We start from the raw sequence: 55,851 nt of genomic DNA, 5'->3' as shown, positions 1-55,851 counted from the left end.
TGGGTCGGGGTGAGCCTCACCGGGCCGACCGGCCAGCGGGTGAGGCGTCGTTCGACGCGGTCGACGCGGGCCCGGGGGATGCGGTGGGGCCGGGTGAGCCAGCGACGCGTGCGGGCCCGCTGCTCCTCCAGCCAGTCGTCGTCGCGGCGGGAGGACTGTCCGTGCAGGCGGCGCAGGAGCAGCCCGGCCTGGCGGTAGCTCTCCGGGTCCTGCTCGGCGGCCGTCCCCTGCACGAGCTCCCCCGGCAGCCACGTCGTCACCAGGAGGTGCGCGTGGAGATCGGCCTCGACCAGCCTCGGCGCGCGGTCCGGCAGGAGGGGGGCGGTGAGCTCGCGGTGGGCGGCCACCTCTCTCGCGAGGTGGTGGTCGTCGGGGGAGCTGGCCTTGACGGTCAGGTCCCTCCCGCGGTGCCGCACCCGGAGCACGGTCCTGCTGACCAGGCCCCACGAGTGGTCGTCGAGGACCGTGTGCCCGGGCAGCCAGGCGTCGAGCAGGCCCTGCTGGGCGGTCGTCAAGGGCATCGGGTCAGCCTAGACCGGGGCGGGGTCGAGGGTGCGGGCGAGAGAGCAGGCCACGCACGCAGAAGCCGCCCCCGGGACGAGGTCCCGGGGGCGGCTTCGGAGGGCGTCGGGTCAGCCGCGGATGTGCTCGATCGGGCGCCACGCGCGACCGATCTCGAGGATCACGTGGGTGCTGCTGCGGAAAGCCTTGGACAGAGCGGTCATGGTGGCCACCTTTCTTCGTGTCGGGGTCTGACAGGTTCTAGTCTGACACCATTCTTGCTTTAGCACAAACGGACGTTGCTTACGGATACCAGTAAGTTTTTCTTGATGGTCTCTGGGGGCGCCGAGCAGGGCCTACCGTCGGGTCCACGTCCTCGCGAGGTGCCCGGCGGACATCGGCACGGATCCGCGGAGGGATGGGAAAAGCCGCCCCCGGGGAGGGTCCCCGGGGGCGGCTTCCACGAGGTGTGGGGTCAGCCGCGGATGTGCTCGATCGGGCGCCACGCGCGACCGATCTCGAGGATCACGTGGGTGCTGCTGCGGAAAACCTGGGACAGAGCGGTCATGGTGGCCACCTTTCTTCGCGTCGGGATCTGACAATGAATACTCTGACAGCATTATTGCTTTAGCACAAACGGACATTTCTTATCGGTACGTGTAAGATGCGCTGCATGTTCTCGCCCGAGCACCTGGTCAGTCTGAAGGCCGTCGTCGAAGAGGGCACGGTGCTGGCCGCGGCCGACCGTCTCGGCCTCACGGCCTCCGCCGTCAGCCAGCAGCTGACCCGCCTCCAGAAGGAGGTGGGACAGCCCGTCCTCGTCCGCCGTGGCCGCAACGTCGTCCCCACCGACGCCGCCGAGGTGCTGGTGCGGCTGGCCGCGCAGGTGGAGCAGCTGGACGAGGCCGCTCGAGCCGAGCTGGAGCACCTGACCAGCGACGTCTCGGGTCCGCTGGTGCTGTCGTCGTTCCCCACCGGCATCGTCGGCCTGCTCGCGCCGACCGTGCCCACCCTGCGTGAGCTCTACCCGCTGCTGCGCCTGACCGTGCGCGAGCTCACCCCGGAGGGATCGCTGCGGGCGCTGCGCCGCGGCGAGGTCGACCTCGCCGTGGTGCACGACTGGACCGACTACCACAAGGCCCTGCCGGAGGGGCTGGTGTCCACCGTGCTGGGCAACGACGTCGTCGACCTCATCGCCCGGCACGACCACGACCTGCGCATCGGTCGTCACGGCATCGTCGACCTGCGGGACTGCGGGGGACGGGACTGGGTGGACGACTCGCCGGGGGTCTTCAGCGACTGGTTGCTCACCGCGCTGCGCGAGCGCCACCTGGACTACCGGATCGCCGCGACCGCCGACACCCACCCCAGCAAGATCGCCCTCGTGGAGGCCGGCTTCGGCATCGGTCTCATGCCGCGGCTGGGCCGCCCCGAGCTGCCCGACGCCGTCGTCGCCCTGCCGGTGAAGGACCCCCCCACCCGGCGCGTGATGCTCGTGCACCGCGACTCCAGCGAGCGACGCCCCGCGGTCGCCTCGGTGGCGGCCGAGGTCCGTCGGGTGTGGGGTGCGAACACCGCCACCGCCTGACGGGTCTGCCGTCCTCCGCCGGCGGCCACGTCACCCGGCCGGGGTCGCCGGTCGGTCCCCTGCCGGTGGGACTCAGGACTCGCGCGGCTCCATGCCGGTCGCGGACTGGAGGCGGTCGATGTGCTCGGAGGCCTTGGCCTGGGTGAGCCCCTCGGCCGGGATCTGCTCGCCGGCGGCACTGGCCAGCCGGTCGAGGTAGGACTTCTGGGCCTCGGTGGCCGGGTCGTCCCCGGTGGTCCAGTTCTCCGGGTCGCGCTCGAGCTGGTCGTCCGGGGACTGCGGGCTGGGGGCACCCAGCATGTCGGCGTCCTCGGCTGCGCCGGCGCCCGCGTCGGGGCCGCCGGTCTGGGTCTGGTCGTCCATGGGGTTCGTCATGGGACCGACTCTAGGGCGGGGGTCCGACAGTGGCGCGCCCAAGCCTCCTGCTGACAGGCATACCCGCCCCGGTGTAGGGATGGAGGTATGACGCCGATGTCGACCGACCACCCCGTCCGCTCGCCGCACCCGGCCTACCGCGCCGCCCGTGACCAGCTCCTCGAGCTCTACGGCGACCCGGGACGGGCACGGGAGGAGTTCCGCTACCCGGTCGTGGGCGAGCGCTTCAACTGGGCGGTGGACTGGTTCGACGCGATCGCCCGCGGCAACGACGCACCCGCGCTGGTCGTCGTCCAGGAGGACGGCTCGGACGAGACGCTGACCTTCGACGAGGTGGCCACCCGCTCCGACCAGGTCGCGGCCCTGCTGGCCCACCAGGGCATCGGCCGCGGCGACAGCGTCATGGTCATGCTGGGCAACCAGGTCGAGCTGTGGGACACCATGCTCGGGGTGATGAAGCTGGGGGCCGTCCTCATGCCGACCACCACCGCGGCCGGTCCCTCCGACCTGCGCGACCGGCTGGAGCGTGGCGGCGCCCGGGCCGTGGTCGTGGACGCCGCCGACACGGACCGGTTCGAGGAGGTACCGGGCGACTACGCGCGCCTGTCCGTGGGAGAGGCCGCGGGCTGGACCGACCTGCGGACGGCATACACCGAGCACGTGAGCCGCGCCGAGCACCCGGGCACCGGCCCCGACGACCGGCTCCTGCTCTACTTCACCTCCGGCACCACCAACCGGCCCAAGCTCGTCGAGCACACCCAGGTGAGCTACCCGGTGGGCCACCTCTCGACGACGTACTGGCTCGGGCTGCGCCCCGGCGACGTCCACCTCAACATCTCCAGCCCCGGCTGGGCCAAGCACGCCTGGAGCTGCTTCTTCGCGCCCTGGATCGCCGAGGCGACGATCCTGGTGCACGCCTACCGGCGGTTCGACCCCGACGCCCTCCTCCAGGTGGTGCGCCGGCACCGGGTCACCAGCCTGTGCGCCCCGCCGACGGTCTGGCGCATGCTCATCAACGCCGACCTCTCCGGCGGCCCCGGCGCCCTGCGCGAGGTGATCGGCGCGGGCGAGCCGCTCAACCCCGAGGTCATCACCCAGGTGCAGCGGCAGTGGGGCCTGACCCTGCGCGACGGCTACGGCCAGACCGAGACCACCGCGCAGATCGGGAACTGCCCGGGGGACCGGGTCAAGCCCGGGTCGATGAGTATGCCGCTGCCCGGCATCCCCTCCGTGCTCGTCGACCCGCAGACGGGGCGGGTGGTCGAGGGCCCGGGGGAGGGCGAGATCTGTCTCGACCTGTCCGCGTCGCCGGTGGCGCTCATGACCGGCTACCAGGGGGACGACGAGCGCAACGCCGAGGCGATGACCGGCGGTTACTACCACACCGGCGACGTCGCCGAGCGGGACGCGACCGGCATGATCACCTACGTCGGGCGCACCGACGACGTCTTCAAGGCGAGCGACTACAAGATCAGCCCGTTCGAGCTGGAGTCGGTGCTCATCGAGCACCCGGCGGTCGCCGAGGCGGCCGTGGTGCCCGCACCCGACGAGGTGCGCCTGTCGGTGCCCAAGGCCTACGTCACCCTGGTCGCCGGGCACGAGCCGACCGCCGAGACCGCGCGCTCGATCCTGGCCCACGCCCGCGAGCACCTGCAGCCCTGGCAGCGGGTCCGCCGGCTGGAGTTCTCCGAGCTGCCGAAGACCATCAGCGGCAAGATCCGCCGGGTCGAGCTGCGGGCGCGCGAGGAGCAGCTGGCCGCGGGTTCGGGGGCCGGCGGCGCCGTCGGCACCGCGGCCGGGGCCGCGTCGGGCGCGGGGGCGGGCGACGCGCCGACCGAGTGGAGGGACACCGACTTCCCCGACCTGCGGGGCTGAGGACCCCACGGACGACGGGTGGTGCCGGGCGGCGGGGGCACCGGGCGCGGATGGTGGGTCTGTCGGCAGGGCGACCTATCGTGAGCCCGTGAGCACGATCGTCCTCCTGCACGCCCATCCCGACGACGAGGCCAGCGGCACGGCCGGCACGACGCGGCTGGCCGTCGACGCCGGCCACCGCGTGGTCATCGTCTTCGCCACCCACGGCGACCACGGCACCCTGCCGCCCGACCTGCGCGAGGGCGAGACCGTGGTCGACCGGCGACGCGCCGAGGCGCAGGCCGCCGGCCAGGTGCTGGGGACGGACCGGATCGCCTGGCTGGGCTACGCCGACTCGGGCATGACCGGGTGGGAGCAGAACGCCCACGAGCAGTCCTTCCACTCCGCCGACACCGAGGAGGCGGCCCGCCGGCTGGCCGCGGTCCTCGACGAGGAGGACGCCGACGTCCTCGTCGGCTACGACTGGCACGGCGGCTACGGCCACCCCGACCACGTCAAGGTGCACGCCGTCGCGCACCGGGCGGCCGAGCTCGCCTCCCGTCGACCGCGGCTGCTGGAGAACACCATGAACCGCGACCACGTGCGCCGGATGGTCGAGGCGGCGCGGCAGGCCGGCACGATCGGGGAGGACGAGGACTTCGACCCCGACGGGCCGGCCGACGACGGCAACCCCATGGGCACCCCGGAGGCGGAGATCCACTGGCACGTCGACGTGCGCGAGGTCATCGCCACCAAGCGGGCCGCGCTCTCCGCGCACGCCAGCCAGGAGGACGTCGGGTGGATGCTCGGTATGCCCTCGGAGCAGTTCGCCGCGATGTTCGGCGACGAGTGGTTCATCGAGCCCGGCCGTGCGCCGGGCCTGACCCACGCCCATCCCCTCGGCTGAGCGTGTCGGACCTGCGGCATACCCTCAAGGCATGAGCGACGCGCCGGAGCCGATGCCCGAGTCCGACCGAGGGATGCCGGAGGGTGCCGACCTGGGGCTGGCCCGCGGGACCGACTTCCTGCACCTCGACGAGCTGCTCACCCCGCAGGAGCGGGAGCTGCGCGACGGGGTGCGGCGCTGGTGCGACGAGGCGGTCGTGCCGGCCGCGCAGGAGTGGTGGGAGGCCGCGCGGTACCCCGCCGAGATGCTGCCGGGCTATGCCGCCACCCGGGTCGCGGGGGCCTCGATCGAGGGTTACGGCTGCGCGGGGGTGTCGGCGCTCGCCGACGGCGTGATGTGCGCCGAGCTGGCCCGGGGCGACGGCTCCATCGCGACCTTCAACGCGGTCCACTCCGGGTTGGCGATGACCTCGGTGCACCTGCTGGGCAGCGAGGAGCAGCGGCAGCGCTGGCTGCCGGGGATGGCGCGGGTCGAGACGGTCGGTGCCGTCGCCCTCACCGAGCCCACGCACGGCTCGGACGTGGTGAGCATGGAGACGCGGGCGCGGCGGGACGGCGACCACTGGGTGCTGGACGGCGCCAAGCGGTGGATCGGCAACGGCTCCGTCGCCGACCTGGTGGTGGTCTGGGCGCGCGACGACGACGGGGACGTGGGCGGCTTCGTCGTCGAGGCGCCGCAGGAGCTGGACGGGTGGGACGCGCAGGTCATCGACGGCAAGATCAGCAACCGCGGCGTGTGGCAGGCCCACATCCGCCTCGACGGGGTGCGGGTGCCGGCCGACCACCGGCTCGCGGAGGCGCGCACCTTCGCCGACACCAACCGGGTGCTGGCCCGGTCCCGTCAGGCGGTGGCGTGGGAGGCGATCGGCCACGCGATCGCGGCCTACGAGGGCGCGCTCACCTACGCCCTGCGCCGGGAGCAGTTCGGTCGCCCGCTGGCCAAGAACCAGCTCGTCCAGGACGACCTCGCCCGGATGGTCACCCTCATCACCTCGATGCAGCTCATGTGCACGCGGATGAGCCAGCTGCAGGACCAGGGGCGCTGCACCATCGAGCACGCCGCCATGGCCAAGCTGCACACGACGACGGCGGCCCGCGAGGTCGTGGCGACCGCCCGCGACATGCTGGGCGGCAACGGCATCCTGCTCGACCACCACGTCGCGCGGCACTTCGCCGACCTCGAGGCGACCTACACCTACGAGGGCAGCCGGACCGTCCAGTCCCTCCTGGTCGGTCGGGCGGTGACGGGCACCAGCGCCTTCCGCTGACCCACGGCGCGCGGCAGACGACCCCGCGTCGCGTCGGGCGGGGCCGCTACGGGCTGACGGCTGTCACCGTTCACCGGCCGGGAGCACGGCTAGGGTGGGCGGTATGGCGAACCCCACCACTCCCGGTCCGTCGCCCGAGGGCCGGTACGACGGCCCCTCCGAGGTCCCGCCCGAGTGGCGGCCGGCGATCCCCCAGCCGGGGGAGCGGCCCGTGCCGCGCGAGGAGGTGGGCGACCGGTACGCCCCGGCGACGTCGTCCGGCTCCCAGGTCCGGGGCCGCCAGCCGAGCCAGACCATGGGCACGCTCCTGGGCGACATCACCCGCACCGGTTCCTGGCAGGTCGCCGAGCGCACGACGCTCGTGATGTTCCTCGGCGACGTCAAGCTGGACCTTCGCGAGGTGCTCCGTCCCGGGGAGACTGTGGACATCTCGACCTACACCGGGATGGGTGACGTCAAGATCGTCGTGCCGGCCGGGACCCGGGTGGAGCTGCAGGGCTTCACCCTCATGGGAGACCTGCGCCACGACGTCGACCCGGCTGCTCAGGGGGTGCCCGAGACCGGGGCGTGCGTCCGGGTCAACGCCACCAGCCTGCTCGGCGACGTGCGGGTCCGCACGATGCTGCCGGACGACGGGTCCAAGCCGCCGCGGGGCTGGCGCTGGACGCAGAAGCGCTGACCGCAGCGACCACCCTTCGCGGCGCTCGGTGGGGTGTCCGGCAACCATTCGCGGCGCTCGGTGGGGTGTGAGGCAACCAGTCGCGGCGCCCGGTGGGGTGTCGGGCAACCACTCGCGGCGCCCGGTGGGGTGTCGGGCAACCACTCGCGGCGCCCGGTGGGGTGTGGTCCCTAGCCCGTGGGCACGTGCCGGCGGAACCACTCCAGGCTCGCGGCCCAGGGGCCGCGGCGCTCGGCGAGGTCCTCCAGCAGCGGGGTGAGCTCGGCGGAGAAGCTGACCGAGGACTCCAGCGGCAGCAGCGAGGGCAGGTTGTCGATCGCGATGACGTCGAGCGGGTGCTCGGTCGTGCCCACGTCCCGCACCGGCTCGGCCCACGAGGTGATGGCGGTGTTGACCGGTAGCAGGTTGTTGTCCGAGGTCACGTCGCAGGTCACGTCGCCGATGGTGCGCAGCCGGCGCGGCACCGGGACGTCGGCGGCGGTGACGAACGGCTCGCGCGGGGTGCTGCTCACCACGCAGTTGACGAGGATGTCGTGCTCCAGCAGGGCCGCCTTGTCCAGGGTGACGGTGTCGCCGCGGTCCCAGCGGGTCACCGCGCACCCGGCGAGCTCGAGCGCCTCGACCGCACCCCGGCCCGAGCGCCCGCGCGAGCCGATGACCAGCGCCCGCTCGGGCTCGCGTCCCTCGGCGCTGCCGCGCAGCTGCGCGTCCAGGTCCTCCCGGGCCATGGGGGCCACGCCACCGTCCAGCAGGCCGCGGTGCCGCAGCACCGAGAGCGCCGCTCCGACGTAGCCGGCCCAGAAGCCGAAGGCGACGACCCGTCGGCCGTCAAGCGTGAGGTACTCCACGTCCAGCAGCTCACCGCCACCGCGACGGAACCGGTCGAGGGTGACGTCGGCGCCCTCCTGCCCCTTGTAGGCGTGCGCGAAGAAGACGTGGGTGTGCGCCAGGTCGGCCGGGTCCTCCGGCAGCTCCTTGATCCCCACGACGACCGCGCCCTCGGGCGCGTCGATCCACGATCCGTAGGGCGCGACCGAGCACCCGGCCTCGACGTACTCCTCGAGGTCGACGACCCGGCTCGGCGACTCCTCGACCGTCACGACATACCCGTCGGCCACCAGCCGGGCGGCGTCGGCGGGGACGATCGGCACGCGCTGCTCGCCCGGGCGGGCCTCGGCGCGGATCCACAGGTGGGGACGACTCATACCTCCAGGGTATGCCGACTCCCGGCTTCTCCCTGCGTCAACGTCCGGCCACCGGGACCGGCCGTGCGTTAGGTTGAGCCGGTCACATCGGCGTGAGAGGGGTTGGACGGATGAGCAGCGAGATCGTGCGGGAGCAGGGCGAGTACGACTACGAGCCGAGCGACCGCGAACCACCTCGTCCGGCCGGCCGGACCTGGGCCTTCCGGCTCGGGGGCGTGGGTCTCGCCGTGCTGGTGTACCTCCTGCTCGGCGGGGCGGACATGTCCGGCGACGCGCGCTTCGTCGCGGCGGTCGCGGTGCTCATGGCGGTCTGGTGGATGACCGAGGCGATCCCGCTGGCGGCGACCTCGCTGCTGCCCATCGTCCTCATCCCGCCGCTCACCGGTCTCGGGGTCGCGGATGCCACGGCCCCCTACGCCAACTCCATCGTCTTCCTCTTCCTCGGCGGCTTCCTCATCGCCATCGCGATGCAGAAGTGGAACCTGCACCGGCGGATCGCCCTGCTCACGCTGCGCCGGGTCGGCACCCACCCGCGGCGCATCATCCTCGGGATGATGATCTCCACCGCCTTCCTGTCGATGTGGGTCTCCAACACCGCGACCACCCTGATGATGCTGCCCATCGGCATCTCGGTGCTCGCGCTCGTCGTGGAGAACAGCCGGCAGGCGGCCTCCGCCTCGGCGCCCGTGGCCGACGGGGACGTGGCCGACGAGGTGGGCCAGGGCCGGGCGGTGAGCGACGTGGTCAACGACCCGGACGTCCGCCTCTTCGGTGTCGCCCTCGTCCTCTCGATCGCCTGGGCCGCCTCCATCGGGGGCCTGGGCACGCTGCTCGGCAGCCCGCCCAACGCCATCGTCGCCGGCTACCTGGCCGACGAGCTCGACCAGGAGGTGGGCTTCCTCGCCTGGATGCTGCTGGGCGTGCCCATCGTCGTGGTCTTCATCGGACTGGCGTGGATGCTCATCACCCGCCTCATGTTCCGTTTCAAGCTGCAGGAGATCCCGGGCGGGCGCGAGCTCATCGACCACGAGATCGACCAGCTGGGCCCGATGAGCCAGGGCGAGAAGGTCGTGCTCACCGTCTTCTGCGGCGCCGCCTTCCTGTGGATCGTCCCCGGTCTGCTGTCGAACATCCCCGTCCTCGCCGAGAACGCGGCCTGGCTGGGCGAGCTCGACGACACCGCCATCGCGATCGGCGCCGGGCTGGTGCTCTTCCTCGTCCCCGGCGACCGCGAGGGCAGGATGACGCTGGAGTGGGACGACGCCGAGGAAGGTCTGCCCTGGGGCGTGCTGCTGCTCTTCGGCGGCGGCCTGAGCCTGGCCGCCGCGGTGGCCGGCACCGGCCTGGACGAGTGGTTCGGCACCCAGGTGACCGGCCTCGGGGCGCTGCCGATCGTGCTGCTGCTCGCCGCCGTCGTGACCATCGTGCTCTTCCTCACCGAGGTGACCAGCAACACCGCCACGGCCGCGACCTTCATCCCGGTGCTCGGCGGTGTCGCCGTCGGCATCGGTGTCGACCCGATGACGCTGCTCATCCCGGCAGCGCTGGCCGCGACCTGCGCCTTCATGCTCCCGGTCGGCACCCCGCCCAACGCGATCGTCTTCGGCACGGGGGCGGTGAAGATCCAGGAGATGGCGCGTGGTGGAATCGTCCTCAACGTCGTCGGCGTGGTCCTCATCACCCTCTTCACGGTGCTGATCGGACCCTTCGCCCTGGGCATGGTGCTCTAGGGGGAGCCGGCGGGCGGCATCCCGCACGACGGCAGAGAGGGGGCGACGCGCCCGCGTGGTCAGGCCAGCAGCCCCTCGTCGCGGTCGCTCCGCCCTGGTGATGGTGCTCGCCTCCGCGATCACCACGCTGGGCGCCATCCCTCCGTTCCTCCTGGGCGCCCAGGCGGTCCGGATCCGCGAGGACCTGGGGCTGGGTCTGGGCGCGTTCGGGGTGGCCGTCAGCGTCTTCTTCGCCACCGCGGCGGTCGCCACGCTGTCGACCTCCGGGGTCGTCGACCGGCTGGGGCGCGGGCGGCTGCTGCTCGCGGCGGGCCTGCTCGTGTCCGGTGGGGGCGTGGCCATGACGACGCTGGCCCGCGGCTGGTGGACCCTGATGCTCGTCATGGTCGTCCTCGGCCTGGGCAACGCCGCCTCGCAGGCGACGGCCAACCTGCTCATGGCGCGCACGCTGCCGCCCGGACGGCGAGGTCTGGGCTTCGGGGTGAAGCAGTCGGCGGTGCCGTTGGCGATCATGCTCGGCGGCCTGGCGGTCCCGACGACGGGCGCGCTGTGGGGGTGGCGCTCCACCTTCGTCATCACCGCCTGCCTGGGGGTGGTGGTCGTGGGCGGGGCCGTGGCCGTGCTCGTCCGGGAGCGTCGCCGGGGCCGACGCGGAGCCGGTGCACCGGTCTCGTTGCCCGAGCTCATGGAGTCGCCGCCCACGCTGCCGCTCCTGCTCGCCGCGCTCGCGATCACCTTCGCCAGCGCGGCCGCCAACTTCGTCGGCGCCTTCACCGCCTCGTGGGGCTTCGAGGTGGGCCTGACCCCGTCCCAGACCGGGGTCCTCATGGCCCTCGGCTCGGGGGGCTCGATCGCGGTCCGGGTGTTCTCCGGCTGGCGGGCGGACCACCGGCACGGGGCCAACCTGCCGGTCGTCGCCGCCCAGATGGGGGTCGGTGCCCTGGCCTGCGCCGGCCTCGTGGTGGCCCAGCCGTGGGCCGTGTGGGTCTTCGGGCTGCTGGCCTTCAGCATCGGCTGGTCCTGGCCCGGCCTGCTCCTGTATGCCGTGGCGCGCCTCGGCCGGGACAACCCCGCGCAGGCCTCGGGAGCGGTCCAGGCCGGTGCCTTCGCGGGCGGCGCCCTGGGGCCGGCGCTGCTCGGCGGTCTCTCGCAGGCGGTGGGCTTCCCGCTGACCTGGGCGGTGGCCGCCGGCTGCTTCGCGGTCGCCGGCCTGCTCGTCCTGCTGGCCCGCAGCCGCTTCACCGCCGACCTGCTCACCCGGCCCCCGCGCGAGCCCTTCCGCTACGCGCGCAGCAAGGTGACGCCGCCGCGCGAGGCGTGAGGAACGGCATACCTGCGGTCGGTGCGGTCCGTGCGCGCGTCCGGTGCGGTCTGTGCGCGCGTCCGGTGCGGGGTGGCTCAGCCGAGGGCGGCGGCCATGCGGCGGACGGCCTCGTGGACGAGCTCCTCGCTGGTGCCGATGTTGAGTCGGGCGAAGCCCTCGCCGGTGGCCCCGAACGCCGGCCCCGGCGACAGCAGCACCCGGCCCCGCTCCAGGAAGGCCTGCGACGGGTCGTCGCCGAGGCCGAGGTCCCGGCAGTCGAGCCAGGCGAGGTAGGAGGCGTGCCCCGGGTGGAAGCGCACCTGCGGCAGGTGCTCCTGGAGCAGGGCGGGCAGCTCCTGGGTGCGCGCCTGCAGCTCGGCCACCGTGCCGGCGAGCCACTCGCGGCCCTTGGTGTAGGCGGCGATCGCGGCATACTGCCCGAGAATGCTCGGCGCCCAGTCGGTCTCCGCCTGCAGCGCCGGCCACCTCCCCTCCACCGCGGTCACCCCGAGCGCCAGCTTCAGGCCGGCCGTGTTCCACGCCTTGGAGGGCGAGTGCAGGGCGATGCCGACCTGGCGCGCGGCCTCGCTCACGGTGAGGAAGGGCACGAAGGGCCGCGGGCTGCCGGGGTGCACGAGCGGGGCGTGGATCTCGTCCGAGATCACCACGGCGTCGTGCTCGGCGGCCATCTCGGCCAGCGCGGCCAGCTCCTCGCGCGAGTAGACGTAGCCGAGCGGGTTGTGCGGGGTGCACAGCAGGACCACCTTCGCCCCGTCGGCGAGCGCGGCGCGCATGCCGTCGAGGTCGAGGCGGCCGCCGGAGGCGACGTCGAGCATCGGCACCTCCAGCGGCTCCAGGCGCAGGTCGCGCAGCCAGGGGTAGAAGGAGAGGTAGACCGGGGGGTTGAGGACGACCCGGTCACCCGGGGAGGTGAGCGCGCGCAGCGTCTCCTTGGCCCCCTGGCCGACGTCGGCGAAGAGCCTGGTGCGGCCCGGCGTGCTCTGCGGGTCCCAGCCCCAGGTGTCGCTGGCGAAGCCGGCGAAGGCGTCGATCACGGCGGACGGCTCACCGGCATACCCGAAGTCGCTGCGCTCCACCGCGGTATGCAGCGCGGCCGCGATCGCGGGGGCCGTCCGGACGTCCATCTCGGCGGTCCAGGCGGGGAGGACGTCGTCGGGCACGCGGCTCCACTTGGCGCTGCGGTGGGTGCGCATGTCCTCGAGCGTGAGGTCGAAGGGCGAGGTCATGACGACAGCCTGCCCTACCTCCCTCCGTCGCCGCAGCAGGGGGTTGACAGGGCTTGCGAGGCGCGCCATGCTGGCACCTAATTCGTTTTAGTCCACGGGAGGCATCGATGCCTGACATCAGCAGACGAGCACTGCTCACCGGAGCCACCGGGGTGGGCGCGGCGGCCCTCTTCGGTCTCAACGTGGACCGGCTCTTCGCCGCAGACATCCCCGGCCGGCGGGACGACACCCTGACCATCGCCATGCTGGGCACCAACCAGGACGCCGCCGCCCGGCAGGGCCTGGTGGACGCCTTCCGCGAGATCCACCCCGACATCCCGGTGCGGATCCAGGCGATCCAGGGCGCGGACTGGGCCGACTTCTTCGCCAAGATCCTCACCATGGTCGCAGCCGGCACGCCGCCGGACGTCTGCGTCGTCGCGACAGAGGGTGCCCAGCTCTTCGCCGACCGCCTGGCGGAGCCGTTGGACGACTACGTGATGCGGGACCAGGACGAGGTCCAGGACTACTTCGACGACGTCCACCCCAGCCTGGTCGAGGCCTTCATGTATCGGGGCCAGCTCTTCCAGCTGCCGATCGACTTCAACGCCGCCAACATCTACTTCAACAACGGTGCGCTCCGGCAGGCGGGGCTGGAGCTGCCGCCCGCCGACTGGACCCACGAGGACTTCCTCGCCACCGCTCGGCAGATGCAGGACGCCGCCTCCGGACGCTTCGTCCCCTACTATTGGACCAACCGGCTCTGGGGCGGCATCGTGCCGTGGCTCTACGTCAACGACACCAGCTTCCTCACCGAGGAGAAGGCACCGGGCGGGGAGTGGTTGTGGGACCAGTTCTACCCCGGCGAGACCGGCCGCTCCGGCGGCTACCTCTGGGAGGCGTCCAACGCGCTGGATCCCGCCGTCGAGGAGTCCTTCGAGTTCGTCCGGCGCCTCGTCGCCGACGACCTCGGCACCAGCCCGGCCCAGGGCGGGGGCAACGAGCTCGTCGGCCAGTTCGCCGGCGGCGTCATCGGGATGACCCCCGCCGGAGGCTTCTGGGTCGAGGGCCTCTCCGAGGCGGGCATGGGCCCGGACGACTACGACGTGCAGTTCTTCCCGCGGTGGAAGAGCCAGCGGCACCAGTTCGGCGCCGCCGGCTATGCGATCCTCAAGACCTCTGAGCGCAAGGACGAGGCCTGGGAGTGGGTGAAGTTCTGCATCTCGCGCCCCGGGATGGAGCTCGCCTTCCCCACGCCCAACACCACCCCGACACGTCGCTCCATGGTCGATGCCGAGCTGTATGCCGGCAAGGGGCCGGAGCACTGGAAGGTCTTCTACGACACCCTCGACGAGCTGCCGGCCGCACCCATCCCGGCGCCGCCCGAGCAGGCCGCCGTCGAGACCGCGCTCATCAAGAACGTGCTCGGCGCCGTCACCGGCTCCGAGGCCAACGTGGGGCGGGCGTTGCGCCGCCTCGATGCCGACCTCAACTCCGCCCTCGGGAGGGCCTGATGACTGTGACCACCGCCCCGGGTCGGGGCGCCGGGACCGCGGCGCCGACGACGCCACCGACGACGCGTCGCCAGGACACCGGCCGACGCGCCCTCATCGCCGTCTTCCTGCTGCCGACGATCATCGGCCTGGGCGTCTTCACCTTCCTGCCCATCGTCGCCAGCTTCGTCCTGGCCTTCTTCTCCTGGGACATCATCACCGCCCCGGAGTTCGTGGGGCTGGGCAACTTCGCCGACATCGTCACCGACCGCACCATCCGGGTGGCCTTCGGCAACACCCTGCTATTCGTCGGCGTCGCCGTGGTGCTGCAGCTCGCGGTCGCCCTCGGGCTGGCGGTGCTCGTGCAGTCGGCGATGCCCGAGCGGCTGCGCGGCTTCTTCCGGTCGGTGCTCTTCTTCCCGCTCGTGCTCTCGGCCGCCTCGGTCTCGATCATCATGAGCTACCTCTTCAACGAGAACTTCGGGCTCGTCAACCACCTCCTCGGCCAGATCGGCGTCCCCGCGGTGCCATGGCTGACCTCGCCGACCGGCGCGATGATCATGGTCGTCCTGGTCTACGTGTGGCAGAACTTCGGCTTCTCCTTCCTGCTCTTCCTCGGCGGCCTGTCCTCCATCCCCAAGGAGGTCTACGAGGCGGCCTCGGTCGACGGCGCCACCGGTTGGCGGCAGTTCTGGACCATCACGTTCCCGCTGGTCAGCCCCACGACCCTGGTGGCCTCGGTCATGGCGATCATCGCCGCGCTGCAGATCTTCGACCAGCCCTACGTCCTCACCCGGGGCGGGCCGGGCGACTCCACCCGCACCGCGGTGATGGTGATCTACGAGACCGCCTTCAAGCAGCTGGAGTTCGGCCGCGCCTCGGCCATCGGCATCGTGCTGACGATCGTCATCATGCTCGTCACCGCGCTGCAGTTCCGCCTGTCCCGTCGATTCGTCTTCTACGGCTGAGAAGGAGCGCGTGCGATGAAGCATCTGTGGAAGTACCTCATCCTGGGCGTGGCCACCGCCCTCACCCTCGGTCCCGTCGTGTGGACCGTCCTCACCTCGCTGCAGCCGCCCAGCCAGAGCCTGGGATCGGGCAGCGTCATCCCGTCCAGCCTGACCTTCGTGGCCTACCAGGACGTCTTCGCCCAGGTGGACATGTGGCTGCTCATCCTCAACAGCGTGCTCGTCACCGCGGCCATCGCGCTCGGCCAGATGCTCACCGCGGCGATGGGCGGCTACGTCTTCGCGCGGATGGAGTTCCCCGGCAAGGGACTCATGTTCGCGACCATCCTCGCGACGATGATGGTGCCGATGCAGGTGACGATCGTGCCAGTCTTCATGCTGGTGCGCGGGATGGGCCTGGCCGACACCCTCATGGCCCTCATCCTGCCGGCGATCCCGACGGCCTTCGGCACCTTCCTCATGCGGCAGTACTTCCTCGGCCTGCCGGTCGAGCTCGGGGAGGCGGCGTCGGTGGACGGCGCGAGCCCGTGGCGGACGTTCTTCTCGATCTACGCTCCGCTCGCGGTGCCCGGCATGGCGATCGTCGGCATCCTCGCCTTCAACTTCCACTGGAACGAGTTCTTCCGGCCGCTCATCATGACGATCAGCGAGGAGAACTTCACGCTGCCCCTGGGGCTCGTGTCGTTGCAGGGCAACATGGGGACCGGGTCGGTCGCGACCGTCCTCGCCGGTGTGGTGATCTCGATGATCCCCGCCTTCGTCGTCTTCATCTTCGGCCAGCGCACGTTGCGCGAGGGCCTGACCGCAGGGAGCCACCGATGACCTACCGCCCCGACTCCGCCGCAGGGTCCGCCGTGACGGCATACCACCTGAGACCGGACAGCGGCTGGCTCAACGACCCCAACGGCATGGTGCACCGCGACGGTCGCTGGCACGTCTTCTTCCAGCACAACCCGGACGCGCCCCGGCACGACCAGATCGCCTGGGGCCACGCGAGCAGCGCGGACCTGGTGAGCTGGCGCGACCACCGGGTCGCCTTCGAGCCCACGCCCGGTGGTCCGGACGCCGCCGGGTGCTGGTCCGGTGTCTTCGTCGACGGCCTGGAGCGGCCGGCCGTCGTCTACTCGGGCGTCACCGGGCCCGACCACGCCAGCACGGTATGCCTGCGCTGGGGTGAGGGTGAGGAGCTGGACGACTGGGGCGCTCCCCTCGTCGTCGCGACCACGCCGGACGCGGACGACGTCGCCATCATGCGCGACCCCTTCGTGCTCACGCACGCAGGTCGCCGGTTCGCGCTGGTCGGCGCCGGGCTGCGCGACGGCACGCCCGCGATCCTGCTCTACTCCTGCGACGACATCGAGGACTGGGACTACCTGGGGATCTGGCTCACCGGCGCGGAGCTGCCGCTGGAGGGAGCGCTGCCCGCCGACGTCTGGGAGTGCCCGCAGCTGGCGGTCTGGGGCGACCGGGCGACGCTCGTGCTGTCCCTGCACGACCGGGGCGTGCTCGGCGAGGTCGTGGGATGCACCGGGGCGCTCGTGGACGACGGCGGCCTCCCCCGGCTGCGGGTCGAGCAGGTGCAGGTCCTCGACGAGGGCACCGACTTCTACGCGCCGCAGCTCGCGGCGGACGACGCCGATGGCTGGTGGCTCATGGGCTGGATCCGTGAGCTCGACCGGGACCCGTCGGTCCGGGACCACGCGGGGTGTATGACGTTGCCCCGGCGCCTGGTGCCCGACGGCGACGGCGCCCGGTTGGTGCTCGACCCGAGGGTGGCCGGCGCGCTGGAGGTGGAGGAGGCGACCGCGGGGACGTCCCTCCGCCGGGCCCGTCTCGTCGCGGGTCCCGGTGGCGGGTCGCTGCGCCACCCCGAGCTGGGGTCCCGCCCGCTCGCGCCCGGGGCGGTGGCCTACGTCGACGGCGAGGTGCTGGAGGTATACCCCCCGGCCGGGCCTCCGGCGACCCTGCGGCACACCGCGGCCTGGGAGGTGGAGGGCGACGTCGACGTCAGCGCGGTGCTGACGTCGAGTCGCGCTGCACGAGCGGGCACGGGAGCACCTCGCGCCGAGGCGTGAGCCGCCCGCCGACCGCCTCCAGCGCCATGTCGACGGCGACCTCGCCCATCGCGGCGTGCGGCAGGGCCACCGTCGTGAGCGCTGGCACGACGTCGGCCGCCAGACCGTCCTGGTCGTCGAAGCCCACCACCGACAGGTCCTGCGGCACCTGCAGACCCAGGTGCGCGGCCGCGAGGAGCACACCGAGCGCCGCCCGGTCGGTCGTGGCGAAGATCGCCGTGGGCCCCCCCCCGGCGGACCCGGAGGTGGGCGGAGCACCGTCCAGGAGCGCGAGCGCGGCGGCATACCCCGTCCGGATCTCCCAGCCCCCGGGCACGACCTTCACCGCGGCTCCCGTGGAGCGCACCGCCTCCTCGAAGGCGCGGGCGCGGATGGGGCCGGAGACGTTGCCCGCGACGGTGCCGTCCGCGCCCCGCTCGTAGTGACCGGAGAGCATCGCGAGGTCCCGGTGACCGAGCCCGAGCAGGTGCTCCGCGGCGACCCGCGCCCCGCCGGCGTCGTCCGGGACGACGCTCAGCTCCTCCTCGGAGCGGGCGGTGCAGTTGGCCAGCACCACCGGGATGCGGGCCGCGGGTGCCCGGTCGAGGACGCGGAATCCCATCGAGGCGTAGATGAGGCCGTCGACCCGTCGGCGCACCAGCTCGGCCAGGGCACCGGCCTCCCGCTCGGCGTGGCCGTGGGTGTCGATGGTCATGACCGCGTACCCGTCGGCCGCCGCCCGCTCCCCTGCGCCGCCCATGATGCGGCCGGCGAAGGGGGAGGAGGCGATGGCGTCGGTGACCATGCCGAGGGTGCGGGTCCGGCTGCTGCGCAGGCTCCGCGCGACCTCGTTGGGCTCGTAGCCGAGGTCCTCGGCGGCGCGCAGGATCTTGTCGCGCGTCGCTGGCGACACGTTGCCCTCGGCCAACCCGTTCATGACGAAGGAGACCGCGGTCTGGGACACCCCGGCCCGGCGTGCGACGTCGGTGGCCCTCGGACGCGTGGTCATGCCCCCCAGCCTGCCCTACCCCGGTCGCGCTCGGCACCGGTGGTGGTCTGCCGGCAGGCGCCCATCTCGGCGCGCGCTCAGGCGGCGAACGCCCAGCGGTCCAGCACCCGCTGCAGCTCGTCGACGTGCCAGCGGGGCACGTAGGCCACGGTGATCCGCTGGCCGTGCCGCACGTAGGCGCTGGCCTGGCCGGGCAGGCAGACCGCGTCGAAGATCCACGGCAGCACGTCCATGTCGGCGTAGTCGTGGTCCAGGCGGGGGTGGATCTCGCGGGTGATGCGCCCCAGCCGGAAACGGACAACCCACCGGTTGCGCTCGCGGTCGACGCCGCCGCGCACCTCCCCCAGCTCGCCGGTCGAGCCGGCCGCGGCGGCCAGCTTGCGCACGAGGTCGGGGTAGGAGTCGGGCCCGACGACGTGCTCCAGGTCGACCGTCGTGACGTGCGGGTGGTGGGTCAGCCCACCGTCGGCGTCGCGTGCCAGGCAGTGCATGACGGCGACGTAGGGGTGCTGGCGCACCGCCTGGGCCACCTCCCGGTCGGCGAGCAGGTCGGCCTCGGTGACGCCGTCCTGGGGGGAGAGCCCCAGGCGTTCCAGCGTCGCGAGCTGCTCCCGGGCGGACGGCCGGATGGCCGGGGTGACCAGCATCGGCGCGTCAGAGCCGGCGTCGCTGTGGCGGGCGAAGACCTCGGACAGTCTCATGGTCCAAGAGTGCCACCGCCGACGGGGCCGCACAACGCCCCAGCGCCGCGTCCGGCGGTGCCGGACACGGCGCTGGGGTCACGCGGTGCGGTGCCGGTCAGGCGACCCGCGTCTGCGGGGCGTTCTCCGCGGTCTTGCCCGGGTCCTTCTCGGCGACGCCGCCGATGGCGTCGTCGATCTTGGCCATGAGGTCGGCGTCCAGGGTGACGCCGGCGGCCTTGACGTTGTCCTCCACCTGAGACGGTTTCGAGGCGCCGACCAGGGCGGCCGCGACGTTGGGGTTCTGCAGCACCCAGGCGACGGCGAGCTGCGGCATGGTGAGCCCGGCCTCCTCAGCTAGCGGCTTGAGCTCCTGCACGGCGCGCAGCGTCTCGTCGCGCATGAAGCCCTGCATGCCCTTGCCCATCGACTCGTCCGCTGCACGGCCCTCGGTCGGCTGCTCGCCGGGGAGGTACTTGCCGGAGAGCACGCCCTGCGCCATCGGGCTCCAGACGATCTGGGAGATCCCGAGCTCCTCGCAGGTCGGAACGACCTCGGGCTCGATGACCCGCCACAGCATGGAGTACTGCGGCTGGGAGGAGATGAGCTGGATGCCCAGGTCCTCGGCCAGCGCGTGCCCCGCCCGGATCTGGTCGGCGGTCCACTCGCTCACGCCGATGTAGAGCGCCTTGCCCTGCCGCACCACGTCGGCGAAGGCCTGCATCGTCTCCTCCAGCGGCGTCTCCGTGTCGTAGCGGTGGGCCTGGTAGAGGTCGACGTAGTCGGTCTGCAGCCGGGAGAGGCTGCCGTCGATCGACTCCATGATGTGCTTGCGGGACAGGCCGGTGTCGTTCTTGCCGCCCGGGCCGGTCGGCCAGTAGACCTTGGTGAAGATCTCCAGGCTCTCGCGGCGCTCGCCCTTGAGCGCCTCGCCGAGGACCGACTCCGCCTTGGTGTTGGCGTAGACGTCCGCCGTGTCGAAGGTGCTGATGCCGGCGTCGAGGGCCGCGCGCACGCACTGGTGGGCGACCTCGTTCTCGACCTGGCTCCCGTGGGTGAGCCAGTTGCCGTAGGTGATCTCGCTGACCTTGAGGCCGCTGTTTCCGAGGTATCTGAACTCCATGCCGACCACGGTATGCCGCGTCCCCCGCCGCGTCCTGCCCGACCCCCGGCCGCGCCACGGCGGGAATGAGACCGGCCGCGCGAGCGTTGGAGAGGCCCCGACACCCAGGAGGACCGTGCGCCCGCTGCCCGACCTGACCGCCCAGCACCGACGACTCAACGACCTGGGGCTGCGGCTCCCCGACCTGCCCCCGGGGCTCACCGGTGACCTGCTCGTCGTCCACCACCGACGGGTGCCGGTCGCCGATCTCGTGCCGCTGCTGCGCCGTGGTGACCGGCCCGGGTTCGTCGTCGAGGACCTGACCGACCTCGCCGAGTTCGACCCCGCTCCGGGGGTGCAGGTCCCGGACGCGGACCTGTATGCCGTGCACGCGCCCGAGCGCGGCGACGAGCACGCCGACCGCAGCCCGGACGAGGTCGACCCGCAGATCCGGGCCCGGGGGCGCGACCTCATGACCGTCGCGGAGGGCGTGGCGTGGGTGATCCAGCAGCCCGAGGTGCTGGAGCGGAACCACTGCTTCATGACCACCGGGTCGCGCCGTGCGCGCGTGAGCGGTCCGGGGCTCGATGCGCGGGTCCCGGCGCTGTGGATCAGCAACGGCACCGGCCGTGACGGCCGGGACCGCCGGGACGCGCCGAAGCTCGGCTGGTGCTGGGCCGGCAACCGGCACACCTGGCTGGGGATCGCCTCGGTCGCCGGCCGCAGCACCGCCTGAGCCGGGTCAGCGGCGTCGACCGAGGTCGTACGTCACCAGGGCGCCGTTCCCGAACGCACCCGTGGTCGCGTAGACCCGCTTGCCGGAGAGCGCCACGTCCGCCGGTGAGTCGGCGGTGAAGAGGGTGCGGGCCTTCCAGCTGCCCGGACGCACCACCGAGACCTCACCACCGAACAGCTCCGCCACGACGAGGTGGCCGTCGCGCGCCCGGTCCAGCCCCGTCGCGCCGTGCAGCCCGCGGGCGACCGTGGTGGCGTGCCCGTGGCGGTCGATGCGATAGACCCGGCTCAGCGGGACGATCTCGCCGGCGCCACCGCCCAGCGTGGTGACGTAGAGCCGACCCCGGTGGTCGACCGCCACGTCGGTGGGCACCGACTCGGGGACGTAGTCCTCCCCGACCAGGCAGTCCGGGAGCGGGGCCGCCTCCGGGGGCAGCGACGCCTCGAGACCCGCCTTGAGCTCCTCGGTGAAGGTGATGTCGAACACCGGCAGCACGGCCGCGGTCGAGATGTCGCCGGTGCGCAGGTCGACCTCGAGGATGGCGTTGGCCGCCGCGTCGGCCACGTAGGCACGGTGCCCGCTGACCTCGAGCTGATAGGCGTTGGACTCCACGATGCCGGTGTACTCCGACAGCGGCGGGGAGCCCGCGGCCTCCTCCCAGGCACCGAGCTCCGCGGCGCACGAGGGGTTCAGCCCGACGAAGCCGTAGCTGACCCCGGCGTCCGGGTTGTTCTCGATCTCGTGCTGCCAGAGGTCGTCGCTGACGACGGTCCGGGTGCCGTCCCAGGAGGTCCGCACCACGTGGCTGGTCGGCGTCTCCCCGGAGAAGTCGCTCTCCAGGTGGTAGGTCCTGCCTCGGCTGGTGGCCACGCCGCCCAGGCCGCCGGTCTCCGGCACCTGGTACACGGTCCTGACCGTGCCCCGCTTGACCTTGGACAGCTGACCGCTGAAGTTCTGGGTCAGGTAGACGTGTCCGGACCCGACGGCCAGGCTCAGCGGCCCGACCAGTCCGTCGACGACGACACGAGGCTCGCTGGTGCGGGCCTGTGCCGGTGCGGTGAGAAGAGACGCCGTGAGCGCCAGCACGCTGGCTGCCACGGCAAGGGTGGAACGACGCATGTCGAGACCTCCGGTTCACGAGTGGAGGGCGGGCTCGGTTGGGCTCGTCCTGACGCGACGGCCCCTGCGTCACACCCGGCCGCCGCTGCTCGCATGGTCCTGCTGCCTTGACGTGGTGTCAAGGGACTGTGCGGCAGGGGGTGCGGGTGGTGCTAGTGCGTCCTCGTGGTGTCCTGGCCGAGCACGAGGGGCAGCCCGGCCCGGCGGAAGGCGTCGGCGGAGAAGAAGCCGACGACGCCGCTGACCTGGCCGTCCCGCAGGTCGACGACGCAGAGCTGGAAGGCCTCGTAGGTGCCGTCCTCCCCGCGGAGGTACATCCCCGCCGCGGGCTGGCCGTTGGCGACGGTCGGCACCATCCGCAGGTCGCTCGGCCCGGTCGCCGGGCACTGGCCACCGATGAGCGCGGCGATGTCGTCCGGGCCCAGGTAGTAGCGGTCGTAGGGCGGCATCTGCCAGACGGCCTGCTCGGTCATGACCCCGACGACGGCCGGCACGTCGTAGCGCTCGAAGGCGTCGCAGAAGGCCGCGAACACCTCGCGCTCGGCGTGGCTGAGCTCGCTGACCCGGCGTCCGGCCCGCTCCAGCCCGTCGCCGATGGTGGCCCGTGAGCGCTGGAGCGCGGAGTTGACCGCGGCCACCGTGGTCTCCAGGGCCTGCGCGGTCTCGGCCGCCGAGAGCTGGAGGACGTCGCGCAGCACGAGCACTGCCCGCTGGAGCGGGGGGAGGTCCTGGAGCGCGGCGACGAACGCCAGCTGGGTGTCCTCGGTCTCGACGGCGGCCTGCGCCGGGTCGACGGGGACGACGTCACGCCCCCACACGACGCGGTCCGGCAGCGGCTCGAGCCAGTCGCGCGAGCGGTCCTCGACGACCGGGACGCCGGGGTCGCCGGGCGGCTGCCCGAGCCCGCTGGGCAGCGGGCGCCGGGACTGGCCCTTGAGCGCGGTGAGGCAGGAGTTGGTGGCGATGGTGTACATCCACGTCCGCACCGAGGAACGCCCCTCGAACCGGTCGAAGGCCCGCCAGGCCCGCAGGTAGGTCTCCTGCACGAGGTCCTCCGCCTCCCCGGCGGACCCCAGCATGCGGTAGCAGTGCGCGATGAGCTCACCGCGCAGCGGTGCGGTCAGCTCCTCGAACTCGCGCTCCTGCTGCGGGCTCAGCGTGGTGGACATCCGGACTCCCTCGACCCGTGCGGCCTGACCCCTCTAACGCTAGTACCCCGCACCGACGGACGTGCGTGGTCACGACGCACGGGTGTATGATGTGTGCATCATGCAACTATCTGAGGAGCTGGCACGGACCTTCGCGGCGATGGGCCGCTTCCTGCGCGAGCGGGAGGGTGATCTCGCGCCCACCGACGTCGCGGTCCTGGTCCGGCTGGCCGGGCAGCAGTGCACCCGCTCCCGCGACCTGGCCCAGGCCGAGGGCCTGGACCCCTCGACCATGAGCCGCCGCCTCGCCTCCCTGGCTGAGCGCGGCCTCGTCGAGCGCCACCCCGACCCCGCCGACCGTCGTGCCCAGGTGCTCGGCCTCACGGAGGCCGGGCTGGAGGCCCTGACCCAGGAGCGCGCCCGCCGCGTCGAGCTCGTCACCGACACCCTGGCCGACTGGCCGGAGACGGAGAAGGCGCAGCTCGCGGACCTGCTCGGACGCCTCGCCGACTCGCTGGAGTCGGCCCGCGGCACGCATACCTCCGGGCAGTCGCCCTGAGGCACCCGGGCGGCCACGCCCACCCACCAGGCCTCCCGACCGCACCACCCAGCAAGGATCTGATGACCGCCAGCACCAGCACGGGCCGCAGCCCCGTCGACACCCGGGACGAGACCCCCTCGGCCACGGCGACCGCGGTCGACCCGACGGCCTCGGCCGCCCCCGCCTTCCGCCTGAGCCGGGAGCACAAGATCGTCTTCGCCGGCCTGATGATGGGCATGTTCGTCGCCTCCATCAGCCAGACCATCGTCGGCCCGGCCCTGCCGCAGATCGTCGCCGACCTCGGGGGGATGAGCCACTACTCCTGGGTCGCCACCGCCGCCATGCTCGTCTCGGCCGTGGTCGTCCCGGTCGTCGGCAAGCTGTCCGACCTCTACGGGCGCAAGACCTTCTACCTCGCCGGGCTCGTCATCTTCATGGTCGGCTCGACCGTCTCCGGCCTGGCCGGGAGCTTCTGGATGCTCGTCGCCGGCCGCGCCATCCAGGGCGCCGGCATGGGCACGCTCATGCCGCTGTCCCAGACCATCATCGGCGACATCATCCCGGCCCGTCAGCGCGGGAAGTACCAGGGCCTCATGGGTGCCGTGTTCGGCGTCACCTCCGTGGCCGGGCCGCTCGCCGGCGGCCTCATCACCGACCACCTCGGGTGGCGCTGGCTGTTCTTCACGACCCTGCCGATCGGGCTGCTCACCCTGTGGTTCGTCCTGCGGCACATGCACCTGCCGCACCAGCGGCGCGAGGCGCGGATCGACGTCGCCGGGATCGTCACGCTCTCGGTCGCGATGGTGTCCATCCTGCTCGCCACCAGCTGGGGCGGGACGACCTACCCCTGGGCCTCCTGGCAGGTCCTCGGCCTCTACGGCCTGGGGCTGGTCACCGCGGCCGCCTTCGTCGTCGTGGAGCTGCGGGCGAGCGAGCCGCTGCTGCCGCTGCGCCTGTTCCGCATCAGCGTCTTCAGCTGGGCCAACGTCGCCGGTCTCGGCCTGGCCATGGTGATGTTCGGGTCGATCATCTACATCCCGGTCTTCGCGCAGGGGGTGCTCGGCGTCGACGCCACGCAGTCCGGGCTCATCCTCATGCCGATGATGCTGGGCCTCATCGTCATGGGCATCCTCACCGGGCTGCTGGTGACGAGGACGGGGCACTACAAGCCGTTCATGCTCACCGGGGTGGCCATCATGGCCACGGGGGTGTGGCTGCTCACGCTGCTGTCCGAGACGTCCAGCCCGTGGGAGCTCTTCGGGTCGATGGCGGTCGTGGGCGTCGGCCTGGGTATGGCGATGCAGCAGTTCACCCTCGTCGTCCAGAACGTCGTCGCCCGGCGCGACCTCGGGGTCGCCACCGCGACGACGCAGTTCAGCCGCAACATCGGCTCCACCGTCGGGATCGCGGTCTACGGCTCGGTCATGACCGGTGGGCTCGGCGCGGCCGTCGCCTCGCACCTGCCGGCGCAGATGCGCGACCAGGCCGCCGCGCAGGCCGGCAGCCTGGACGTGGGGGCGGTCCTCGACCCCGGCTCGCTCGGCGACGTGCCGCCGGTGGTGGAGCAGGCGCTGCGCGCCGGGCTGGCCGACCAGCTGCACGGTGCCTTCCTCCTGGGCCTGCCGATCCTGGCGCTGGTCTTCCTCGCCACGGCGATGATCAAGCACGTGCCGCTCAAGGAGACCCTCGAGGACGCGCCCGCCGACCAGGGCTGACCGGCCCGGTGCCGGGCCCGGCGGCCCCTCCGATCAGCCGCCGGGCACGGCGCGGGTGAACCGGCCGGTGTCCAGCCAGTGCCGCAGCCGCTCGCCGGTGATCCGCAGGTAGGCCGCCGCGTCCGAGCGCTGGCCTGCGGTCGTGCTCGCGAGGATGCTGTTGGCGAGCAGCAGCTGACGGGCGGCCACCAGCGCCTCGAAGTCCTCGGTCGGCAGGTCCGGGAGCGGGCGCCGGGCGGCATACCCCTCCCGCACCTGGGCCTCCGGACCGTGCTCGTCCTCGCCGCCGCGCAGGTAGAACGCGCAGATCGCGAGGTCCAGCGCCGGCACGCCGAGCCCGCTGTCGTCGAAGTCGAAGACCGCGAGCCGGTGCTCGTGCCACGTGAGGTTGCCGCCGTGCAGGTCGGCGTGCAGCGGGAAGACGGGTTCGTGGGCCAGCCGCTCGAAGGCAGCCTCGCACCGCTGCCCGGCCGCCGACACCAGGGCCGCGAGCCCCCGGTCGTGGGCGACGGCCGCCGTCAGCAGGTCCGGGTCGCCGAAGAGGGTCCCCGCCAGTCGCGGGAACCGGTGGTGCCCCTCGGGCTCCCAGGACTCCGCGTGCCGGTGCAGCGTCGCCATCAGCCCCCCCAGGGCCCGGCACTGCTCGCGGGTGCTGACGGTGCCCAGGTCCTCCCCCTCGAGCCAGGTGCTGGCCGTCACCATGACCTCCCGACCGAGCTCGGCCGACCCCACCACGGCGAGGTAGCCCCCGTCCCCGACCGGCAGCGGGTCCGGCACGAGCACGTCGGTGTCGCGCCGGATGGCGTGCTGCCAGGCCTGCTGCGCCTGCACGTTGCCCGCCGAGCCCAGGGAGTTGGTGTTGACCCGCATGGCCACCGCCCCGCCCGGCGTGTCGAGGCGGAAGGTGGTGTTGAAGCCGTGCAGGACGAGGCGGATCGCGGTCGGTGTCAGGCCGAACAGAGGTGCCGCTTGCTCCGCCACCCCGCGCAGGAGCTCGACCTGGGAGGGCTCGTCCAGGTCCTGGTACGCCGCGGGCATGGCTCAGCCTCGCACGCGCCCGAGCGGCGCGTCACACCGCACGGAGTAGCCTCCGGCCATGCTCGGAGTCCTGCACCTGCCGACCGCGCTCCTGGTCCTGGCGGCGTGCCTGCTGGTCTGGCTGGTGGCGTGGTGGCGTCGACGCCGGGCCGCCCGGGGCTTCCTCTCCGAGACCGACCGGATCACCTACGAGACGCTGCGCTCGGGGGCCCAGGCCGGCCGCAACCTGCGGGCCGGGCTGACCCCGGAGCACGCCGAGCCGGCCGCGCGGCACCTGCGCATGATGCTCGGCGGCACCGCCCTGGCGATCTGCGACAGCCAGCAGACCCTCGCGTGGAGCGGCCTGGGTGAGCACCACCGCGCGCAGGCGTCCGAGCACGCCCACCGGGTGCTGCGCGGCGGTGACGTCGTCGTGCTCACCCGGACCGACCTGCCCTGCGAGGTTCCGGAGTGCCCGGTGCGTGCCGGGGTCGTCGCCCCGCTCGTGGTGGACGACCGCGTCATCGGGGCGCTCGCGGCATACTCCCCGCGTCCGTCGGCCGGGCTCGCCCGGGCGACCGAGCAGGTCGCGACGTGGGTGAGCGGGCAGCTCGAGCTGGGCGAGCTGGACCGCGAGCGCACCCGCGCGATGGAGGCCGAGCTGCGCAGCCTGCGGGCGCAGATCAGCCCGCACTTCATCTACAACTCCCTCGGCGCCATCGCCTCCTTCGTGCGCACCGACCCCGACCGGGCCCGGGAGCTGCTGCTGGAGTTCGCCGACTTCACCCGCTACGCGCTGCGGCGCGGCGGCGCCTACACGACGCTGGCCGACGAGCTGCGCAACATCGAGCGCTACCTCGTGCTCGAGCAGGCGCGCTTCGGGGAGCGGCTGCGGGTCAACCTGCTCATCGCCCCCGAGGTGCTGCCGGTCGCCGTGCCCTACCTCGCCGTGCAGCCCCTGGTGGAGAATGCCGTGCGGCACGGCCTGGCCGACAAGGAGGGCGTCGGGACCATCACCATCACCGGCACCGACCTGGGCGACCTCGCGGAGATCGCCATCGAGGACGACGGCGTCGGCTCCGACCCCGAGCTGGTCCGGCGGGCCCTCGACGGCGACCGCAGCGGGGAGGCGGTGGCCCGCGACAGCGGCAGCGTGGGGCTGGGCAACGTCGACGCCCGGCTGCGGCAGGTCTACGGCGACGAGCACGGCCTGGTCGTCGAGACCGCGCCGGGCCTGGGCACCAAGGTGACCTTCCGGGTGCCGAAGTACGCGCCCGGCGTGCATCCGGACCGCTGAGCCCGGCCCTACCATGACCCCATGCGTGCCCTCGTCGTCGACGACGAACCGCCGGCCCTGTCCGAGCTGACCTACCTGCTGGAGCAGGACGGCCGGTTGGGCAGCGTGCACCCGGTGGCCTCGGGCACCGACGCGCTGCGCGCGCTCGAGGACGGCGACATCGACGTCGTCTTCTCCGACATCTCGATGCCGGGCCTGGACGGCATGGAGCTCGCCCGGGTGGTGAACCGGTTCGCCCGGCCCCCGCTGGTCGTCTTCGTCACCGCGCACGAGCAGCACGCGGTCGACGCCTTCGCGGTCCGCGCGGTCGACTACGTCATGAAACCGGTGCCGCCGGCACGGCTCTCCCAGGCCGTCGACCGGGTGGTCGCCGCCCTCGCGCAACGCGGCCCCGCGACGGTCGAGCCGGCGGAGGTCGCCGGCCGGGCCCCGGGCACCCCGCCGGATCCCGCCGAGGAACGCATCGCGGTCGAGCTCGGTGGCGTCACCCGCTTCGTCCAGCGCTCGTCGGTGCGCTACGTCCAGGCCCAGGGCGACTACGTGCGCCTCTTCACCGGTTCCGCGTCGCACCTGCTGCGGCTGCCGCTCACCACCCTGGAGGAGCGCTGGGCAGCGGCCGGCTTCATCCGGATCCACCGCTCCACCCTGGTGAACCTCGCCCACGTCGGTCAGGTGCGCCAGGCACAGGGACGCCTCAGCCTGCGGCTGCTGCCCGACGGCCCCGAGCTGCCGGTGGCGCGTCGGCACGCCCGCACCGTGCGCGAGCGGGTCCTCGGCGAGGGCGCGTGAGCGAGGGGACGCCGCCGCGGTTCGAGACGCGGGTCCGGGTCACCTCCTCGCGGCGCGAGGCGGCCACCGCCCGGCGCCGCCCGATGGCCGCCGCGCTGGTCGAGCAGACCGGGGCCGGCGAGCTCTACCTCCGCGGGCTGCTGCGGGCCCAGCTCCGCCTCGCCCTCGGGGTGCTGGCCGGGCTCGCGGTGGTGCTGGGCGGCATACCCGTCCTGTATGCCGTGCTCCCCGCCGCACGGTCGGTGCAGGTCGCCGGGGTCCCCGTCGTGTGGCCGGTGCTGGCCGTCCTCGTCTACCCCGTCCTCGTCGCGGTGGCCGCGTGGTACACCCGGGCGGCGACGCGGATCGAGCGGCGGCTCTCCGCCGTGGCCCGGGAGCGCTGAGCGTGGCCCCGAGCCCGGCCGGGGCGGCGGTGCTGCTCGTCTGCCTCGTCACCGTCGCGCTCAGCGCCTTCGGGCTGCGGCTGTCCCGGCGCACCAGCGACTTCTACGTCGCCGGGCGCGCCGTCTCACCGCAGCGCAACGCCGCCGCGATCGGGGGGGAGTACCTCTCGGCCGCCAGCTTCCTGGGGGTCGCCGGCCTCATCTACGACCAGGGGGTGGACGCGCTCTGGTACCCGGTCGGCTACACCGTCGGCTACCTCGTGCTGCTCGTGCTCGTCGCCGCCCCGCTGCGCCGGTCCGGGGCCTACACGCTGCCCGACTTCGCCGAGGCCCGCCTGGAGTCGCGCTCGGTCCGCCACCTGTGCTCGGTCCTCGTGGTCTTCATCGGGTGGCTCTACCTGCTGCCGCAGCTGCAGGGCGCCGGCTTCACCCTGCGGCTCGTCTCCGGCGCCCCGCTGTGGCTGGGGCCGGTGCTGGTCGTCGGGGTGGTCGTGCTCTCCGTGGCGGCCGGCGGGATGCGCTCGATCACGCTCGTGCAGGCGGTGCAGTACTGGATCAAGCTCTCCGCGCTCGCCATCCCCGCCGGGGTGCTGCTGGCCGTGTGGTGGGGGACGCAGGGGCCGGGGCTGGAGGTCACCGAGGCGTGGGTGCTGCCCGGCAGCGGCCCGCACACCGACGGCCACGGGCTCTACCGCACCCTCTCGCTCATGCTGGCGCTGGCGCTGGGGACGATGGGGCTGCCGCACGTGGTGGTCCGCTACTACACCAACCCGGACGGCACCGGCGCCCGGGCGACGACGGTGCGGGTGCTCGTGCTCCTCGGCCTGTTCTACGTCGTCACGGTGGTGTATGCCGTGCTCGGCCGGGCCTACCTGCCCACCCTGGGGCCGGGGGTGCGGGCGGACACGGTGGTCCTGCGGCTGCCGGCGGAGGTGCTGCCCGGGGTCGGCGGCGAGGTGCTCCTGGCCGCGCTGACCGGTGGTGCCTTCGCGGCCTTCCTCTCGACGTCCTCCGGCCTGGCGCTCGCGGTGACCGGGGTCCTCAACCAGGACGTCGTGCGGCCCCTGCTCGCCCGGGCGGTGCCCGGGGACCACTCCGAGGTGGCCGGCTTCCGGATCGCCGCGGTGGTGGCGGTGCTCGTGCCCTTCGCCGGGGTCGGCGTCTTCCCCGAGGTCCCGCTGGCGGCGTTCGTCACCCTGGCCTTCGTCATCGCCGCCTCGACGTTCTTCCCGCTGCTGGCGCTGGGGGTGTGGTGGCCGCGGCTGTCGGTGCAGGGCGCCACGGCCGGGCTGCTGACGGGTGCCGTCCTGGCCATCGGCGCGGTGGCGGTGACCGTGCTCGCCGGGGACCAGGGCGGCTGGGCCGACGCGCTGCTCGCCCAGCCGGCGGCGTGGATCGTGCCCCTGGTCGGGGTCGTCATGGTGGTGGTCTCGCTGCTCACCCCGCACGGGATCCCCCGGGGTGCGGCGCGCACGCTGGTGCGGCTGCACACCCCGGAGGACCTCATCGCGTGAGCCGGGGACCCTCCCGGCTCAGGGGTGCGCTGGTGCTCAGAGGTTGCTGGTGATCTCCGCGTCCTCGCGCAGCCCGGCCACCAGCTCGTCGGTGGCCGCGGCCTGCTCCTCGGACTGCAGCTGCTGGGCGAGCTGGTCCCGGACCTGGTCGAACTCGGGGATCTCCGGCTGCTGCGGGGCGGCTGTGCCCGCGGCGTCGTCCTCGCCGCCTCCGGCGTCCTCCTGCTGGGCGACGAGCTCGTCGTAGTAGGCGCGCAGCTCCTCCTCCGAGGGCTCCTCGACGGGCGCCTCCTGCTCGACGTAGGCCTGGATGGCGAGCTGGCTGGCCGCCTCCCGGCGCGCGGTCTCCTCGTCCATGCCCTGCTGCGCGAGCACCTCCAGGAACTGGTCGACCGACTCCAGGCCGTTGCCCGTGGCCAGCTCCTCGAGCAGGGTGTCGACCTCCTCGTCGGAGGGGTCCAGGCGCTCCTCCTCGGCGGCCTGACGCAGCAGCACGCTGTCGACGACGACCTCGAGGGTGTCCTGCTGCAGCTGCTCCTCGTCCAGCTCCTCGCCGCTCATCTGCGCCTGACCGGCCGCGCTGGCGAACTGGCTCTCGTAGTAGGTGACGAACTCCTCCTTCGTCACGTCCTGGCCGTTGACCGTGGCCACCGGGTCCGGGATCTGCTCCAGGTCGGGCTCGGGCATCGCGTCGGGCGCGGCCCGGTCGGGGGCGCTGCTGGCGGCGGCGTCGTCGGACCCGGCGGGGGAGCTGCTGCTCGCTGCGTCGGTGTCACCGGAGTCGTCGGAGCCGCCGCAGGCGGAGAGCCCCACCAGGCTCAGGGTCACGCTCAGGCTCACGGCTGCGAGCCTCCTCGTGGCGGACATGTTCCATCTCCCTCATCGGGTTCGGGTGGACAAGCCGGCGAACGTAGCACGCTCCCGTGGGCGATCCGCCCCGCCAGCTCCCAGACTCCGGTCAGGCTTCCAGCCTGCCACCCGCCCGGCGGTCCCGCTCGCCGCGCACCCGCGACCGCTCGGCGCAGGTCCTCGACCCCTGGTCGCCCCGGACCTGCGCGCGTCGGGGAGGGCACGGCATACTCGGCAGGACGACCCCGAGCGCAAGGAGAACCCATGTCCGACGAGGGACTGTCCAACCTGCTGCACGAGGAGCGCACCTTCGCGCCGAGTGAGGAGTTCGTCGCCCAGGCCAACGGCACGGCCGAGCTCTTCGAGCAGGCGGAGGCCGACCGGGAGGGCTTCTGGGCGCAGAAGGCGCGGGAGTACCTCGACTGGGAGACCGACTTCGACCAGGTCCTCGACTGGAGCGAGAGGCCGTTCGCGAAGTGGTTCCTGGGCGGGCGGCTCAACGCGTGCGTCAACGCGGTCGACCGGCACGTGGAGGCCGGCCACGGCGACCGCGTCGCGATCCACTGGGTGGGGGAGCCCGAGGACGACACGCGCGACATCACGTATGCCGAGCTGCACGAGCAGGTGCAGCGGGCCGCCAACGCGCTCACCGACCTGGGCGTCCGCGAGGGCGACGCCGTCATGATCTACCTGCCGATGGTCCCCGAGGCCGCGGTCGCCATGCTCGCCTGCGCCCGCATCGGCGCCCCGCACTCGGTCGTCTTCGGGGGCTTCTCCTCCGACGCGCTGCGCAGCCGCATCGCCGACGCCGGCAGCAAGGTCGTCATCACCGCCGACGGGGGCTACCGACGGGGCAAGCCCTCGGGGCTGAAGTCGGTCGTGGACGGCGCGCTGGAGGGTGGCGAGAACCCGGTCGAGAACGTGCTCGTCGTCCGGCGGACCGAGCAGGACGTCGAGTGGACCGAGGGTCGCGACACCTGGTGGCACGAGGCGCTGGAGGCGGCCGACGCCACCCACGAGGCGCAGGCCTTCGACGCCGAGCACCCGCTGTTCATCCTCTACACCTCGGGGACCACCGGGAAGCCCAAGGGCATCTTCCACGCGACCGGCGGCTACCTGCTGCAGACCGCGTACACCTCGCACGTCGTCCACGACATCCACCCCGAGTCCGACGTCTACTGGTGCACCGCCGACATCGGCTGGGTCACCGGCCACTCCTACATCGTCTACGGCCCGATGACCCTGGGTGCGACCCAGGTGATGTACGAGGGCACCCCGGACACCCCGCACCAGGGCCGCTTCTGGGAGATCGTCCAGGACAAGAAGGTGACGATCCTCTACACCGCCCCCACGGCGATCCGGACGTTCATGAAGTGGGGCAAGGAGATCCCGGAGAAGTTCGACCTCTCCAGCCTCAAGCTCCTCGGGTCGGTGGGTGAGCCCATCAACCCCGAGGCGTGGATGTGGTACCGCGAGGTCATCGGCGGCGGCCGGTGCCCCATCGTCGACACCTGGTGGCAGACCGAGACCGGCGCCATCATGATCAGCCCGATCCCGGGGGTCACCGAGACCCGCCCCGGCTCGGCGCAGCACCCCATCCCCGGCATCAACGCGGTCGTCGTCGACGACATGGGGCAGCCGGTCGAGAAGGGGTCCGGCGGCTACCTCGTCGTCACCGACCCCTGGCCCTCCATGCTGCGCGGCATCTGGGGCGACCCGGAGCGCTACCAGGAGACCTACTGGAGCCGGTTCGAGGACATGTACTTCGCCGGCGACGGCGCGAAGCTGGACGAGGACGGCAACATCTGGGTGCTCGGCCGTGTGGACGACGTTATGAACGTCTCCGGCCACCGCATGTCGACCGCGGAGATCGAGTCGGCCCTGGTCAGCCACCCCAAGGTCGCCGAGGCGGCGGTCGTGGGGGCGGCGGACGAGACGACCGGTCAGGCCATCTGCGCCTTCGTCATCCTGCGCGAGGAGGCCGTGGAGCAGGCCGACGAGGAGGGCGAGGGCCAGGACCTCGTCGCCGAGCTGCGCCAGCACGTCGCCAAGGAGATCGGTGCCATCGCCAAGCCGCGGCAGATCATGATCGTCGCGGAGCTGCCCAAGACGCGCTCGGGCAAGATCATGCGGCGCCTGCTCAAGGACGTCGCTGAGAACCGCGAGGTCGGCGATGTCACGACGCTGGCCGACTCCTCGGTCATGGACCTCATCACCCAGGGGATGAAGGAGGGCTGACCCTCCCGGCCGGGGACGCGCCGGTCGCCGACGGCTCAGGTACGCACGTGCGTACCTGAGCCGTCCTCGTCGGGGGTGTCGGCGGGACCGCCGGGCGCCGACGACGGCTCAGCGGCTCTCCCACGCGTCGGGCTGGCGGAGCAGCTCGGTGACCTCGGCGGGCCAGGCGCCGTGCCGCAGCTGGTCCAGGCTGGTCCCGTCGAGCACGGCGCGCAGCGCGGCCCGGGTGGCCACCCACAGCGCGGGCAGGTGCTGGGCCTCTCCGGGGTATGCCGTGTCGTGCGGCCGCAGGCCCCGCACCTCGGCCAGCGGCCCGTCGACGGCACGGATGACGTCGCCGACGGCGATCTCGGCGGCGGGGCGGGCCAGCAGGTAGCCGCCGCGTGCCCCCCGACGGGAGGCAACCAGGCCTGCTCGGCGGAGGTCGGCGACGATCGCCTCGAGGAACTTCACCGGCAGGTCCTGCGCCTGCGCGAGCCGGTCGACCGAGACGGGAGTGGCCTCCCGTGCCGCGGGCTCGTCCTGGCCGTCCTGCCCGCCCTGGCCGGCGGCGAGGGCGAGCATGGCCCGCACCGCGTAGTCCGAGCGTGCCGAGATGTCCACCGGCCCAGTGTCTCGCACCCGCCCGACCCACAGGCATACCCCGCTCTCCTGGCACCGCACGAGAGTGCGAGGGCGCCGCTTGACATTAATCCTAGTCGACCGACAGGATTAGCAGGATTAATCCGGCCGACCCCGGCCGGTCCCGTGGCTCTCACCCCTTCAGGAGGGGCTCATGCGTCAACTCATCCTGCTCGCGCTCGTCGGGCTCGCGGCCCAGCTGGTCGACGGCGGCCTCGGCATGGCCTACGGCGTGACGACCACCACGCTGCTGCTCATGCTCGGCACCAACCCGGCGGCAGCCTCGGCGACGGTCCACCTGGCCGAGATCGGGACGACGCTGGCCTCCGGCGCGTCGCACTGGAAGTTCGGCAACGTCGACTGGGCGGTCGTCTGGCGGGTGGGTGTGCCGGGTGCGGTGGGCGCCTTCCTCGGTGCCACCGTGCTCAGCTCGATCGACGCCGAGGTCGCCCGGCCGATCACCGCCACCATCCTGCTGGTCCTGGGGGTCTACCTGCTCGCCCGGTTCACCCGGGCCGGCATGCGGACCGACCGCATCGGCCAGCCGTTGCGGCACCGGTTCCTGGCCCCGCTCGGCCTGTTCGCGGGCTTCCTGGACGCGACCGGTGGCGGCGGGTGGGGTCCCGTGGGTACGCCCGCGCTGCTGGCGAGCGGCCGGATGGAGCCGCGGCGGGTCGTCGGCTCGATCAGCGCCTCGGAGTTCCTCGTCGCGCTGGCCGCCAGCCTGGGCTTCCTCGTGGGTCTGGGGCACCAGGGGATCAACGTCACGTGGGTGCTGGCGCTGCTCGCCGGGGGGATCGTCGCGGCGCCGATCGCCGCCTGGCTGGTGCGGGTCATCCCGCCGCGGCTGCTCGGGGTGGGGGTCGGCGGGCTCATCGTGCTCACCAACGCCCGGACGCTCCTGCGCGCTGAGCTCGTCGACGCCGGCGACGTGACCCGCTCCGTCGTGTATGCCGTGATCGTCGCGGTCTGGCTGGGTGCGCTGAGCTACGTCGTGGCGGCGCTGCGGGTCAGCCGTGCCGCCGCAGGTGCCGCCACGGACGGCTCAGAGCGAACCTCCGCCCGCTGACCTCGGTGATGGTGATGGCGACGACGTTGAACTTCTCGGTGCCGACCCAGGGCCGCAGCCGCAGGTTGTCGACCTCGCGGGCCTCCTGGCCCTCGAGGACCCCGGCCGTGCCGCGGGCGATGACGCTCCAGGCGGTCTCCGCGTCGTCGTCGACCTGGTCGATCTCGAAAGCGACGTCGGAGTCCATGACGACGCCCAGCAGCTTGGAGCCCTCGGCGGTCCGGAAGACGAGGCGGTCGCGGTCGACGGCGTAGTTCACCGGGGCGATGTGGACCTCGTCGGTGAGGTGGTAGGCCAGCCGGCCGAACTCGTGCGCGGCCAGGAGGTCCCAGCACTCCCGCTCGGAGAGGGTGGTCGTGGGCGAGTCGCTCATGGGCTGCTCCTGACGTCGACGGCGTGCAGCCATGCTACTACATCAGGTCGTACAGCGGTCCCTGTGCCGGCCGGGCGCAGGGCGTCGGCCGCCCACCCCCGCATACCACCGACGTCGTCGGCTCAGCCGCCGAACGCCCGCTCGAGCGCGCTCTGGACCTGGGTGACGGCCAGCCAGGCGAAGAGCAGCGCGCAGATGGCCATGAGGACGTTGACCACCGGCCCGTTGCGCCATTCCTGCGGGGTCCGGGACGTGTTGAGGATCCACAGGAGGGTGACGGCGAGGAAGGGCATGAAGAAGGCTCCGAGCACGCCGTAGGCCAGGATCAGCCACACCGGCTGGCCCAGGAACAGCATGATCATGGGCGGGAAGGTCAGCCAGAGGATGTAGGCGCGGTACCAGGTGCCGCCCAGCCGGGTGCTCGGGTGGTCCTTGGGGAGCTTCCGGGCGTGACCCACGAAGTCGGCGAACATCATCGAGACGCCGTTCCACACGCCCACCAGTGAGCTCATGGCGGCCGCCCAGAAGCCGACGAGGAAGACGGTCCCCGCCCATGCGCCGTACCGGTCCCGCAGGACCTCGGAAAGGTCCAGCAGACCCTCGTCCCCGGTCTCGACCGCGATGCCGGCGGAGTAGAGCAGCTCGGCTCCGACGATGAGCGTGGAGATGACGAAGATGCCGGTGACGGTGTAGGCGACGGTGTTGTCGAGGCGCATGACCCGCATGTGGCCGGGGGTGGTCCAGCCCTTCTCCCGGATCCAGTAGCCGTAGGCCGCGAGCGTGATGGTGCCGCCGACCCCGCCCGCGACGGACAGGACGTTGATGAGGCCCCCCTCGGGGATCCGCGGGACCAGGCCGGCGACGAGCTCGGGGATGTTGGGGAGGGTGAGCAGCGCGGCCAGGAACATCGTCACGAACATGACGCCCACCAGCGCCGCGCAGACCTTCTCGAAGAAGGCATACCGGCCGAACCACACGAGCGCCGCGCCGACGAGGCCGGACAGGACCCCCCAGCCGGTCACCGAGAGCCACGGGAAGAGGCTGTGCAGCGGCAGGCCGGTCCCCGCCATGGCGGCGGCGCCGTAGACGAAGCCCCAGATGACGATGTAGGGAGCGAAGTACCAGCTCGTCCACCGGCCGAGCGTCGCCCAGCCCTCGTAGATCGTGTTGCCCGTCGCGAGGGAGTACCGGCCGGCGCCCTCGACGAGGACCACCTTGAGCAGGCAGCCGACGACGACCGCCCAGAGCAGGGCGTAGCCGAAGCGTTGCCCCGCGATGACGGTGGCGACGAGGTCGGCGGCGCCCACGCCGGTGGCGGCGACGATGAGGCCCGGGCCGACGAGGCTCCAACCCTCCCGCGAGCTCTTGGTGGTCTGCGACGGCGATGTCATGGGTCCTGTCTACACGAGGCGGGGGGCGGGACCGTGGCGTTCCCGCGCGGGGTCGGGGGTGTCGTGACACGCTGAGGTATGCGCGTGAGCGAGCTGTGGAGGTATCCCGTCAAGTCCTTCGGCGGGGAGTCGGTGGGCGAGTCCGTGGTCGAGCCGTGGGGGCTGGAGGGGGACCGGCGCTGGGGTGTCGTGGGGCCGGACGGCTTCCCGGTGACCGCCCGCGAGTGCCACGAGCTGCTGGGGCTGACCGCGACGACCGTGGACGAGGAGACCATCCGGATCACCGCGCGGGACGGCGACTCCATCCTCGTGGAGACCCCGCTCGGGGTGCCCCCGGTCCCGGTCGGTCACTCGCGGCAGGGGTTCGCGCCGCCGGCCGACCAGGACGTCAGCGAGTGGGTCAGCGACAGGGCGGGGCGAGGGCTGCGCCTGGTGTGGCAGGAGGACCCGACCGTGCGCCGGATCTCCGGTGCGCACGGTGGCCAGGAGGGGGAGTCGGTGTCGCTCGCCGACACCGGGCCGCTGCTGCTGACGACGGAGGCTTCGCTGGCTCGGCTCGGCGACTGGATCCTCGAGGGCGGTGGCGAGCCGGTACCGATGAGCCGGTTCCGTCCCAACCTCGTCGTCGACGGTCCGGGCGTCGAGCCCTTCGTCGAGGACACCTGGGAGTTCGTCACGGTCGGCCAGGTCCGCTACCGCCGCACCGAGCTGTGCGACCGCTGCGTCATGACGCAGATCGACACGCAGACGCTGGAGACGGGCAAGGAGCCGATCCGCACCCTCGCTCGGCACCGCAGGTGGGACGGCACCACCTGGTTCGGCATCCGCCTGGTGCCCGTGGGACTGACCGGCGGACGGGGGACCGTCGCCGTGGGGGACGAGCTCGTGCCGGAGAGGGCGGAGACGACTGAGACGACGCGGGCGGCGGGGGAGGCGGGGGCGGCGGACAGCCGATGAGGTCAGGAGTCGTCTGGGCGACGTGGGGCTACGCGACCCTGGTGGTGCTCGGTGTCCTGTGGGTGCTCGTGGACGACTATCCCGCGTCCCGCGCCACGGCCTCCGGACTGGTCGGGGGAGCGTCCGTCGCGCTCGTGGTGACGGCACTGGCGCCTCGGCACCCCCTTGGATGGGCCCCGGCGCTGTTCGCCTTCGCGACCGTCGCGTTGGGTGTGCATCTCGTCGGCTCACGGCTGGCCGAGCTGGAGCAGCCGGGGTCGACCCTCGGCGGGTCGGGCACCGACCTGATCCTGCTGCTGCTTCTGGTGGCCTGGCCGGTGGGCTTCGTGCTGACCGTCGCGCTGCTGCTCAGGAGGCCTTCTGAGGGGGTCGAACGAGACGGACCACCGAGCCCTCTCCACGGCTGACCTGGCCCACACCCTGCTCGGAGGAGCAGGGTGCAGGAGAAGTGGTGTCGAGCGCCGTCATCACAGGCGCGGTCACCCCTCCACCCCTGGTCATCAGGCCCCGGGGAGTCCTAGATTGCCTCCCATGGCATCGCACACCGAGCGGAGCGACCTCATCTCCGCGCTCGACCGGCACCGAGGCTTCCTGCTGCAGACCAGCGAGGGGCTGACGGAGGAGCAGGCCCGGACGGCGAGCACGGTCAGCGCGCTCAGCATCGCCTCGATCCTCAAGCACGTCGCGGACACCGAGGCGGAGTGGATGCAGTTCGCCCTGCGCGGGGCCGAGGCGTTCGGGGCCTCGTACGACCAGGACGTCGACTGGGACGCGGTCGACGCCGTCGCGGCGGAGGGCGGTGAGGACTGGGGCGAGTGGGAGGACCACCGCTTCGACCTGACCGACGACGAGACGCTGCCCGTCCTGCGGCAGCGGGTCCTCGACGTGGGACGGGAGACGGCGCGCCTTGTGCAGGAGGCGGACCTGGACCTGTCGCACCCGCTCCCGGCCGCGCCGTGGTTCGAGGAGGGTGTCTCGTGGTCCGTGCGCCGCGTGGCCCTGCACCTGATCGCCGAGATCTCGCAGCATGCCGGGCACGCCGACATCATCCGGGAGTCGATCGACGGGCAGCGCACCATGGGGTGAGAGGGCCAGCGCCGGGCTGGCGACGGGCAGCGCACCATGGGGTGAGAGGGCCAGCGCCGGCTGGCGGAGGAGCATGGGACCTGTCGTCGGACACGCCCGTGCCGCCGATCCGCTCGGGTCGGCTGCGGGGCGGGGTGGTCAGACGTGCCAGGTGACGGTGCCGCCGCTGATGGTGGCGGTGAGGTCGTGCTGGTGCACGTGGGTGTGGTGCCGTCCGCACAGCAGGGTCATCCGGTCCACGTCGGTCTGGCCGCCTCGGGCCCAGTGGTCGACGTGGTGGCTGTCGCACCACTGCGGGAGCGCGCTGCACCCCGGGAAGGAGCAGCCTCCGTCCCGCACGACCAGGGCCTTCCACTGCGCGGGGGTGGCATAGCGGGCGCCGCGGCCGAGCGCGAGCGGAGCGCCGTCGGCGGACAGCCACACCGGCGTCACGTCGGCACCGCACGCGATCTCGACGGCCTGCCGGGGCGGCACGTAGTCACCGGTGGCCGTCGTGGCCGGACCGAAGGGCACCCCGCGGGCGGGGTCGAAGGGGATGACCAGCAGGACCGTGGCCCGTGCCGTCGAGGGCGGTGCCCCCGGGTTGCCGATGCCTCGTCCGATGGTGGTGGCCAGCGCGTCGAAGCGTCGCTGGGCGGGGGTGCGGACGTCGGGCTCGACGACCTCGCCCCGGTCGTCCTTGACGGGTGCCGGCGCGGCCAGCGCCGAGGTCAGCACCCCGTTGATCGTGGCGGCGACGCCGTCGGGGGCGTCGACCGTGAAGCGGGTCAGCCCCGGGCCGACCCGACGCGCGGTGACCGACCGCAGCTCGTGCGCGGCCCGCTCACGCTCCCCCGGCCTCGCCTCGTGCAGCAGGTCCTCGACGAGCTGGTGGCAGACCCGGGCCAGGTCCTTGTCCGGCAGGTCCCGGCGCGCCGCGGCCCGGGTGGCGATCTCGGCATAGGCCTCCCGCTGGTCGACGTCCAGGCACCCTTCCAGCCGCCTCATCGTCCGCGCGACCAGCGCCGCCCGGTGCACCGGCACGGTCCCGCCGGCGACCGCGTCACCGATCTGCGCCGTGACCGGTGAGTCGCACGCCCTCACCACATCGGTGACCTGCGCGGCCTCCTGCGTGCTCAGCCAGGGGCAGCGCACCCGCAACCAGTCCGTCAACGACAGCGCGACCTCCCGGTGCAGGCCCCGGGCGGCGGCCTCCCTCGCCAGCCTGAACCCCACCGCCCCCAGCTGCGTGTGCAACCGCCCGACCGACTCGATCGCCTCCACCAGGGCGTCGTCCAGGACGGTGACGGCCTCCTCGGGCGTCAGGGCCGCCCGCCCCAACGCGGACCGCGCCTCGACCAGACCACCGTGCAGCTCCCGCGCCGGCAGGTCCCGACCCCGCCCGTCCAGCGCGTCGTAGACCTCCGCCATGAACGCGGCGTACGCCTCCGCACCCAGACCGTCGATCTCGTCCTCGGGGTCCCACCCACCGGCGTCCTCGGTGTCCTCGCCCTCGTCGCCGTGACGCCACCCAGCGCCGCCTGCGGCATGGTCGGTGGTGTGGTCCCGCGACAGCGACTCCCACGTCGGCGCACCCACCCATTCTGGCGGGGCCGCCGCGGCGATCGACCCGGCCGACCACGCGTCGAGCCGCCGCTCCTGCACTCCCCCGAGCTCTTCCATGAACCCACCCAACCAGCGACCACCGACATACCTGCTGACCTGCGGCGATCCGCCTCCAGGGCCACCTCGGCCAGCCGGCCCGCCTGCTCACAGACCCGAGCGCCGTGCCCACCGCGCACGGCGCGGGATCTCGGTCCTGCTCACTGTCGGTCCGCCGTCGTAGAGTGGGAGCATCACCCAACGACGGGAGGCGCGACGTGGCGCGTGCAGGTCGGCAGCAGACGGAGGAGCTGACCCCCAGGTCGGCCCGGGCCGAGGTCACCCGGGAGGTCGCGCAGGGGTATGCCGGGGAGCGGGGGCCGCTCCTGGAGATCCTGCACGCCGTCCAGGCCGAGCACGGCTACCTCGCCGACGAGGACGTCAGCGAGATCGCCGACGTGCTCAACCTCTCGGTGGCCGAGGTCCACGGCACCGTGAGCTTCTACCACGACTTCCGCCGGCATCCCGCGCCCGACCACCAGGTCCAGATCTGCCGCGCGGAGGCGTGCCAGTCCGTCGGTGCGGCAGCCCTCTTCGACGCGGCCCAGGACCACTTCGCCCACCGGGAGGACGTCGAGGTCCGCGAGGTCTTCTGCTTCGGCAACTGCGCCCTCGGCCCCAGCGCGAGCATCGACGGCCGGTTGCGGGCCCGGGTGACCATTGACGACATCGCCGCGGCGGAGTCAGGCTGGTCCCGATGACCACCGTGTGGGTGCCCCAGGACTCCTCGGCGCGCGCCGTCGGCGCCGACGAGGTGGCCGCCGCGCTGGCCGCGGTCGACGGCGTCACGGTCCGGCGCAACGGCACCCGCGGCATGCTCTGGCGCGAGCCGCTCGTGGAGGTCGAGACCGACCGGGGGCGGGTCGGCTACGCCGGGGTGACGGCGGAGGCCGTCCCGTCCCTGCTCGAGGCAGGTCTGCTCGACGGCTCCGAGCACGAGTCCTGCATCGGGGTCGTCGACGAGGACCCGTGGCTCACCGCGCAGGACCGGGTGAGCCTGGCCCGGATCGGCCTGGCCGAGCCGACCGACATCCACGCCTACGAGGCCCAGGGCGGGTGGGCCGGACTGCGCCGGGCGCTCGAGCTGGACCCCGCCGACGTCGTCGAGGAGGTGGTGGCGTCCGGGCTGCGCGGCCGTGGCGGTGCCGGTTTCCCCACGGGCATCAAGTGGCGCACCGTCCTGCAGGCGGAGGCGGAGCAGAAGTTCGTCGCCTGCAACCTCGACGAGGGCGACTCGGGCACCTTCGCCGACCGCATCCTCGCCGAGGCCGACCCCTTCACCCTCCTCGAGGGCATGACCATCGCCGCGGTCACCCTCGGCGCGACCGAGGGCTACATCTACTGCCGCAGCGAGTACCCGGACGCCATCTCCCGGTTGCGCGACGCCATCGCCGTGGCCGCCGAGCACGGCTACCTCGGGGACGACGTGGCCGGCAGCGGCCGGTCCTTCCGGCTGCAGGTCCGGGTCGGTGCCGGCGCCTACATCTGCGGCGAGGAGACCTCCATGCTGGAGTCTCTCGAGGGCCGTCGCGGCGAGGTCCGCGCCAAGCCGCCGATCCCGGCCCTGCGCGGGCTGTGGGGCAGTCCCACGGTCGTCAACAACCTGCTGTCCTTCGCCGCGATCCCGATGATCCTGGCCGACGGGGGCGAGGCGTATGCCGCACGCGGTGTCGGCCGGTCCCGCGGCACCCAGATCTTCCAGCTGGCCGGCAACATCGCCCGCGGCGGCGTCTACGAGGCGCCGCTCGGCGTCAGCCTCCGCGAGCTGGTCGAGGACGTCGGCGGCGGCACCCGCAGCGGACGCCCGGTGCGTGCGGTCCAGGTCGGAGGCCCGCTCGGCGCCTACCTCCCGGCCGACCGCCTCGACGTCCCCATGGGCTACGAGGAGCTGGCCGAGGCCGGCGGCATGCTCGGGCACGGCGGTCTGGTCGTCTTCGACGACACCGTCGACATGGCCCGGATGGCCCGGTTCGCCATGGAGTTCTGCGCCGTCGAGTCCTGCGGCAAGTGCACCCCGTGCCGCATCGGCTCCACCCGCGGCGTCGAGACGATCGACCGCATCACCAGCACACCGGCCGGCACCGAGGGCCGCGACCAGCTCTTCGTCCTCCTCGAGGACCTCTGCGCCACCATGACCACCGGCTCGCTGTGCGCCATGGGCGGCCTCACGCCCGTCCCGGTCCGCAGCGCCCTCACCCACTTCCCGGAGGACTTCGGAGGGAGCCCGCGATGACCGCCACCATCCCCACCGCCGAGCAGGTCGCCAGCCGGCTCGGCCAGGCGAGCCGGGACGGCGACGGCACCGGTATGCCGGGGGTCGCCCCCGGCGCCCCCGGTGCCGCCGACGCCCCCGACGGCGCGACGGGTGCGGCATACCTGCCCGAACCCGACTTCGGCACCCCCGAGGTGCGCAGCGAGAGGACCGTCACCCTCACCATCGACGACCGCGAGGTCACCGTGCCGGAGGGCACCTCGGTGATGCGGGCCGCCCGCGAGGCCGGCGTGCAGGTCCCGAGCCTGTGCGCCACCGACTCGCTCAAGGCCTTCGGCTCGTGCCGTCTGTGCCTCGTCGAGGTGGAAGGGGGCAAGGGCACCCCCGCCTCCTGCACCACCCCCTGCACCGACGGGGCCGTGGTCCGGACCCAGACGGAGGAGGTCCGCCGGGTCCGTCGCGGGGTGATGGAGCTCTACCTCTCCGACCACCCGACCGACTGCGCCGGGTGCGCCCGCGGCAGCTGCCAGGTCGCCGCGCTCGCTCACCAGGCAGGGGTGGCGGAGGTGCGCTACGGTCTTCCCACCCCCCGGAGGGACGAGTCCCCCGCACTGCGCACGCAGGTGGAGGCCCCGTCCGGGGGGGTCCAGCAGGAGGAGCCCGCCGGGGGGAGCGGGGAACGGGTCAGCGCGGGTCACGGACCGGTCCTCGGTCGCGGTCCGGTCGACACCTCCAACCCCTACTTCGACTACACCCCGGACGCCTGCATCGCGTGCTCCCGCTGCGTGCGCGCGTGCGCCGACATCCAGGGCACCTTCGCGCTCACCGTCGAGGGCCGGGGCCTGGCCTCCCGCATCGCGCCAGGGCCCACCGACTTCCTCGGCTCCGAGTGCGTCTCCTGCGGCGCCTGCGTGCAGGCCTGCCCGACCGACGCGCTCACCGAGAAGTCCGTGGTCAGCCTCGGTATGCCGAAGCGCACCGTGGAGACCACGTGCGCCTACTGCGGGGTCGGCTGCTCCTTCCGTGCCGAGGTCACCGACACCCGGGACGAGCAGACGGGTCAGACCCGGACGCAGGTCGTGCGCATGATGCCGCTCAAGGCGGGCAAGGCCAACGAGGGCCACTCCTGCGTCAAGGGGCGGTTCGCCTACGGCTACACCGACCACGAGGACCGCCAGCTGTCCCCGATGGTGCGCGACAGCATCGAGGACGAGTGGCGCACCGTCTCCTGGGAGGAGGCGATCTCGCGGGTGGCGCAGGGTTTCCGGGAGATCCAGGAGCGGCACGGCGTCGGCTCGATCGGCGGCATCTCCTCCAGCCGGTGCACCAACGAGGAGGTCTACGTCGTCCAGAAGATGGTGCGCGCGGCCTTCGGCAACAACAACGTCGACACCTGCGCCCGGGTCTGCCACAGCCCCACCGGCTACGGGCTCAACCAGACCTTCGGCACCTCCGCGGGCACCCAGGACTTCGCCTCGGTCGAGGACACCGACGTGATCCTGCTCATCGGCGCCAACCCCACCGACGCGCACCCGGTCTTCGCCTCGCGGATGAAGCAGCGGCTGCGCGAGGGCGCGCAGATCATCGTCGCCGACCCGCGGGAGATCGCGCTGGTCCGCTCCCCGCACGTCGAGGCGGCCCACCACCTGCCGCTGCTGCCCGGCTCCAACGTCGCCTTCGTCAACGCGATGGCGCACACGATCGTCACCGAGGGGCTGCACGACAAGGGGTTCCTGGAGGAGCGCTGCGAGGACGTCGAGGCATACCTCGACTTCATCCGGTCGCCGGAGAACTCCCCGGAGGCCACCGCGGAGGCGACCGGTCTGGACCCGGAGCGGGTGCGCGAGGCGGCCCGGCTCTACGCCGCGGCCCCCAACGGCTCGATCTACTACGGCCTCGGTGTCACCGAGCACAGCCAGGGCTCGACGATGGTCATGGGCATGGCCAACCTCGCCATGGTGACCGGCAACATCGGTCGGCCCGGTGTCGGCGTCAACCCGCTGCGCGGCCAGAACAACGTGCAGGGCAGCTGCGACATGGGCTCCTTCCCGCACGAGCTGCCGGGCTACCGCCACATCTCGCTGCCGGACGTGCGGGCGATCTACGAGGACCTATGGGGGGTCACCCTCGACCCGGAGCCGGGGCTGCGGATCCCCAACATGTTCGACGCCGCCATCGGGGGCAGCTTCAAGGGGCTGTTCGTGCACGGCGAGGACATCGCCCAGTCCGACCCCAACCTGCGGCACGTGCGGGCGGCGCTGACCAGCATGGAGATGGTCGTGGTCCAGGACCTCTTCCTCAACGAGACCGCGCGCTACGCCCACGTCTTCCTGCCCGGCAGCAGCTTCCTGGAGAAGGACGGCACCTTCACCAACGCCGAGCGCCGGCTCGGCCGGGTGCGCCCGGTCATGCCGAGCAGGGTGGGCAAGGACGAGTGGCAGGTGGTCTGCGACATCGCCACCGCGATGGGCTACCCGATGGAGTATGCCTCCGCCTCGGAGATCATGGACGAGATCGCCGCGACCACGCCCACCTTCGCGGGGGTCAGCTTCGCGCGGCTGGACGCCGAGGGCTCGATGCAGTGGCCGGTCAACGACCGAGCGCCGCACGGCACCCCCACGATGCACGTGGACGCGTTCGTCCGGGGCAAGGGCAAGCTCATCCCGACCGTCTTCGTGCCGACGACGGAGACGACCAACCGGCGGTTCCCGCTCATCCTCACCACAGGGCGGATCCTCACCCAGTACAACGTCGGCGCGCAGACCCGTCGCACCGCCAACTCCACCTGGCACCCCGAGGACGTCCTCGAGCTGCACCCGGCGGACGCCGAGGTGCGGGGGATCCGCAGCGGGGACCGGGTCGAGCTGTCCAGCCGGGTGGGGGCCACCACGCTCACCGCCCTGGTGTCGACCCGGATGCAGCCCGGGGTCGTCTACACGACCTTCCACCACCCGGTCACCGGTGCCAACGTCGTGACCACCGAGAACTCCGACTGGGCCACCAACTGCCCGGAGTACAAGGTCACCGCCGTCCAGGTCGGGGTCGCCAACGCCGGCCGGGACCACCCCGCGACCGAGGAGACCAGCGACGGGCACGACCCGGTCGACCCGACGGTCGAGGTCGTCGGGGCACGCCGGTGACACAGGGCCAGACGGACCCGTCGGGTCGGCACGCGCGCCCGCAGGAGCCCTCCGGCGGTCTGTCGGACGGTCGACCGGCACCTGACGAGCCTGACCTCGACGCCCCGACCGACGCCGACCCGGCCCCGACCCAGGGTCCCCCGACCGGGGAGGCCGCGGACGCGCAGAGACGTCAGCGGCTGCCCGCCGAGGTGCGGATGGGCGAGGACATCGCCCGCGCCATGGCCCACCACCCGCCGCAGCGGGCCGCCGAGGAGATCGCCACGCACATCCGCAAGTTCTGGGACCCGCGCATGCGGTCCTCGATCGTGGGTCGGGTCGAGGCCGGGGAACCGATGGACGACCTGCTCCGGGCCGGGGTCCAGCTCTACCGCCAGGGCGAGATCGACCGCGCCGAGGTCGCCGAACCCTCCGGGGGCTGACCCTCAGGCCGCCGAACCCTCCGGGGGCTGACCCTCAGGCCGCCTCGGCCCCGGCTGCACCGACCGCCGGTGCTCCCGTCCCGGACGCGGTGGCGCGCCGGTGCCACACCCACAGGGCCGCGCCCAGCACCGCGAAGAGCGCGCTGGTCGACGCTGCCGTGAGGAGCGTGCCGGTCACCAGCGGGCTGATGACCCCCGCCAGCAGGGCGTTGAAGACCAGCGCGGCGAAGGAGGCCATGGACGCCGCGGCGCCCCTCGCCTCCGGGAACAGGTCGAGCATGGCCAGCTGCTGCACCGGGAAGGCCACCCCGATCGCCACCCCCATCGCCGCCGGCCCGAGCACCGCCCACGGCAGCGTCGGCGCCACCGCGCACAGGAGCACGTTGACGGCTACCGCCGCGACGAGGCCGAGCATCGTCACGTCCACCATGCGGTCGGCCTCCACCCGACCGGCCAGCCGGTTGGTCAGCATCGACCCGGTGACCATGCCGCCGATCATCGGGACGAAGAGCATCCAGAAGTCCTGCTCGCCGCGGCCCAGCAGGTCGACGACCACGATCGGGGCGGCCACGACGTAGAGGAAGTAGGAGGCGAAGACGAAGGCCGAGGAGAGGGCCAGCCGCTGGAACCGGCCGGACCGCGCGACGTGGGCCAGCGACCGCAGCACGGCTCCCACCCGCAGCGGGCTGCGCAGCTCCTTCGGATGGGTCTCGGGCAGCACGACGGCGGTGAGGACGGCCGCCCCGATGCCGTAGGCGGCGACGAACCAGAAGATCCAGTGCCACGGACCGAAGCGCAGGATCTCCCCGCCGATGACGGGCGCGACGGCGGGGGCGACGGCGAAGATCATCATGACCCGCGCCATGAGCCTCTGCGCCTCGGCGCCCGAGAAGAGGTCGCGGATGACCGCGCGGCTGACGATCGTCGCGGCCCCGGCGAAGAGCCCCTGGAAGACGCGCGCCACGAGCAGCACCGCGAGCGTCGGGGCGAGCGCGCAGGCGACCGAGGCGACGACATACCCGATCAGCCCGCCGATCATCACCGGCTTGCGCCCCAGCGCGTCGGAGACCGGCCCGTGGAAGACGCTCATGAGCGCGAAGCTGAGCAGGTAGACGCTGGTGATCTGCTGCAGCGCCGCGGTGTCGGCGTCGAAGTCCCGACCGATCGCCTCGAAACCGGGGAAGACGGTGTCGATGGTGAACGGGCCGATCATCGCCAGGGAGGCGAGCGTGGTCGTGACCAGGAGGGTCGCCCGCCGGGGGTATGCCGCGGCCCCGGTCTGCGGGTCGCGGTCGGTGGACGTCACCGCCTCACGGTAGCCGCGGGACGGTGGACGTGCGTCGGTGGCCGGTCCTACATTCGAGAGTAGCCGCCCCGGACGTGGCAGACGAGCGAAGGAGCACCCATGTCCACCCGTGAGAGCTATGCCCCAGGCACCCCCTGCTGGATCGACCTGATGGCCCCCGACGTCGAGGCGGCGAAGGAGTTCTACACCTCGCTCTTCGGCTGGACCGCGCAGGACAGCCACGACGACGACGGCACCTGGATCTACACCAACTTCCTGCACGACGGCCAGGTCGCGGCCGGCCTGGGCCGCCAGCCGGAGGAGATGTCGGCGGCCGGGATGCCGCCGGCGTGGAGCACCTACGTCGCGACCGGTGCCGTCGTCAGCGCCTGGCAGCCCGGCTCCCACCGGGGCGCCGAGGTCTGCAACGAGCCCGGCACCTGGTCCTGGAACGAGCTGATGACCCGCGACCTCGAGGCGGCCTCGGCGTTCTACAGCGCCGTGTTCGGCTGGGGCTACGAGGACATGCCGATGCCGTACGGCACCTATCGCGTCATCTCCGGCGCCGACGAGGGTGGTCTCGGCGGGCTGATGGCGATGCCCCCGAACGTGCCCGACGAGATCCCGAGCTACTGGACCGTCTAGTTCAGCACCGACGACGCCGACGCGACGATCGCCCGGGTCAAGGAGCTGGGTGGCGCGCTGGTGCACGGACCCGACGACATGGCCGGGGTCGGGCGCATGGCCACGGTGTCCGACCCGCAGGGAGGGGTCTTCATGGTGATGCAGCCGTCGTCGTAGGTCTCGGCGTCCCCTGGCGCGCGGCTACGATCGAGGTTCGGGGCGCGGGTTCGACAGCGCCTGCGCCCCTCGTCGTGTCCCGCTGCAGCAAGGAGCCTCCGTGAGCGTCACCGGTATGGGTGCCATCCCGATCGAGGGCGGCTACGCCTTCCGGGTGTGGGCCCCCCACGCCACCGCCCTCAGCGTCGTCGGTGACTTCAACGGGTGGGACCCCGAGGCCCACGGCATGGCGTCCGAGGGCAACGGCCACTGGTATGCCGAGGTGCCGGGCGCGCGGATGTGGCAGGAGTACCAGCTGCTGGTGACCAACGGTGAGCAGACCTTCCACCGGATCGACCCACGGGCGCTCGCCGTCACCAGCTCGGTCGGCAACGGCCTGCTCTACGACCACGGGGCCTTCGACTGGGAGGGTGACGACTTCACCCCGCCGCGTCAGCACGAGACCGTCGTCTACGAGACCCACATCGGGTCCTTCGTCGCCACCGACCACGGGCGCCCGGCCGACCTGGGTGACCTCATGGGCAAGCTCGACTACCTCGTGGGCCTGGGGGTCAACGCCATCGAGCTCATGCCCCTCATGGAGTTCGCCGGTGACTACTCGTGGGGCTACAACCCGGCGCACGTCTTCGCCGTCGAGTCCAGCTACGGCGGTCCGGAGGCCCTGAAGACCTTCGTCCGGGAGGCGCACCGCCGGGGCATCGCCGTCTACGTCGACGTCGTCTACAACCACTTCGGTCCCAGCGACCTGCCGACCTGGCAGTTCGACGGGTGGTCCGAGAACGGCAAGGGCGGCATCTACTTCTACAACGACCACCGGAGCGCGACCCCCTGGGGTGACACCCGCCCGGACTACGGGCGGCACGAGGTGCGCGACTTCATCCTCGACAACGCCCGGATGTGGCTGCGTGACTACCACGCCGACGGGCTGCGGCTGGACATGACGCCCTACATGCGCCGGGTGGACGGCACGCACGGCGACGAGATCCCCGAGGGCTGGGAGATGATGCGCAGCATCGGGGAGATGGTGCGCACCGAGTTCCCCCGCCACCTCGTCATCGCCGAGGACCTGCACGGCGTCGCCGCCGTCACCTCGACCGAGCCGGGCGGCGCGGCCATGCACGCCCAGTGGGACAACCAGTTCGTCCACCCGGTCCGCGAGGCGCTCATCGCCGGCGACGACGGGCAGGGGTCGGTCGAGGCGGTGGCCCGGGCGGTGACGCATACCTATCACCACGCCTTCGACCGGGTCATCTACACCGAGTCCCACGACGAGGTGTCCAACGGCAAGGCGCGCATCACCTCCGAGGTCCAGGGGGACAACCCCGGCGGGTGGGACGCCCAGAAGCGCGCCACCCTCGGGGCCGCGCTCGTCCTGACCGCGCCCGGGCTGCCGATGCTGTTCCAGGGGCAGGAGTTCCTGGAGGGCGAGTGGTTCCGCGACGACGTCCCGCTGGACTGGGAGCGGGCCTGGGGCTTCCGGGACATCACCCAGATGTTCCGGGACCTCATCGGCATGCGGTTGAACCGGGACGGCACCACCGCCGGCCTGTGCGGCCCTCGCACCACGCTCGTCCTCGCCGACGAGGAGGCCGCGCTGCTCGCCTACGTGCGCTCCACCGATGACGACCAGCACGTCCTGGTCGCGGTCAACCTGTCCTCGCACGCCGTCAGCCGCCCGGTCGAGCTCCCGGGGGGTCGCTGGGAGGTGCTCTTCAACAGCGACGCGCAGACCTACAGCCAGCTGTTCGGAGACCACCAGACGCCCGCCGTGGACGTCCAGGACGGCCGGGGGACGCTCGATGTCGGCCCGTGGTCGGTCGTCGTCTACGCGCCGGCCTGAGACGACGACTCGTCGTCCACGTCCCGGCGCATCGTGTCGGGGGTCAGCCCGTGCTCGAGGCCCCAGCGGACCGCCTGCGACCGGCGGGTGACCCCCATCTTGCGGTAGGCCGTCCGGATGTAGGTCTTGACCGAGTTGATGGACAGGTAGGTCCGCAGCGCGATGTCGTTGTTGGTGAGCCCCTGCGTGATGAGCGTGACGATCTCGGCCTCCCGCGCCGAGAGGCCCTCGACGCGTCCGGGCCAGTCGCCGGGTGAGTGCGGCTCGGCGGCCGGGACGCGGCTGGTCGCCGGCTCCACCACGACCTCGCCCGAGGCCACCCGTTCCAGGCACTCGACGAGCTCGGCGCCGCTCACCGTCTTGCCGATGTAGCCGCGGCACCCCTTGGCGAGCGCGATCTCGACCAGCGCCGGGTCGACGTTCCAGGTGTAGACGACGACGGCCCCCGGGTCGTCGCTCTCCAGCACCTCGTCGAAGTCGTCCCCGTCCACCTGCGGCTCGGAGAAGGTGTCGTAGAGCGTGACGTCGACCGACTGCTCGACCTCGGACTGCGCCCCGAGCTCGACCACCGACACGCGGTGCTCGAACGGTTCGAGCATGGCCTGCAGGCCCCGGACGACCACCTCGAAGTCGTTCATCAGGGCCACGCGGAGCGGCTCTGTCCCAGCCATGACCCGCACCTTACGCCGGGGGAGCAGGGCTTGGCACGCCGAAGCGCCGCGTGCCCGGGCCCGAGAAGTCACCCTTTCGGATGTAGTCCTCGCGCGCGCGGGCTGCCTATGCTTCGGCGCGTGCCCGTGACTGTTGCTGTGCTGACCATGACGCGCGGGCACCACGACCACCTGCTGGCGCAGGTGGACGGCCTGTCCGTCGGGACGATGCCGCCCGACCTGCACGTCGTCATCTCCATGGGGGACCGCGACCTCACCCGTGGTCGGCTGCCCCTCGGGACCGACCGCTGGCAGACCATCGTCAAGCCCGTGACCACCGACCGTCGCGCCCTGCCCTACGCCGCCGCCCGCAACCGTGCCGCCGAGCTCGCCGTCGAGCAGGGCGCCGACGTCCTCGTCTTCCTCGACGCCGCGGTCATCCCAGGGCCGCGCACGCTGGAGCGCTACGTCACGGCCGTCACCGACCAGCAGGAGACCGGCACCCCACCCGGTCCGGTGGTGTGGAGCTCCCCGGTCCTGCGGCTCCCGGCCCTGGAGAACCCCGCGCTGGGCTACCCGCTGCGTCAGATGCACGAGCTCAGCCTCCGGGCTCCCGGTGCGCCGGCCCTCGCGCCGGGGGAGACCCAGGTCAACCAGCGCCTGCACCTCTTCACCCCGGCCAGCTTCGCGCTCAGCGCCGACGACTTCCACCGGACCGGTGGCTTCTGCACCGACTACGTCGGCCCGGGACTGGAGGCGCACGACTTCGCCCACGTCGTGTCCCGGGCGGGCGGGACCCTGGTCTGGGTCGGCGGCGCGGAGGCCTACCGCCAGCCCAGCGAGCGGCTGACGCCGGACCAGGAGGCGCGCTACGCCCGGGCCCACGCCGCCGTCTGGCGCGAGCGGTGGGGAGCCGAGCCGGACCACCCCTGGCTCAGCCGCCTCGTGGGCGAGGGCGTCGTGCAGCGCGACGGCTCCGGCCGCATCCCCGCCCCGGCACGGCGGTGAGCCGCGCGCGGCGAGCGTGCACACTGGGTCCATGACCTCCCTGCCGCCGCTGGTCGAGCCCGGCCCGCCGTTGACGCCCGAGCAGGTGACCCGCTACTCGCGCCACCTCTTGGTGCCCGGACTGGGCATGACCGCGCAGCGCCGCCTGCTCCGCGCCCGGGTGGCCGTGATCGGTGCGGGCGGGCTCGGCAGCCCGGTGCTGGCCTACCTGGCCGCCGCCGGCGTCGGGCACCTCACGGTCATCGACGACGACGACGTCGAGCTCACCAACCTGCAGCGCCAGGTCATCCACCGCGCCGACGCCGTGGGCACCCCCAAGGGAGCCTCTGCCGAGGCCTTCGTGCGCGGGCTGAACCCGGACGTGTCGGTGACCGTGCGGCATACCCGCATCGACGCGGACAACGCCCAGGAGCTGCTGCGCGGGCACGACGTCGTGCTCGACGGTGCGGACAACTTCCCGACCCGGTATGCCGTGTCCGACGCCTGCGTCGCCCTGGGGATCCCCCTCGTGTGGGCCGCGGTGCTGCGTTTCGACGCGCAGCTGTCGACCTTCGTGCCGGACGTCGAGGACGCGGTGTCGCTGCGGGACCTCTTCCCGGTGCCCCCGCGCGCGGAGGACGTGCCCAGCTGCTCGGAGGCGGGGGTGCTCGGGGCGCTCGTCGGCCAGGTGGGCTCGATCATGGCGGCGGAGGTGGTCAAGCTGGTCTGCGGCTTCGGGGAGCCGCTGGTCGGTCGCGTCCTGCTCGTCGACGCCCTCACCCAGCGCACGCGGGAGGTGCCGCTGCGTCCGGTCGGCGCCGTGGTGCAGCCGGAGCAGCGCGAGCAGCTCCGGCCGGTCGTGCCGCTGCCCGAGCTCGGTGCCGCAGAGGTGGCCGCGATGCTCGGGGCAGGCTCCCCGTCGTCCGCCGCCGGTGGTGGTGAGGTGCCCACCCGGCCCGACGTCGTCGGCTCCTGCCCCACGGGGGACGGCTCCGCGGGGGCGGTGCCCGTGGTGCTGGACGTGCGGGAGCCGGCGGAGCACGAGCTCGGCACCGTCCCGGGAGCCCTCCTCGTCCCCGTGGGAGAGGTCCTCAGCTGGGAGGACCTGGACCACCACCTGCCACCGGGACCGGTCGTCGTCTACTGCAAGGCCGGCCCGCGGGCGCAGCGCGCGGCGGCTCACCTGGTGCGGCTCGGTCACGACGAGGTGAGCGTCATGACCGGCGGCATCCTGGCGTGGATCGAGCAGGTGGACCCGACCCTGCCGAGCTACTGACGGCCTGGCTGCCGACCTGCTGATGACGGACGTGGAGCCCGGCGACGAGCGCGGTGGCCGTGATCCCGAGGGCGGGCCCGGGCACGGGGCGCACGGTGTCGGCGGCGAGCTGCCCGCCGTCGACCTGGTCGTCCTCGCCGGTGGGCGGGGGGAGCGCCTCGGCGGCGCCGACAAGGCCGCGCTGGTCGTCGACGGCCGCACCCTGCTGGAGCGCGTCCTCGACGTCGACCTCGGCGGCCGGGTCGTGGTGGTCGGCGACACCCCCGTCCCCGACGGCGTGCACCGCACGCTCGAGGACCCGCCCGGCGGTGGGCCCGTGGCCGGCATCGCCGCGGGGCTGGACCTGCTCGACGGCGTCGGGTCGGCGGTGCCCGAGGCCCCGGCAGCGGGCCGTGGTGGCGCCGCGACCCCGGACCCTGCGCCGGCGGCCTGGGTCGCCGTCTGTGCCGTCGACCAACCGGCGGCCACCGTGGGCCTGGGCCTGCTTCGCGACGCCCTCCCCGGGGCCGACCCGTCCGTCGACGCCGTGGGCCCTGTGGACGGCCAGGGCCGCCGCCAGTGGCTGCTCGCGGTCTACCGGCAGACCGCCCTCCGGTCCGCGCTGCAGCGCGTCGGGCAGCCGCGGCACGCCGCCATGCGGACGCTCGTCGCCGACCTGAGCTGGCACGACGTCGTCGTCGGCCCTGAGCACCTCGGGGACATCGACACCTGGGAGGACCTGCGGCGCTGGGACCCGTGAGGTCAGGGTCGGGCGCAGCCTCGAGGATCGAGCACTCCCGCCCCGCCCGGCTCCGGTCGGCTGCCACCCCACCCCGCTCCACCCGGCTCCGGTCGGTGCGCCTCACCGCGACCCACCCGGCCCCACCCCGACGGCTGCCCTCTGACAGCCGCGTCGTCATCTGTCCTCCGGCTTGTCAGCTGGCAGCCCCTTCGAGGGGGCTGATGGATGACGACGAGGCTGACAGATGACGAACCGGCTGGCAGAGGGGACACCGCCGGTGGCGCAGGCTCCTCGGATGGTCGAGCCTGGAGGTCATGGGCCTCCTGCTGCGTCGCGCGGTGCCGGACGACGCCGAGGCCATCGCGGCCCTGCGGGTCGCCGGGTGGCGGGCGGCATACCGCGGGTTGGTGCCGGAGCCCCTGCTGGCCGCGCTGGATCCGGCGACCGAGGCCGCACGCCGGCGCAGGACGTGGGGCCGGCGCCACAGCCATCTGCACGACCGTGAGCTGGTGGCCGAGCTCGACGGCGTCGTGGTCGGGTGGGCCATCGGTGGGGCCTCCACGGACGCGGACCGCGAGGCGTCCGGACAGCTGCACGCGCTCTACGTCCTGCCCAGCCGGTGGTCCTCCGGGATCGGGCACCGGCTGCTGCTCGCCGTGGAGGACCACCTGCGCGCCTGCCGGTATGCCGAGGCGCACCTCTGGGTGCTCGACGGCAACGAGCGGGCGGCCAAGTTCTACGGCCGGCACGGCTGGTACGAGGACGGCGGGACCCAGCTCGACCGGCGTGGCGAGCACGTCCTGCTGGAGCGGCGCCGGGTGCGCGACCTGCGGTGCTGAGGTCCCGGCGCGACATACCGGAGCATCTGCGAGACTGGCCCCATGGCGACGGTGAGGTTCTTCGCCGCGGCCGCCGAGGCCGCCGGCACCGAGAGCGAGCACGTCGAGGCGGACGACCTCGGCTCGCTGCTCGCCGACCTGCGCGAGCGGCACGGGGCCGAGCTCACCCGGGTCCTGGCCCTGAGCACGGTCCTGCACGACGGTCAGTACGTCGCCGACCCGGCCCTGCCGCTGCGCCACGACGCCGTCCTGGACGTGCTGCCGCCCTTCGCCGGCGGCTGAGCCCCCGGTCCCCGGCGACGCGCCGGAGCCGCAGCCACCCCGCCGGCGAACGCCGCCAGGGCCGGCAGCGGCCCTCGGCGCCCCACCTTGACAGGTCCTTCCACCTGTCGTTTGCTAGAGGTGTCTCATACGTGCATCGGGTGATGCTCACATGAGCGAGGAGCTGACGCTCGGGCGGGGTCATTCAGCCTGGTGGTCCGGGGGTCGGTCGACGGACCCGAGCGGGCCCGGCGCCCCTGACGAAGGAGTCACCGCATGCGACCAGAGCCGTCCGCACCCGCCTCGCGGCGACCGTCCCCGGCGCGCGCCGGCAGGGCGGGGGCGCTCGTCGGTGCGATGTCGCTGCTGGCCCTGGCCGGGTGCAGCGGCGAGGAGGACACCGGCCCCGACACCCTCACCGTCGCCGTCGTCGACAACGGCGACCTGGACGTGCTGCAGGACCTGAGCACCGCCTTCCTCGACGAGCACCCCGGCGTCGAGATCGAGTGGGTGCGCGAGGGGGAGAACGAGCTCCGGGAGACGGTCTCGACCGACGTCGGCACGGGCGCCGGCCGCTTCGACGTGGCGACCGTCGGGACCTACGAGGCGCAGGTCTGGGCCGGTCAGGAGCTGCTGACACCCCTCACCGACATGCCGGAGGGGTTCGACCCCGAGGCCTTCGTGCCGGAGGTGCGGGACGCCCTCAGCGCGGACGGGACCATGCAGGCGGCTCCCTTCTACGGCGAGTCGAGCATGACGATGTACCGCACCGACCTGCTCGAGGAGGTCGGGGTCGAGATGCCCGACGAGCCGACGTGGGAGGACGTGCTCGCTGCCGCCACCGCCGTCGACGAGCAGACCGACACGGCCGGCGCCTGCATCCGCGGCAAGGCCGGCTGGGGCGAGAACGGCGCCGTCGTCACCGCGATGGCCCACTCCTACGGCGCCCGCTGGTTCGACGAGGACTGGCGCGCCACGCTCGACAGCGAGCA

General features: G+C 72.9%; 52 protein-coding genes and 1 pseudogene (2 of these 53 cut by a window edge). 36 read left to right on the top strand and 17 right to left on the bottom strand.

Annotated elements, in window-relative coordinates:
* A protein-coding gene (locus AVL62_RS16150) for an aminoglycoside phosphotransferase family protein (protein WP_058892682.1) crosses the window boundary here: on the bottom strand, positions 1-521 show its 5' portion. It extends 301 nt beyond the left edge of the window; 521 of the gene's 822 nt are visible here — the first part of the coding sequence; its start codon is at positions 519-521; its stop codon lies off the left edge, out of view.
* Between the two features lie 653 nt (positions 522-1,174).
* Between AVL62_RS16150 and AVL62_RS16145 the strand changes: the two genes are divergently transcribed.
* Complete coding sequence (locus tag AVL62_RS16145) at positions 1,175-2,089, top strand: LysR substrate-binding domain-containing protein (protein ID WP_058892681.1); 915 nt, start codon at positions 1,175-1,177, stop codon at positions 2,087-2,089.
* 72 nt (positions 2,090-2,161) lie between these two features.
* Here AVL62_RS16145 and AVL62_RS16140 read toward each other — a convergent pair whose 3' ends face one another.
* Positions 2,162-2,464: a DUF3072 domain-containing protein gene (locus tag AVL62_RS16140; RefSeq protein WP_153011834.1), complete on the bottom strand. Its 303-nt coding sequence runs from the start codon at positions 2,462-2,464 to the stop codon at positions 2,162-2,164.
* Between the two features lie 87 nt (positions 2,465-2,551).
* On the opposite strand from AVL62_RS16140, the gene AVL62_RS16135 reads away from it, so the two are divergent.
* The 4 genes from AVL62_RS16135 (at position 2,552) to AVL62_RS16120 (ending at position 7,171) form a co-directional block, all read left to right on the top strand.
* Positions 2,552-4,339, top strand: a complete 1,788-nt coding sequence (locus AVL62_RS16135; protein WP_058892679.1) for an AMP-binding protein — start codon at positions 2,552-2,554, stop codon at positions 4,337-4,339.
* An 88-nt stretch (positions 4,340-4,427) separates the two neighbouring features.
* Positions 4,428-5,225 (top strand): PIG-L deacetylase family protein, encoded by a 798-nt coding sequence (locus AVL62_RS16130; RefSeq protein WP_058892678.1) that lies wholly within the window; start codon positions 4,428-4,430, stop codon positions 5,223-5,225.
* A gap of 31 nt (positions 5,226-5,256) precedes the next feature.
* A complete protein-coding gene (locus AVL62_RS16125; RefSeq protein WP_235585737.1) occupies positions 5,257-6,492 on the top strand; it encodes an acyl-CoA dehydrogenase family protein in 1,236 nt (411 codons plus the stop codon).
* A gap of 103 nt (positions 6,493-6,595) precedes the next feature.
* Positions 6,596-7,171, top strand: a complete 576-nt coding sequence (locus tag AVL62_RS16120; RefSeq protein ID WP_058892677.1) for a LiaF domain-containing protein — start codon at positions 6,596-6,598, stop codon at positions 7,169-7,171.
* 170 nt (positions 7,172-7,341) lie between these two features.
* Here the strand turns inward: AVL62_RS16120 and AVL62_RS16115 are convergent, their stop codons facing one another.
* Entirely contained in the window at positions 7,342-8,376 is a 1,035-nt protein-coding gene (locus tag AVL62_RS16115; protein WP_058892676.1) for a saccharopine dehydrogenase, read from the bottom strand.
* Positions 8,377-8,486: 110 nt separating this feature from the next.
* Here AVL62_RS16115 and AVL62_RS16110 point away from each other — a divergent pair, with 110 nt between their 5' ends.
* Both AVL62_RS16110 and AVL62_RS16105 read left to right on the top strand, forming a co-directional pair.
* Entirely contained in the window at positions 8,487-10,106 is a 1,620-nt protein-coding gene (locus AVL62_RS16110; RefSeq protein WP_058892675.1) for an SLC13 family permease, read from the top strand.
* Positions 10,107-10,206: 100 nt separating this feature from the next.
* Positions 10,207-11,427, top strand: a complete 1,221-nt coding sequence (locus tag AVL62_RS16105; RefSeq protein ID WP_058892674.1) for an MFS transporter — start codon at positions 10,207-10,209, stop codon at positions 11,425-11,427.
* 77 nt (positions 11,428-11,504) lie between these two features.
* On the opposite strand, the gene AVL62_RS16100 is transcribed toward AVL62_RS16105, so the two are convergent.
* Positions 11,505-12,656: a MalY/PatB family protein gene (locus AVL62_RS16100; protein WP_058892673.1), complete on the bottom strand. Its 1,152-nt coding sequence runs from the start codon at positions 12,654-12,656 to the stop codon at positions 11,505-11,507.
* 107 nt (positions 12,657-12,763) lie between these two features.
* On the opposite strand from AVL62_RS16100, the gene AVL62_RS16095 reads away from it, so the two are divergent.
* The 4 genes from AVL62_RS16095 to AVL62_RS16080 are packed head-to-tail and all read left to right on the top strand — an operon-like array spanning position 12,764 to position 17,171.
* A complete protein-coding gene (locus AVL62_RS16095; protein ID WP_058892672.1) occupies positions 12,764-14,149 on the top strand; it encodes an extracellular solute-binding protein in 1,386 nt (461 codons plus the stop codon).
* Positions 14,149-15,096, top strand: a complete 948-nt coding sequence (locus AVL62_RS16090; RefSeq protein ID WP_083519038.1) for a carbohydrate ABC transporter permease — start codon at positions 14,149-14,151, stop codon at positions 15,094-15,096. Before AVL62_RS16095 ends, AVL62_RS16090 begins: the two co-directional genes overlap by 1 nt.
* Before the next feature lie 15 nt (positions 15,097-15,111).
* Complete coding sequence (locus AVL62_RS16085) at positions 15,112-15,918, top strand: carbohydrate ABC transporter permease (RefSeq protein WP_058892671.1); 807 nt, start codon at positions 15,112-15,114, stop codon at positions 15,916-15,918.
* Positions 15,915-17,171 carry a glycoside hydrolase family 32 protein gene (locus AVL62_RS16080; protein ID WP_058892670.1) on the top strand — a complete coding sequence of 419 codons (1,257 nt, stop codon included), beginning with the start codon at positions 15,915-15,917 and terminating at the stop codon, positions 17,169-17,171. The genes AVL62_RS16085 and AVL62_RS16080 overlap by 4 nt, the downstream gene beginning before the upstream one ends.
* On the opposite strand, the gene AVL62_RS16075 is transcribed toward AVL62_RS16080, so the two are convergent.
* From AVL62_RS16075 to AVL62_RS16065, 3 genes are all read right to left on the bottom strand, one after another.
* Positions 17,104-18,159 carry a LacI family DNA-binding transcriptional regulator gene (locus AVL62_RS16075; protein WP_058892669.1) on the bottom strand — a complete coding sequence of 352 codons (1,056 nt, stop codon included), beginning with the start codon at positions 18,157-18,159 and terminating at the stop codon, positions 17,104-17,106. The genes AVL62_RS16080 and AVL62_RS16075 overlap by 68 nt on opposite strands.
* Before the next feature lie 77 nt (positions 18,160-18,236).
* The gene (locus AVL62_RS16070; protein WP_058892668.1) at positions 18,237-18,860 is read right to left on the bottom strand and encodes a hypothetical protein; all 624 of its coding nucleotides are present in this window, start codon (positions 18,858-18,860) and stop codon (positions 18,237-18,239) included.
* A gap of 97 nt (positions 18,861-18,957) precedes the next feature.
* Positions 18,958-19,962: an aldo/keto reductase family protein gene (locus tag AVL62_RS16065; protein WP_058892721.1), complete on the bottom strand. Its 1,005-nt coding sequence runs from the start codon at positions 19,960-19,962 to the stop codon at positions 18,958-18,960.
* 115 nt (positions 19,963-20,077) lie between these two features.
* Between AVL62_RS16065 and AVL62_RS16060 the strand changes: the two genes are divergently transcribed.
* The gene (locus AVL62_RS16060) at positions 20,078-20,677 is read left to right on the top strand and encodes a DUF5701 family protein (protein ID WP_058892667.1); all 600 of its coding nucleotides are present in this window, start codon (positions 20,078-20,080) and stop codon (positions 20,675-20,677) included.
* Between the two features lie 6 nt (positions 20,678-20,683).
* Here AVL62_RS16060 and AVL62_RS16055 read toward each other — a convergent pair whose 3' ends face one another.
* Together AVL62_RS16055 and AVL62_RS16050 are read right to left on the bottom strand one after the other, a co-directional pair.
* Complete coding sequence (locus AVL62_RS16055; protein ID WP_153011832.1) at positions 20,684-21,796, bottom strand: ScyD/ScyE family protein; 1,113 nt, start codon at positions 21,794-21,796, stop codon at positions 20,684-20,686.
* A gap of 152 nt (positions 21,797-21,948) precedes the next feature.
* The gene (locus AVL62_RS16050) at positions 21,949-22,965 is read right to left on the bottom strand and encodes a sigma-70 family RNA polymerase sigma factor (protein WP_058892665.1); all 1,017 of its coding nucleotides are present in this window, start codon (positions 22,963-22,965) and stop codon (positions 21,949-21,951) included.
* A gap of 100 nt (positions 22,966-23,065) precedes the next feature.
* On the opposite strand from AVL62_RS16050, the gene AVL62_RS16045 reads away from it, so the two are divergent.
* Together AVL62_RS16045 and AVL62_RS16040 are read left to right on the top strand one after the other, a co-directional pair.
* A complete protein-coding gene (locus tag AVL62_RS16045; RefSeq protein WP_153011831.1) occupies positions 23,066-23,503 on the top strand; it encodes a MarR family winged helix-turn-helix transcriptional regulator in 438 nt (145 codons plus the stop codon).
* A 62-nt stretch (positions 23,504-23,565) separates the two neighbouring features.
* The gene (locus tag AVL62_RS16040) at positions 23,566-25,200 is read left to right on the top strand and encodes an MDR family MFS transporter (RefSeq protein WP_083519036.1); all 1,635 of its coding nucleotides are present in this window, start codon (positions 23,566-23,568) and stop codon (positions 25,198-25,200) included.
* Between the two features lie 33 nt (positions 25,201-25,233).
* On the opposite strand, the gene AVL62_RS16035 is transcribed toward AVL62_RS16040, so the two are convergent.
* Positions 25,234-26,238: a phosphotransferase enzyme family protein gene (locus AVL62_RS16035; protein ID WP_058892663.1), complete on the bottom strand. Its 1,005-nt coding sequence runs from the start codon at positions 26,236-26,238 to the stop codon at positions 25,234-25,236.
* A gap of 58 nt (positions 26,239-26,296) precedes the next feature.
* On the opposite strand from AVL62_RS16035, the gene AVL62_RS16030 reads away from it, so the two are divergent.
* Genes AVL62_RS16030 through AVL62_RS16015 form a run of 4 tightly spaced genes read left to right on the top strand, consistent with a single transcriptional unit; the run spans position 26,297 to position 30,200 of the window.
* Positions 26,297-27,514, top strand: a complete 1,218-nt coding sequence (locus AVL62_RS16030) for a histidine kinase (RefSeq protein ID WP_201023307.1) — start codon at positions 26,297-26,299, stop codon at positions 27,512-27,514.
* Positions 27,515-27,535: 21 nt separating this feature from the next.
* On the top strand, positions 27,536-28,303 hold the full coding sequence (locus tag AVL62_RS16025) for a LytR/AlgR family response regulator transcription factor (RefSeq protein ID WP_058892662.1): 768 nt from the start codon (positions 27,536-27,538) through the stop codon (positions 28,301-28,303).
* Positions 28,300-28,686: a hypothetical protein gene (locus AVL62_RS16020; protein ID WP_058892661.1), complete on the top strand. Its 387-nt coding sequence runs from the start codon at positions 28,300-28,302 to the stop codon at positions 28,684-28,686. The genes AVL62_RS16025 and AVL62_RS16020 overlap by 4 nt, the downstream gene beginning before the upstream one ends.
* 2 nt (positions 28,687-28,688) lie before the next feature.
* On the top strand, positions 28,689-30,200 hold the full coding sequence (locus AVL62_RS16015) for a cation acetate symporter (protein ID WP_058892660.1): 1,512 nt from the start codon (positions 28,689-28,691) through the stop codon (positions 30,198-30,200).
* Positions 30,201-30,236: 36 nt separating this feature from the next.
* On the opposite strand, the gene AVL62_RS16010 is transcribed toward AVL62_RS16015, so the two are convergent.
* Positions 30,237-31,040, bottom strand: coding sequence for a SurA N-terminal domain-containing protein (locus AVL62_RS16010; protein ID WP_058892659.1), 804 nt, complete (start codon positions 31,038-31,040; stop codon positions 30,237-30,239).
* A gap of 273 nt (positions 31,041-31,313) precedes the next feature.
* Between AVL62_RS16010 and acs the strand changes: the two genes are divergently transcribed.
* Positions 31,314-33,287: an acetate--CoA ligase gene (acs, locus tag AVL62_RS16005; protein ID WP_058892658.1), complete on the top strand. Its 1,974-nt coding sequence runs from the start codon at positions 31,314-31,316 to the stop codon at positions 33,285-33,287.
* A gap of 108 nt (positions 33,288-33,395) precedes the next feature.
* Here acs and AVL62_RS16000 read toward each other — a convergent pair whose 3' ends face one another.
* Complete coding sequence (locus AVL62_RS16000) at positions 33,396-33,890, bottom strand: RrF2 family transcriptional regulator (RefSeq protein ID WP_058892657.1); 495 nt, start codon at positions 33,888-33,890, stop codon at positions 33,396-33,398.
* A 172-nt stretch (positions 33,891-34,062) separates the two neighbouring features.
* Between AVL62_RS16000 and AVL62_RS15995 the strand changes: the two genes are divergently transcribed.
* Positions 34,063-34,977 (top strand): sulfite exporter TauE/SafE family protein, encoded by a 915-nt coding sequence (locus AVL62_RS15995; RefSeq protein WP_058892656.1) that lies wholly within the window; start codon positions 34,063-34,065, stop codon positions 34,975-34,977.
* On the opposite strand, the gene AVL62_RS15990 is transcribed toward AVL62_RS15995, so the two are convergent.
* Both AVL62_RS15990 and AVL62_RS15985 read right to left on the bottom strand, forming a co-directional pair.
* Positions 34,919-35,350, bottom strand: coding sequence for a pyridoxamine 5'-phosphate oxidase family protein (locus AVL62_RS15990; RefSeq protein ID WP_058892655.1), 432 nt, complete (start codon positions 35,348-35,350; stop codon positions 34,919-34,921). The genes AVL62_RS15995 and AVL62_RS15990 overlap by 59 nt on opposite strands.
* Positions 35,351-35,472: 122 nt before the next feature.
* Complete coding sequence (locus AVL62_RS15985) at positions 35,473-36,741, bottom strand: Nramp family divalent metal transporter (RefSeq protein ID WP_058892654.1); 1,269 nt, start codon at positions 36,739-36,741, stop codon at positions 35,473-35,475.
* Positions 36,742-36,819: 78 nt separating this feature from the next.
* On the opposite strand from AVL62_RS15985, the gene AVL62_RS15980 reads away from it, so the two are divergent.
* The 3 genes from AVL62_RS15980 to AVL62_RS15970 all read left to right on the top strand — a co-directional run bounded on the left by AVL62_RS15980 (position 36,820) and on the right by AVL62_RS15970 (position 38,784).
* Complete coding sequence (locus tag AVL62_RS15980; RefSeq protein ID WP_058892653.1) at positions 36,820-37,698, top strand: MOSC domain-containing protein; 879 nt, start codon at positions 36,820-36,822, stop codon at positions 37,696-37,698.
* Entirely contained in the window at positions 37,695-38,105 is a 411-nt protein-coding gene (locus AVL62_RS15975) for a hypothetical protein (RefSeq protein WP_058892652.1), read from the top strand. The genes AVL62_RS15980 and AVL62_RS15975 overlap by 4 nt, the downstream gene beginning before the upstream one ends.
* 124 nt (positions 38,106-38,229) lie before the next feature.
* On the top strand, positions 38,230-38,784 hold the full coding sequence (locus tag AVL62_RS15970) for a DinB family protein (RefSeq protein WP_058892651.1): 555 nt from the start codon (positions 38,230-38,232) through the stop codon (positions 38,782-38,784).
* A 138-nt stretch (positions 38,785-38,922) separates the two neighbouring features.
* Here the strand turns inward: AVL62_RS15970 and AVL62_RS15965 are convergent, their stop codons facing one another.
* Complete coding sequence (locus AVL62_RS15965) at positions 38,923-40,446, bottom strand: HNH endonuclease signature motif containing protein (protein ID WP_083519035.1); 1,524 nt, start codon at positions 40,444-40,446, stop codon at positions 38,923-38,925.
* 197 nt (positions 40,447-40,643) lie between these two features.
* Between AVL62_RS15965 and AVL62_RS15960 the strand changes: the two genes are divergently transcribed.
* Genes AVL62_RS15960 through AVL62_RS16780 form a run of 4 tightly spaced genes read left to right on the top strand, consistent with a single transcriptional unit; the run spans position 40,644 to position 46,199 of the window.
* On the top strand, positions 40,644-41,126 hold the full coding sequence (locus AVL62_RS15960; protein WP_083519034.1) for an NAD(P)H-dependent oxidoreductase subunit E: 483 nt from the start codon (positions 40,644-40,646) through the stop codon (positions 41,124-41,126).
* Positions 41,123-42,658, top strand: a complete 1,536-nt coding sequence (locus AVL62_RS15955; RefSeq protein WP_058892649.1) for an NADH-ubiquinone oxidoreductase-F iron-sulfur binding region domain-containing protein — start codon at positions 41,123-41,125, stop codon at positions 42,656-42,658. Before AVL62_RS15960 ends, AVL62_RS15955 begins: the two co-directional genes overlap by 4 nt.
* Positions 42,655-45,777 (top strand): formate dehydrogenase subunit alpha, encoded by a 3,123-nt coding sequence (gene fdhF, locus AVL62_RS15950; protein ID WP_058892648.1) that lies wholly within the window; start codon positions 42,655-42,657, stop codon positions 45,775-45,777. Before AVL62_RS15955 ends, fdhF begins: the two co-directional genes overlap by 4 nt.
* Complete coding sequence (locus tag AVL62_RS16780; protein ID WP_083519033.1) at positions 45,774-46,199, top strand: formate dehydrogenase subunit delta; 426 nt, start codon at positions 45,774-45,776, stop codon at positions 46,197-46,199. Before fdhF ends, AVL62_RS16780 begins: the two co-directional genes overlap by 4 nt.
* 34 nt (positions 46,200-46,233) lie before the next feature.
* Here AVL62_RS16780 and AVL62_RS15940 read toward each other — a convergent pair whose 3' ends face one another.
* Complete coding sequence (locus AVL62_RS15940) at positions 46,234-47,505, bottom strand: multidrug effflux MFS transporter (protein WP_058892647.1); 1,272 nt, start codon at positions 47,503-47,505, stop codon at positions 46,234-46,236.
* Between the two features lie 99 nt (positions 47,506-47,604).
* Between AVL62_RS15940 and AVL62_RS15935 the strand changes: the two genes are divergently transcribed.
* From AVL62_RS15935 to AVL62_RS15930, 3 genes and pseudogenes are all read left to right on the top strand, one after another.
* A complete protein-coding gene (locus tag AVL62_RS15935; protein ID WP_058892646.1) occupies positions 47,605-48,129 on the top strand; it encodes a VOC family protein in 525 nt (174 codons plus the stop codon).
* Positions 48,130-48,141: 12 nt separating this feature from the next.
* Positions 48,142-48,285, top strand: a pseudogene (locus AVL62_RS18270) (VOC family protein); the annotation flags it as partial.
* 100 nt (positions 48,286-48,385) lie between these two features.
* Positions 48,386-50,125, top strand: a complete 1,740-nt coding sequence (locus AVL62_RS15930) for an alpha-amylase family glycosyl hydrolase (protein ID WP_235585736.1) — start codon at positions 48,386-48,388, stop codon at positions 50,123-50,125.
* Here the strand turns inward: AVL62_RS15930 and AVL62_RS15925 are convergent.
* Positions 50,110-50,796, bottom strand: a complete 687-nt coding sequence (locus AVL62_RS15925) for a response regulator transcription factor (RefSeq protein ID WP_058892645.1) — start codon at positions 50,794-50,796, stop codon at positions 50,110-50,112. The two genes, AVL62_RS15930 and AVL62_RS15925, sit on opposite strands and share 16 nt — an antisense overlap.
* A 126-nt stretch (positions 50,797-50,922) precedes the next feature.
* Here AVL62_RS15925 and AVL62_RS15920 point away from each other — a divergent pair, with 126 nt between their 5' ends.
* The 6 genes from AVL62_RS15920 to AVL62_RS15895 all read left to right on the top strand — a co-directional run.
* A complete protein-coding gene (locus AVL62_RS15920; RefSeq protein ID WP_161937898.1) occupies positions 50,923-51,783 on the top strand; it encodes a glycosyltransferase family 2 protein in 861 nt (286 codons plus the stop codon).
* A 31-nt stretch (positions 51,784-51,814) separates the two neighbouring features.
* A complete protein-coding gene (locus AVL62_RS15915; protein WP_058892643.1) occupies positions 51,815-53,038 on the top strand; it encodes a ThiF family adenylyltransferase in 1,224 nt (407 codons plus the stop codon).
* A 22-nt stretch (positions 53,039-53,060) separates the two neighbouring features.
* Positions 53,061-53,777, top strand: a complete 717-nt coding sequence (gene mobA, locus AVL62_RS15910; RefSeq protein WP_058892642.1) for a molybdenum cofactor guanylyltransferase — start codon at positions 53,061-53,063, stop codon at positions 53,775-53,777.
* Positions 53,778-54,073: 296 nt separating this feature from the next.
* Positions 54,074-54,598, top strand: coding sequence for a GNAT family N-acetyltransferase (locus tag AVL62_RS15905; protein WP_058892641.1), 525 nt, complete (start codon positions 54,074-54,076; stop codon positions 54,596-54,598).
* Between the two features lie 42 nt (positions 54,599-54,640).
* On the top strand, positions 54,641-54,880 hold the full coding sequence (locus tag AVL62_RS15900; protein ID WP_058892640.1) for a MoaD/ThiS family protein: 240 nt from the start codon (positions 54,641-54,643) through the stop codon (positions 54,878-54,880).
* 255 nt (positions 54,881-55,135) lie between these two features.
* A protein-coding gene (locus tag AVL62_RS15895) for an ABC transporter substrate-binding protein (protein WP_083519032.1) crosses the window boundary here: on the top strand, positions 55,136-55,851 show its 5' portion. It continues 700 nt past the right edge of the window; 716 of the gene's 1,416 nt are visible here — the first part of the coding sequence; its start codon is at positions 55,136-55,138; its stop codon lies beyond the right edge, outside the window.

Origin of the sequence: Serinicoccus chungangensis, from assembly GCF_001483745.1 — a bacterium.
Taxonomy (GTDB): Bacteria; Actinomycetota; Actinomycetes; order Actinomycetales; family Dermatophilaceae; genus Ornithinicoccus; species Ornithinicoccus chungangensis_A.
This window is presented reverse-complemented; position numbering and strand designations above follow the sequence as displayed.

Coding starts and splice junctions, on each gene's coding strand:
- AVL62_RS16145 (WP_058892681.1), top strand. CDS start 1,175: ATGTTCTCGCCCGAGCACCTGGTCAGTCTGAAGGCCGTCGTCGAAGAG.
- AVL62_RS16140 (WP_153011834.1), bottom strand. CDS start 2,464: ATGACGAACCCCATGGACGACCAGACCCAGACCGGCGGCCCCGACGCG.
- AVL62_RS16135 (WP_058892679.1), top strand. CDS start 2,552: ATGACGCCGATGTCGACCGACCACCCCGTCCGCTCGCCGCACCCGGCC.
- AVL62_RS16125 (WP_235585737.1), top strand. CDS start 5,257: ATGAGCGACGCGCCGGAGCCGATGCCCGAGTCCGACCGAGGGATGCCG.
- AVL62_RS16120 (WP_058892677.1), top strand. CDS start 6,596: ATGGCGAACCCCACCACTCCCGGTCCGTCGCCCGAGGGCCGGTACGAC.
- AVL62_RS16115 (WP_058892676.1), bottom strand. CDS start 8,376: ATGAGTCGTCCCCACCTGTGGATCCGCGCCGAGGCCCGCCCGGGCGAG.
- AVL62_RS16110 (WP_058892675.1), top strand. CDS start 8,487: ATGAGCAGCGAGATCGTGCGGGAGCAGGGCGAGTACGACTACGAGCCG.
- AVL62_RS16105 (WP_058892674.1), top strand. CDS start 10,207: ATGGTGCTCGCCTCCGCGATCACCACGCTGGGCGCCATCCCTCCGTTC.
- AVL62_RS16100 (WP_058892673.1), bottom strand. CDS start 12,656: ATGACCTCGCCCTTCGACCTCACGCTCGAGGACATGCGCACCCACCGC.
- AVL62_RS16095 (WP_058892672.1), top strand. CDS start 12,764: ATGCCTGACATCAGCAGACGAGCACTGCTCACCGGAGCCACCGGGGTG.
- AVL62_RS16090 (WP_083519038.1), top strand. CDS start 14,149: ATGACTGTGACCACCGCCCCGGGTCGGGGCGCCGGGACCGCGGCGCCG.
- AVL62_RS16085 (WP_058892671.1), top strand. CDS start 15,112: ATGAAGCATCTGTGGAAGTACCTCATCCTGGGCGTGGCCACCGCCCTC.
- AVL62_RS16080 (WP_058892670.1), top strand. CDS start 15,915: ATGACCTACCGCCCCGACTCCGCCGCAGGGTCCGCCGTGACGGCATAC.
- AVL62_RS16075 (WP_058892669.1), bottom strand. CDS start 18,159: ATGACCACGCGTCCGAGGGCCACCGACGTCGCACGCCGGGCCGGGGTG.
- AVL62_RS16070 (WP_058892668.1), bottom strand. CDS start 18,860: ATGAGACTGTCCGAGGTCTTCGCCCGCCACAGCGACGCCGGCTCTGAC.
- AVL62_RS16065 (WP_058892721.1), bottom strand. CDS start 19,962: ATGGAGTTCAGATACCTCGGAAACAGCGGCCTCAAGGTCAGCGAGATC.
- AVL62_RS16055 (WP_153011832.1), bottom strand. CDS start 21,796: ATGCGTCGTTCCACCCTTGCCGTGGCAGCCAGCGTGCTGGCGCTCACG.
- AVL62_RS16050 (WP_058892665.1), bottom strand. CDS start 22,965: ATGTCCACCACGCTGAGCCCGCAGCAGGAGCGCGAGTTCGAGGAGCTG.
- AVL62_RS16045 (WP_153011831.1), top strand. CDS start 23,066: ATGCAACTATCTGAGGAGCTGGCACGGACCTTCGCGGCGATGGGCCGC.
- AVL62_RS16040 (WP_083519036.1), top strand. CDS start 23,566: ATGACCGCCAGCACCAGCACGGGCCGCAGCCCCGTCGACACCCGGGAC.
- AVL62_RS16035 (WP_058892663.1), bottom strand. CDS start 26,238: ATGCCCGCGGCGTACCAGGACCTGGACGAGCCCTCCCAGGTCGAGCTC.
- AVL62_RS16030 (WP_201023307.1), top strand. CDS start 26,297: ATGCTCGGAGTCCTGCACCTGCCGACCGCGCTCCTGGTCCTGGCGGCG.
- AVL62_RS16025 (WP_058892662.1), top strand. CDS start 27,536: ATGCGTGCCCTCGTCGTCGACGACGAACCGCCGGCCCTGTCCGAGCTG.
- acs (WP_058892658.1), top strand. CDS start 31,314: ATGTCCGACGAGGGACTGTCCAACCTGCTGCACGAGGAGCGCACCTTC.
- AVL62_RS15995 (WP_058892656.1), top strand. CDS start 34,063: ATGCGTCAACTCATCCTGCTCGCGCTCGTCGGGCTCGCGGCCCAGCTG.
- AVL62_RS15990 (WP_058892655.1), bottom strand. CDS start 35,350: ATGAGCGACTCGCCCACGACCACCCTCTCCGAGCGGGAGTGCTGGGAC.
- AVL62_RS15985 (WP_058892654.1), bottom strand. CDS start 36,741: ATGACATCGCCGTCGCAGACCACCAAGAGCTCGCGGGAGGGTTGGAGC.
- AVL62_RS15980 (WP_058892653.1), top strand. CDS start 36,820: ATGCGCGTGAGCGAGCTGTGGAGGTATCCCGTCAAGTCCTTCGGCGGG.
- AVL62_RS15975 (WP_058892652.1), top strand. CDS start 37,695: ATGAGGTCAGGAGTCGTCTGGGCGACGTGGGGCTACGCGACCCTGGTG.
- AVL62_RS15970 (WP_058892651.1), top strand. CDS start 38,230: ATGGCATCGCACACCGAGCGGAGCGACCTCATCTCCGCGCTCGACCGG.
- AVL62_RS15965 (WP_083519035.1), bottom strand. CDS start 40,446: ATGGAAGAGCTCGGGGGAGTGCAGGAGCGGCGGCTCGACGCGTGGTCG.
- AVL62_RS15955 (WP_058892649.1), top strand. CDS start 41,123: ATGACCACCGTGTGGGTGCCCCAGGACTCCTCGGCGCGCGCCGTCGGC.
- fdhF (WP_058892648.1), top strand. CDS start 42,655: ATGACCGCCACCATCCCCACCGCCGAGCAGGTCGCCAGCCGGCTCGGC.
- AVL62_RS15935 (WP_058892646.1), top strand. CDS start 47,605: ATGTCCACCCGTGAGAGCTATGCCCCAGGCACCCCCTGCTGGATCGAC.
- AVL62_RS15925 (WP_058892645.1), bottom strand. CDS start 50,796: ATGGCTGGGACAGAGCCGCTCCGCGTGGCCCTGATGAACGACTTCGAG.
- AVL62_RS15915 (WP_058892643.1), top strand. CDS start 51,815: ATGACCTCCCTGCCGCCGCTGGTCGAGCCCGGCCCGCCGTTGACGCCC.
- mobA (WP_058892642.1), top strand. CDS start 53,061: ATGACGGACGTGGAGCCCGGCGACGAGCGCGGTGGCCGTGATCCCGAG.
- AVL62_RS15905 (WP_058892641.1), top strand. CDS start 54,074: ATGGGCCTCCTGCTGCGTCGCGCGGTGCCGGACGACGCCGAGGCCATC.
- AVL62_RS15900 (WP_058892640.1), top strand. CDS start 54,641: ATGGCGACGGTGAGGTTCTTCGCCGCGGCCGCCGAGGCCGCCGGCACC.